Here is a 57,671-nt window from a genome sequence, read left to right as displayed (position 1 = left end):
AACCGGGGCAGTATCGTCTTGAACGTATTAAAATTATTGATATCAATAACTAAACACTCTGGCGCACCAATATCCTGTTCTAGCGCTTCAAGCGGAGCCGGCAATGCGGCAACCTGTAGAATTTCCAGATAGTCTTCGTTTAACAAAGGATGATCAGAATAATACTGGCTGGTGAAAGGCATACCAGGCAATTGGCGCAGCATACCAGGCTGATTTTTAAAGGTACGTAGCGGTATTGTCACATGAAAGGTTGAACCTGCCCCCAGCGTGGCACTGGCGGCTAGCTTGCCGCCCATTAATTCGGTAAGTTGCTTAACGATAGTTAACCCTAACCCCGTGCCGCCAAACTTACGGTTGGTGGCTTCATCGGCCTGGGTAAACGGTTTAAAGATTTTGGCCAGTTGTTCATCAGACATCCCGATGCCTGAATCTTCTATCTCTACATGCAGTGAAAGAACATTACCTTTGGCGTTTAACTCGCCATCAAAGTGAATGGTAATTTTGCCCTGTTCGGTAAATTTCACCGCGTTGGTACATAAATTCAGTAAGATTTGAGATAACCGCAGTGGATCGCCAATCATCCTGGTGGGGAGATCGGGCGATACCGTCAGGTGCACACTGAGGTTTTTCTCCTGAGCGCGAAGGGCGATGACCGCCAGTAAGTTGTCAAACACTGAATGCAGGGAAAAACCAATCTCTTCTAATTCTAATTTACCCGCCTCAATTTTAGAAAAGTCTAAGATATCGTTTATAACATTCATCAATATTTGGCTGGAATACGCTGCTTTTTCCAGGTAACCCTTTAATATGGTCGACATCGGCTGCTTTTGGGCCAGCTCAATTAATCCAATAATGCCGTTCATTGGGGTGCGAATTTCGTGACTCATATTTGCCAGAAAAATACTTTTGGAGGCGGTTGCCTGTTCGGCGCGATGCTTCGAGTCGGTTAACTCTGCATTTAATAGCTCTTGGCGGGCATTCAAATCCTGGGCATTTTTTAGTAACTGCTGAGTCTGCAAATTTTTATCGCTAAATACTTTTGCAGATTTGGCTAACTGGCCAATTTCATCTTGTCGGTCATAACCTGGTACCGAAGACACTTTACCGCCATCGGCTAACTTTCTGAACACATCAGAAATACGTTGTATCGGTCGTAAAATTCGCATCACGGTAAAGCCAGTGGCCGTCAGGGCAAGCAGTATGGCAATCAGTGAGACCAATCTCAGCGTTTGCTGGGCAGCCACTGCGCCTTCCTGAGAATGCTCTTTAATATCGCTGTACTGCTGATTCACCTGGGTCGACAGTTCGCCACTTAAATACAAAAATTCATTAGCCGAGCCTGCCATAACTACATTAACCAAAAACAGGTTGCCCTGAATCAATCGGGTTAAACGAAAGAAACGCTCATCTATCTGATTCAGGTGCTCATTAATCAGTAACGAAGTTTGAGGTGACTGGCCGCTCGCTATTTGCCGAGCTCCGTTTATCGCCAGGGTAAACGCGGTAATGTAATCGCTGTCTGGGGCAATTAAGTATTGCAGGGCTGCTGATTCTGCGCGGCTTAAAAAATACTGCAATCGGGCCATTGATTCGCCGGCTATCGCCGAATTATCTTGGGCAGCTATTTTGCTGCTAATTTCAAAACTACCAAATAAAGAGCCCCGGGCTAACAGTTCGTCGCGCTCAGCCCGGGCTTCTACTACCTCTTTAAAGTTCATATGATAACTTGTTAGGTGCTGACGCATTCTGTTAAGTGTATCTTCGGCTTGGTAGTCGGGCAGGCCAGATAAACGAGAATCTTCAAGCTCGGTGAGTTTTTGCTTGATGGCGCGCATGAGTCGTTCAAAGCGGGTAACGGCCGAATGGCTGGCAGTTTCTTTAAAGATGAGTACGTTGCGTTGTAAGTCCAGTACGTCACGTTCCAGCGCGCCGACCAAACCTACATCAATAACCGCCTGGCCTGAGGCTTCTATGCCATTTGCTAATACCGTTTGATTAGACCGGGCTATAACACCCTGTAGCAGCAATAAGCCTACTAATGCCACCAGTACCAGCACCAGCTGAGTACGAATAGATGAAAACATAAAAAACTGCCACTCCTTTGATCAGGATGTAATAAACTCGTACCACTTTTGCAGGCTATATTCATAGGTAGGCATTACCGTATTCCATACGGCAACATTGCTAAAGCGGCTTTCATAGCTACCGCCTGTACGTTGCTCGCCTTGCTTAACAGTAACCTGACCATCCGGACCCTTTAACGGCTCAGCCGCAGGTAGCCCTTTATACCAGTAATCCCACTCGGCTTCAGATAAATATTCAGCAGAGCGTTGTGGATTAGAAATGTAATAACCTTGCCGGGCAATGTAGGCGCCGGGCCAGCCTGACAGCCACCAATTCATATATTCATAGGCTGCGTCTTTAACCCGGCCGCCCGTGCGGGCAGACAAACACATCACCCCATGCCAACCCCGATAGCCCTCTTTAGGCGCCGCAAAACGTACCGGAATATTCTGGCTATTAAGTGCAGAAACCGCGGGCGAGAACATGCTTTCTATAATTACCCGGCGGTTGCGCATAAATTGCACTGACTCAGGCACTGAATTCCAGAAACCGGTAAAATGCTGTAACTGTTTTAATTCAATTAAAACCTCGAACAGGGCATCCATTTCGGGGCGTGTTATTGCACCGATATCAGCAAATTCAACAAAGCCTTTTGCCTGGGCGGCAAGTGCTAAGTCGAATAAGCCTATGGTGGGATCATTTATAATGGCCACCCGGCCTGAAAGCCGCGAATCGAGTAACCAACCCCAGCTTTCTTTTTCTTGCAGTATTGAAGGGGCGATAGCGCTTTTGTTGTACCCGAATGAATCGACGTTGTGTACATAGGGTAAAAAGCTAATTTGACCGGTAGGCGTGGCGCCTAAGGTATTATCGCTTTGTATATTCAGTATGCGGTGGGGCGCATCTCCGGCACCTAAGCGTGCTTGGGGCGTAATTTTACCGGTTTTACTTAAACTGTTTATTTCGTCCCAGTAATGCAACCTGCGCACATCGATGGGGGCAATAGCCTTAGCGCGCCATAGCAAGTTGATGCTATTAGACCACTGTTCGTACAAATCAAAGCTACCGGGGTTCATCGCCGCTTTTTGCAATATTGCAGCTGAACCGCCAGGTTCAAATTGCAAACGAATGCCTAAATCAGCCATGGCGCGCTGTTTAATGTCATCCTGCAGCGTGACATGCGTGCCCAGCACTCTTACCAGCGGTTTTTCTTTACCAATTGAAAAGGGGGCGACGCCCGCGGTAATAATCCCTGCTGCAGCCCCTTTTAAAAAGCGTCGGCGCGGAGCTGAAACTGCGCTTTTATTCATAAATGTTAATGTGTTCAAGTGATACCAGTAAAGCTAATTGTGGCACCTAATCATCGGTTCTACCATGTATAATTTTTCATGTGCGGGCCGGTTGGCGGTACATAACACGTCGCCACACCCCGGCTATAAACATCGCAAGCAGACCATAGCCGGCTAAACTGCCACCGTGTTCCTCTACCACCACCACAGTGTCGGTATGCGCTCTGTCATAGTCGGCGCTTTCCAGACTCAATAAACTCAGATCAGCATCATCCTGAGCATCGCTAAACACAACCAGTTCATCGGTTTGGGCATCATAAACCTCTACCAGTACGTCGTAATCGTAGGGTGGAAAACCCGAAACCAAGGCTATGTCCATCGTTAAATAATCAGTGGTATCGTCGCCGTAGACATCAAACACTGACGAGACGTGTACAGACGTATATTCAACCTCATCGCCCAGGTAGACCACAAGATAAACCGGGGCCTGTGTATACACCGAGTCTACATCTACACTTAAGCGTAACGCTGAGTAATAGTTATCATAGTCGTTGTCCCGGTAGAGCTCGCTCCAGCTATCAAAAATCCAGAAGTCTGGTTCACTATGATTAGTGGTGCGGCTTTTTGGCTTACCAGCAAACGCAGAGACCGAGCGCTTTGTCTGTTTGTCTGGTGAAGATGATGTAGCCAATGGCTTTTCAAACTGGGTTTCGGTAACCGTTACTTCACTTTTTGCCCAGACGGTTTGGCTCAGTCCGAAAAGCAGCAAAAAAATGGTGAGTCGAGATGGGGTAGTCCACATAGTCGGCGCCTTTGTTGTGTTGATGATTACCCGAACAGTTTGCGTGTCTGAAAATGAACGCTGGCTGAAAGAAAGCTTAACTTACGGTATAGCACCCCATTAGAATGAAACGCAGGATGCTTTAACCGATAGATATTAACCCTACGGGCAGACCTATACTTTTAATTGTATCAACACTTAACCGGGTGATTTGTTTGTACAAGCTGAACAAAACAGCGGACAGATTGGGTAGAATCAGTCGTTTAATTCGTAGCCGTCGCTTTCATCGTCTGCTTCATCGTCGCGGGGCATAAAATAGGTTCCCCAGCCGTCATAATGGACATCGTGTTTATCGGCTATCACCAGTAAATTTTCTACGTCTTTGTCTAGCGCAGGCCGTTCTAGTTTTCGCTCAATTACGGCATCAAAACAAAAAATCATACCGCCGTCATCTAATATCAGCTCTTCTGCGTCGCTTACTTCAAAACCGGCTTTGAAGGCATCAACCGCGGCTTTTTCAAGCTTATCAAAATCGTTACTGGCCAAATGATGCTCGATAGTATATTGGGCATCTGCTTCGCTGCCATCTTCGATCAACGCATCAATGGTTTCTTGGTTAAACTCATGCCATTCGGCTTTTTCGTCAATTTGTTTCATATATCACCCGCTTAAATATCTTAAATTAAGTTTATCGGTTTTTTTCCATTTCAGCGACTTGTCGATCCAATTCAACCGCTTTGTCTTTCATTTGGCGATAAAAATGGTCAGTCCACTGCTTTATGTTTTTCTCATCGGTAAGGGGTTCGGGGGCGCTCATTTCTATCAACACAATTCCATTGTTCCAGCGGTTCCAGCGTACTTTATTGTGCAGATTACTGGCGGTTACCGTCACCACGGGTTCATTAACGGTCTTGGCCAGCCGAAAGGCTCCTGATTTAAAAGGCAATATACCACGTCCATTACTTCGTGTGCCCTCAGGAAATACCCACACAGAGGTACGACGCTGCTGAATTTTTTTACCCGCCAGGGTAAGCGTATCACGCGCACGACCACTGTTTTTGCGATCAATCATAATATTGCCAGATAACCAATAAATCTGACCAAAAATAGGGATCCATTTCAGGCTTTTTTTACCTACGGTGACTACCCCGGGTAAGGCCGCTTTGCAAATAGTGATAATGTCGTAGGTGTTCTGATGGTTGGCGATATACACATAGGCCTGGTCGGCCTTAATAGCCGCCGAGGGTCTGACGATAACTTTTAACCCCAGAACGGGCGCTAACATAGCATAGGCGTTACCAGCAAAGTGCACGTTGTTACGATGAAACGGCCGACATATACAAACAACAAAAACAACAAGGTTAATTAAAATAAAACCAATAAGTAAAACAGGAATGCGGATTAAGGCGAGCACTAACGATCCTTTTGCTAAATTTCGGGGGCAGTATAAAATAATGTGATGGTTTCACATGTCCGATCAGTTTTGTTTTCAGATTTTACGCTAAAAAATTAAAGAAGCGGTAGCAGATTACCGATAGCCTTGTAAGACTTTATCCGGTGTAGCCCTACACACACTTTGAAGCGGTATCTAATCATGCAGACTTTTGTGCCTGAAGAACTAGAAGATGACATCCTTACTGATTTAATGGAAGAGATCAACGAATTGTACGAGGCCAGTGAGCAAACCCTGATTGAACTAGAGCTTCGGCCCACTGACAACGAGTTACAGCGTTCACTGTTTCGCTCTATTCATACGATAAAAGGCGATTTAGGGTTGGTCAATTTTGGACCTATGATCCCCTTGCTTCAACATGTAGAAGACCTGCTCGATTTCTTGCGAAAAGGAGAAGTGGACTATACCAGTACCATGAGCGATCTGGTGCTGCTAACTATGGACCGGGTAAAAAACTTTGTGCTTGAGGTTATGAACGCAGGCTCGGCTCAATATGATGAGCATTTGCATAGTCAGTTGGTTGAGGCTATCGAACAAGTTCAGCCTTCCAATAAAAGCCGGCATGAAGCTCTGCTCACTGATGCTGTCTTGTTGCTCAATCCAGATTTGGAACTGTCGTTACAACAAAAAAATAATATGTCAGACGGCGCCGACGCGCCACCGGCCACCTTGGCCAATACCGGTATCCCAAAACATTTAAGCGTAGAGCAACACATGGATATGTTGTTTTTTCGTGAAATGATGAAAACCATCGAGCACAGATCTAATTACTGGGGTGGACGCGGTGACCGTATTGCCAAGCTGGCACTGTATATCAACCATCTGGCAGCAAAACCGATTGATGAAGAACAGTTAGCGGTAGCGTGTTATGTCCACGATTTTGGTATGGCCTTTATGCCGCTGCATATTTTGAATAAAACCGACTCTTATACCGACAACGAGTTCAATCTTATGCGTTCCCATGTGTATAAAAGTGCACGTTTATTAGAGCATCTTGAACAGTGGGACCATGCGCGCAAAATCGTGATGCAGCATCACGAGCGTCCCGACGGTAGTGGTTATCCGCTGGGAATTAAAGAGCAGGATATTTGTGCGGGTGCCCGGTTGTTGGCCATTCTAGATACCTACGATGCGCTGACGCATTCGCGCGCGCACAACAAACAGGCCCCAATGAGCAAAAAAGAAGCGGTCATACATATGAACCGAAATGCCAAAGGTCAGTTTAGTCCCGAATGGATGCGACATTTCAATCATGCAATGACCATCTTACTGACGAAACAGGCCAGCTAACCGGCAGCCTTGGATAACAAAGCCCGGGCCTGGGCAATAATATCGCTGGCCACAGCATCAGAACCCTGATTTTGCCGGGTCAACGCATAAAATTGTTCGGTGAGTTCATCAACATCGCCAATTCGTGCCACCTGATATTGCTGCTCTACGTGAGCGGCAATACAAAAGGGGGCGCAGAACACCCCAAACCCCTGTGAACCAAACAATTTTAACAAAGCACTGTCGTCAAATTCTGCGACAGGTAACGGGGTCAGTTGTTCGCTTTCAAGCCAGCTGGCAAGGCCGGTAGCCACGCCTGAGCGTATGCCGGGCATCAGCAAAGGCTGACCGTTTAATGAGTAAGGAAAATTTGGGCGTAATCTCTGAGCAAGCTCGGGTTGTGCAAAAAAGCTGACAGGCGATTTACCTAATACATGACTGGTTAGTTTTACCGCTGCATCTGGTGCCACTGCCCGATCGGCCAACACCAAATCGATATGGTTAATGGCCATTTCGCTGATCAGCGTGTCGAACCTTTCTTCTTTAAAAACAAAACGTACCTGAGAATGTGTCTGCATCACTGTATGCATGAAATCATAGGCCAGAACCTTTGGAATAGCATCGGTAAGGCCTACCACGAACTCGCTGAAAACTCCGGCGTTGTCGGTGCGTAAGGTCTCTAAAAGTTGCGCTCCCTGCTGAAAAATATTTTCTGCGTATTGATACACCCGCTTACCTTTTTGATTCAGGTGCAAGCGCTTGCCAACCCGGTCAAACAGTGTGGTGCCAATCTGTGCTTCAAACACTGATAACTGGCCACTGACAGTTTGCGCCGTTACATGCAGATGCCGCGCAGCTGCAGCAATACTGCCATGGCGTGCTACGATATAAAAATAATGCAAATGTTTGTAATTGAGTTGTTTTAGCATAAGTTTTTTTCGATGATTTACTCAGTTTTTATCAGCTTTTATCTTATCAAAGACTCAGCTAGACTGAATGCCGTTTCAATCGATGATGGTAGTTTTTGATGGCCGCCCAGCTTAATTTAGCGCAAACCCGCGTAATGTTGTTCTCTTTATTAAAGCCGGATACTAAGTTTTTTGGGGCTGCGGTGGTGTATGGTCTGGCTATAAGCCTGTTGACCCTGGCAGTGCCCCTGGCTGTACAAACCTTGATAAACAGCGTCATCAATACCGCTGCGGTGCGGGCGGTGGTTACTCTGGCGATAGTATTGTTTGTCATCTTGCTGGTATCGGTGACATTCAGTGCCTTGCGAATGCGAGTAATGGAATACTATGAACGTAAGGTTTTTGCCCGACTTACCAGTGAGTTAAGTCTTAAAACTCTGTTTGCACCGCACAGTTTTTTTGAAGGTCGACGCAATACCACTATTGTGCAGCGATACTTCGACATCATGATTTTGCAAAAAAATATTCCCTCGCTGATGATTGATGGCTTTGCGCTGGTGCTACAGATGCTGGTGGGGTTTACGCTAGTGGCATTTTATCATCCGGCCTTTTTTGCCTTTAATGTCTGTATTTTACTGGCCATGGCGGGTGTTTGGAAAATATGGGGCGCCAAAGCCAAGGCCACGGCAATTAAGTTGTCTCAACAAAAGTACGATACTGCCAAGTGGCTGACTGATATTGCGGCGGCACACGAATTTTTTAAGTCAAGTCGACATCTTGATCATGCGGCCCAGGAAACCCGTCAACATATCGAACATTATCTGGGGGCGCACCGCCAACATTTTCGCTATACGTTTATTCAATCAATCATGTTTTTACTGATTTATGCGCTTGCTAGTGCATTGCTACTGGGGCTGGGTGGCTATTTGGTGGTTTTAGGACAATTATCCATTGGGCAGTTAGTCGCCGCAGAACTGATTATGTCGGCAGTATTTATCGGTATTTCGCGATTTTCAATGTATCTGAAACTGTATTACGAATTGTATGGCGCCGCCGAGAAACTAGGTTCCGCTCTTTCTATTCCCCAGGAAACCAGCGAGCAATCAAACCTGCGAATCCCTCACGCACCTGCGCTGGTGTTTGATCAGGTGACGCTATGTCATAAAAACCATACCTGTAAATTAAATCTGACCATACCTGCGGGCGCTAAATGCTATGTCTATAACGACAAAGGCTGGCTACAACGTCAGCTGATTGGGCTGCTTAAACGCTATGAGCAACCCCATCAGGGGTTGGTTACGTTAGGCGGTCAATCCGTCTTTGATTACGATCCATTAGAGTTGCGGCAGGCAGTGGCAGTGGTCGATCGCGCGCTGATTGTAGAATGTACGATAAAACAGTATTTACAGATGGCAGCGGCTAACGCCGGGTTAGCACAAATTCATCAGGCCCTGACCACCGTAAATCTGATGTCGGTGATCAGCGCGTTACCGCAGGGGCTTGATACCCGTTTATCCGTTGTAGGAAACCCCTTGCAGCCACTGGAGTTTTTATTACTAAAGTTAGCCGCAGCTATTTTATCCGATGCACCTATCATCATCATAAACCAGCATTTTGATACTATTTCACACGGTACCAGAGAGACCTTATTAGCCTGTATCGAAAAACTAAGCGCCACGGTTTTGTATTTTACCAACGCTGCGGAAGATAAATTCTTTGATACATCGTTAATGCTTGCGGATGAAGCCGTGATAACTGAAATCAATCAGCAGGGTTACGATAATGCAAAATAACCAGCAACGATACCTGCACAAAATTCCGGTCGCCGATACGATTGGTCTGCCCAAAATCTACAAAATAATTTGCTGGCTGGTGGGGGTGTGCATTGTAGTAACAGGGCTGTTGTTGTGGTTCACGCCCTGGACCCAAACCGCGATGGGTCGGGGAAGCGTCGATTCTTTGAACCCGTCTCAGCGTACTCAGGCAATTTCAGCACTGGTCTCCGGGCAAATTCACCAGTGGCATGTGCAGGAAGGCAGTGCCGTTAAAAAAGGCGATCCCATTGTGACGTTAGTGGATGTAGACGCACAGCTGGTAGAAAAACTTCAAGGCCAGCTTGACGCGGCCAAAGCCGCACATCAAGCCAACATCAGTGCCATGGAAAATGCACAAAATAACCTACGGCGCCAACAGGCTTTGTTACGTGATGGGGTGGTGTCGGCCAAAACCGTGGAAGCTGCGCAAATTAAACTTCAGACTTTGAATGCTAAAATTGCCAAAAGTCAGTCAGATATCAACTCGGCCAGTATGTCGTTGTCGCGCCAGCGAACCCAAACCAAGGTAGCACCGGCCGATGGAATTGTAGTCAGGCTGTTCTCAGGCGGACCTTCAACATTTGTCAAAGCCGGAGATATGCTGGGTCAGTTTATTCCCACCGGGGTTGATCGTACAGTGCGCATTTCGGTTAATGGCATGGACGCACCGTTAATTAAGGCAGGGGCTCCCGCGCGGCTGCAATTTGAGGGCTGGCCGGTGTTTCAGTTTAGTGGCTGGCCTGAAGCTTCTATTGGTACCTTTGCCGGCGAAGTTATTTATGTCGAGCCCATTGCTGATGCCCGGGGTCGCTTTAACGTATGGATTACACCGGATGAGTCTGAAACCGCCTGGCCTGATGAACGGGTGATACGGTTTGGCAGTAAGGTCCGAGCCTGGGTGCTTCTGGAAGAGGTTCGCTTAGGCTATGAAATGTGGCGACAGCTGAATAACTTCCCCCCACAACCTGCCAGTGAGCTGCGGGTGCAGGAAGCCACTAATGAATAAATGGTTAGTAGTCTGGGGCGCTCTATTGATATTGAGCGCCCCGCTTCAGGCAAAAGACTTGCAGCTTCTGGATATTTTGCAACAGGTGGTCGACAGTCATCCGAAAACCCGTGCTATGCTTGAGCAAGGGGTCATGCAGCGCGCTGAAAAACGTAAAGCAGAAGCGGCCTTTGATCCCTATTTTAGTCAGAAATTGTCAGGCCGGGTATCGGGTTATTACGATGGTCATGTACTGACCTCGCAGGTCACAAAGCCGCTGGCGGGGATGGGCGCAGAGGTGTTTGCCCGATATCAGCTGGCCGATGGACGGTTTCCGGTGTACGAAGGCTTTTATGATACCTTATCCGGCGGTGAGGCCAGTGTCGGCATTGCATTGTCGTTATTACGCGGACGCGAAACCGATGAGCGACGTACCAATCTGCAAACCGCAGCATTAGATATTCAGCTGTGGCAGGCGCAGTATCAGGGACTGTTAAACGATCAGCTTTACCTCGCCGCCAGCACTTATCTAAAATGGTACGAAAGCTCGCTAAAACGTCAGGCCCTTGAGGCCATGAGCACCACCTTGCGAAACAGCGGTCGCGCGCTGCAACAACGGGTAGAGCAAGGGGATGCGGCGCAAATGGACCTGGATGATTTTACCAGCAGCACGTTGGAAGTGTCGTTATTGCAAACCGATACCGAACAAGCTCAGGCCGTAGCAGTCGCAAAACTTCAGTATTTTATTAGTGAACCCGCGCCGTTGGCTATCCCGGGTACCACTCGTCAGCAATGGCCATTTTCGGTCAACGATACCCGCTTGCGCTTATTAAAACAAAGCCTGGCCACGCACCCATTACAGCTACAGATGGGCTTATCACTGCAAAACAGTCAGGCTCAGTTGCAACTGGCAAAAAACAATCTGTTGCCCGTGCTGGATGTTAAAGCCTCGGTTGGACGCGATATCGGGCAAGGCAATAAAACCCTGCAAGGCACAGAAACTAAAGTCGGGCTGGATTTTTCTTACCCTATTGGTAATCGCAAAAATCAGGCCGAACAACATAAAGCACAGGCTAAAGTTCGCCAGAACCAACTTAAAATAGCCGATCTCAATCAAAAACTTGAACAGCAGTTCGAAGCGGCGGTGGCCCGATGGAAACAAAGCCAGCAAGCACTGGCGCTTCGCCAACAGGCTCAAACCCTGGCTGAGCGTTTGCAACGAGCTCAGCTAGCCCGGTTTAACTCAGGCGATACTGATATGTTTGTATTAAATGCCCGCCAGACCAAACTTATCAAAGCACAAATGGAGGCCATCAGTGCGCATGTTGACCAGCGGCAGGCTGAGCTCGACTTATTTTACGCTGCCGCTGCGCTTGATAGCCTGGCGCTGGTCCCAAACACCCAAAACCCGGTATTTAATGAACCGGAGCGGCGTATTAACTTTTAATGGATTAAAACAGCTGTACGACTACGCTGTTTGCGTCTGCTAATTCAATCGTCCCCTCAGGCTTTAAAGTTAAGTAGGCATCCTTCAAAAAACTGTTGCAACTGATGCTCCTTAAATAAGTCACCCTGACCGGGCTGTTGCGTTGCTAACGCTGGAAAAGTTCCATATCCTGCTAGCAGGCAATGCCATGAAATGCTATTAAAATGAGTAAGATGCGCTTTTTTAGTTAAATGCGCCGCAAGGTCTTCACCACGATACCAGGTGTCGAGAATTTGCATCAACGAATCAGACAACTTACCGTTATTGCGATTGTGCTGCCAGTAAGCGGTATCATTACGGGTATTGAGCTTGTAGTGAGCCACAATGTAGTCGCGCACATTATCAAACTGCGTACTCACTTGCTGATTATAGGTACCGCTTTGCTGCGCGTTAAACCCACTTTTTTGGTATTGCTCGCAAAGCAGCCTTGCCGATTGATACACCAGATGCAGAGCAGTGGCTTCCAAAGGCTCAATAAAACCTTGCGATAGTCCTAGCGCCACACAGTTTTTAACCCAGTGCTGCTCAACCTGACCTACCTGCATTGATAAATGCTCAATCTGCGCTGCATCGCTTACACCCAGATAGCGACGAAACTCTTGTTCAGCAGAGTCTTGGCTTTGATAGGCATCGCTGTACACATAACCGTTGCCAGTACGGGTTTGTAATGGAATTTGCCAGGCCCAGCCATTGCTTAATGCCGTAGCTTTGGTTTCCACCGGCAGTGGCGAAGTGGGCTCGGTCGCCAGTACCATAGCTTTGTTGTTAAAAAGGTTGTCGGCAAACGAGGTAAAAGGCACATTCAGAGTTTGTTGCAACAACAGCGAACGAAAGCCGGTGCAGTCAATAAATAGATCGCCGTTGTAGTGATTTGAGTTGGTATCGATAAGGGAGCTGAGACTGCCATCAGGGTGGGTGTCCACCCCTGCAATTTTGGCATCAACATGTTGAACGCCTAAACTCTGCGCGTGCTTTTTTAAAAATTGTCCCAACCGCGCCGAATCAAAGTGATAGCCATATTCCATTCGAAACGGAAAATTTGGTGGCGTAACCGGAAGACACTGTGCTTTGGCCAGATAACCGTTGAATAAAAACTTATCGGGGAGGGTGGTAACATCCAGTCCCAGACGCCGGGTCTGGCAATTTACCTCAAAGGGTCGCTGCGAAAAAGTATCGAGCTGCGAGATAAACGGGTGCCGGTATTGTGGTACACCCGAGGCCGGGCTCCAGTCACAAAACTGAATCCCCACTTTGTAAGTTGCGCTGCACTCTGGCATCCATGTCTCATCGCTAATCCCCAGCTCGGTGAAAAATTGTTTAAGGCTGGGAGTTGAACCTTCGCCCACGCCAATGGTGGCAATCTGAGATGATTCAACTAATGTGATAGAGACAGGGAAATGTTTGAAACGGTGGGCCGTCAAGGCTGCAGTCATCCAGCCTGCTGTGCCGCCTCCGGCAATAATGATACGATGTTCTGAATTCATTTAGCGGCCGTAAAGCGGGTTAAAAATTCATCGTGACTTAGCATCTGCCCTAAGGGTTGTTGTTTTGCCTGATAAATTTTCTGCATCAATGACAAAATAGCTTCGTCAGAATATGCGCCTGCACTGGGATGATAGCTTTTCGGGATAATACCCTGGCCCATCATTACCTGCACCCACGACGCATCGCGAAAAATATCACTGTTTTCGTTAAAGATGGTAGCGGAGTCTTTGAATGCGGCAATTTTTTGTTGTAACCGATCAGGTAGGGCAATACGCCGCATATCCTGCCAAAAGTCTGAATCGGTTCTTTCATTCTGATAATAATGTAAAATAATGAAGTCGCGAATCGTTTCAAATTCTTCTTTTGAATCGCGATTGTAAAGCGCCTGCGACGAAGCAAGAATCTCATCTTTAGGAAACAGCTTCAGCAGACGAACAAGGCCTGACTGAATCAAGTGAATGCTGGTCGACTCCAACGGCTCTAAAAAACCACTGGAAAGACCAATACCCACAACATTTTTTGCCCATTGCTGTTCAGTGCGCCCGGTTTTAAAACGAATGGTGCGGGGGGCATCTAATGCCTCGGTATCTAAATTGCTCATCAACGTATCGTGAGCGTCGTTTTCAGTTAAATACTGTGATGAATACACCAGACCATTACCATTGCGATTGGTCAGCGGAATGCGCCATTGCCACCCCACTTTATGAGCTATACTGCGGGTATAGGGCAGCGTGTGTTCATGGCGCTTTGAAGGTACCGCAAGAGCACTGTCAGCGCACAGCCAATGCGACCAGTCTTCATAATTTACGCCGAGCGCTTTTTGTAATAACAACCCCTGCATTCCGGTACAGTCAATAAACATGTCACCTTTAAGCTGTTTGCCATTTTTAAGCTGCAAGGCTTCCACAAAACCCGTCTGCGTATTTTGTGCTACATGGTCAATGGTGCCTTCGGTCCGCTTAACCCCGGCTTGCTCGGCTAAACGTCGCAAAAACTGCCCATAGAGCGAAGAATCAAAATGGTAGGCATAACCCATCGAATAAACCTGATTTTCGGTCTGAATTTTATTAAATTTTCCGGCTTTGCAACTTAAGTAGTTTAAATCAAAATCCCATAGCGACTGTTTTAGACCGGCTTGTTTAGCCCGTAGCCAAAAATGTTGAAATCCGCAAAACCCTAGGGTTGCACCCGGGGCGCCGAAGGTATGAAGGTAGCTTTCACCTGGTACCCGCCAGTTTTCAAATGAAATAGCCAGCTTAATGGTGCCATTGGTTTCGCGTAAAAAAGCGTTTTCGTCCACACCTAAAAACTGATTAAAGGTTTGGATGGGGGGAATGGTGGCTTCACCTACACCGATGGTGCCAATATCAGGCGATTCGACCAGTTCTATTTCTAAATGGGGCAGCACTTTTTTTAGTAATGCTGCACTCATCCATCCAGCGGTACCGCCGCCGGCGATAACGACTTTACGAATGGGGCTAGTCATGCAGATTCCTTGGTTTGTACAACAAATTGCTTAGCGCCTGACTGTAGATAAAAATGCGCAAAAAGCAAAGCAAAATCAAAGATTCCCGCCAGACTGTTAATCTTGTCTGGCGGGATTACGAGCGAGGATTAATAAAACGAGTAGTTGAAGTTAAGCAGGTAAGATGGACCAAACTCGCGGCGCAATGTGACTAAGCCGCTTTCGTCACGAGTCTCTTCTTCTTCATCAGTTAGGTTGGTGCCTTGTAACGACACACGCAGCCCCTCAAGATATTGAATGCCTGAGTCCTGGAAGTCGTAGCTGATTTGCGCATCTACCTGGGTAATGCCGCTACGGGTTGCTTCTTCAATTTTGTTAGAACCACCACGTTGGTAGGTAAAGTACTCAGCGCGGTCAGTGGCTGCCACCCTAAGTTCCAGTCCACCCATTTCATAGTAAGCGGTCATCGAATAAACACGATCAGACTGGCCGGGAATAGGTTTGCCATCTTCAAGCTCAGCATCAATAAAGGTAGCAGAGCCAGCCAAACCAAAGCCTTCGAGCATATCAGAAACCATACTCAACGGTATTTGCGCGGTTAACTCAGCGCCTTTAACCGAACCGGTCAGGCCATCTTCAAAGAATGAAAACGTGCCAAGATCAGGTGGGGTTAAATAAGTACCCGGAGCGTATTCAGTGCCATCTGGACCTACCAGGCCATCAGCGCCAACGGTACGATCATGAAAGCCTGGGATAAAATAGTTAGCGCCATCATTGGTCGGGTCGTTGGTAAAATCAATCGTTTCATTACCGTCGCGGGTCCAGTTGACCAGGTCTTTGTAAAACAGCGCTACCGAAACGTATCCTTCCTGTTCAAAGTAGTTTTCAAACGACAGATCGTAGTTGTTGGCTTCTAACGGTCTCAACCGCGGGTTGCCCTGAAACTTTGACCAGGGAGAGCCATATTCGTCGACTGCCTCGGCAGTATTGGGGATAGCAATTTGGTTGATATTCTGGTCAAACTTTACAAAACCCGACGCTTTCATCTGGTCAATACGAGCACGGCTGATGGTTTTTGATGCCGCAAAGCGCATGTAACGATTTTCAGCCAATTCTACGCTCAGGTTAAAACTGGGTAAAAAGTGAGAGTAGTCATCAGCGATATCGACGAAACAATCTGCATCTATTTCACCGTTGCCATCAGCATCACACACTTTAAAATTAGAACCTACAATACCGATGAAACCTGAAGAGCTTTGATCAGTTTGCACATATTGAGCGCCAATGTTACCGGTCACAAAATAGTCTGCAATGTCTGTTTGAAAATCGAATTTGGCAAATACGGTGGTTACTTCTTCATTAATTTCGTACGTATCGCCCAAGCGATCAGGCTCTAACAAACCCGCATCGTTGAGTGTGTACTCGCCATCGTTATAGGGTGCGAAACCATCATAAGCTACAACCTGACCTAAACCTGCCCAGGTTAAGTCGGTTAGTCCATCATAAAGATAGTCAGACGGAATAGCAGTTGAATTAGGATAGGATGACGCGGTGGCGAAGAATCCCTTGTTATTTTTGCTCTTGAAACGATCGGTATACGCCACACCAACATTGACTTTCGTTACCATGCCCCATTCAACAAAACCAAAGGTTTCCAAACGCATGGTGGTCAGCTCTTCTTCAAAGTCGGCGAAATTAAGAAAGCCATCCTGTGCATTGATGTAGTTGTAGGTTTCGCCATCAGCGCGCTGAACATCGGTCTCGAACTGGTCAGCCAGGCTGGCCATGCCGCCACCCCAGGGTTGGGGGCCTGCTAATTGTAATAATGAAGGGTCTGAAAATGCACCCAAACCGCTACTGTCGGTAAACATGATACCGTCAGGGCTCATAGTGAAATTACGGGTACGTTGATCAGCATCGGCAATGGCCGCACCGTTTCGCGCCAGACCCGCGTAAGATTCACCCCGCAGGTCACGTTTATTCGACTGGCTATCGGCAACGTCAAGCTCTACTGACCAACTGTCGTTGACATGGTAGGTCAGGTTCAGGCCATAGATTGATAGTTCACCGTCTTTTTGCGCAGGGTCAGTACGCAATACCGGGTTTGCATTAACCTGGGTTCCGGTAGAATTTGCGCCAGAGCCTGATAAGCTTTCGGCATCCAGTTCAAACGGTTCGATAAAACCACGAATAACCCCTGAGTCTGAATATTCTATATCCAGCACATCGACAACGACATCCAGATTTTCATTGGGTCGCCACTGAAAAATAGCTGATATAGTATCGCGCTCTAACACACGGCTGATAGCCTGAGTGTCAAGCCCTGAAGGGATAAGCGCGCCGTTATTTTCGCCATAGCCCCAAACCCCATATTTACGTTCGTTTCGGGGAGACTCGGTTGACGCGATAGCCAATGCCAGACCAATTTTATCGTCGGCAAACTTTTCTACAAAAGACAGAGCATAGCGATGTCCGTCGTTATCAAATTCGGGATTGTCAGACTCGTTTCCACCCTGTTCAAATACACCGGTAAGTGTCAGTGTTTCCTGGGCCACGAGGGGACGCACGGTTTGTAAGTCGACCGTTCCACCAATGCCCTGGACCAGCAGTGACGCATCGGTAGTTTTATAAATAGTTGCCCCGGTCATTATTTCGGCGGGGTAAAGGTCGTATTCAACCCCTCGGTTGTCGCCAATACCAATAAGTTCGCGTCCGTTTAATGAGGTGCCGGTAAAATCTTCTTTAAAGCCACGTACAGACACACCTGAGGTTCTGCCGCCTACCCGCTCACCGGCCATACCGGGAAGACGAGCCAAAGATTCGGCTATAGATGAGTCGGGTAATTTACCTATGTCTTCTGCAGATATTGCCTCTACAATAGACGAGTTGTCCATCTTCACTGCCTGAGCCCGTATCAGTGAACCGCGGATCCCTTTTACAGAAATAACCTCAACGTCTTCAGCACTATCCGAAGTCAATATTGGGTCTTCCTGAGCCATAATCTGGCCAGCGTATAATGCCGAACTGACTGCAAATGAAAGCAGTGCAGGTTTGAACAGTTTGGATGTTTTCATTCTATATGCCTTCTCAAATGTGTGTGCGTGCAACTTTGATGTTACATCGCGTTAACAATACCGGCTTATTCTCTCAGGCTCAAGCAAAAAACGACAAAAACTTAAACAATTAAGTTACAGCTGTAGAAGGATTTGAAAGCGGTGTTAGTTGACAGGTGTATAAACACTTAAATCGTTTAGTTGAAAGGATATAGAACCATCGCAGAGCAAACGGTTATCAACACGCAGGAAAGAAGCTTGTCAGGTTTGATATTAAAGAGAAAGGGCAGGGCACTACCCCCACCAAATCACTCGCTGGTGTTTAACTCTTTGAGCTTACGGGTAAGTGTATTGCGGCCCCAGCCTAGGAGTCTGGCAGCGTCTTGTTTATGCCCATGAGAATGCTTTAAAGCTCGTTGTAAAAGTATCTTTTCGAAGGTATGGGAGGCGTCTACCAATATATTGGTTTTCCCCGAACTCAATTGTTCATCTGCCCATTTTGCAAGTACATCGGGCCAGCAAGACGATGAAAGCGCGGTGGAGTCAGTGGTATCTTCGGTATAAAGTTCCTGCGGCAAATCAGCAGAAAAAATTTCCTGACCACTGGCCATTACCGTCAGCCAACGACACACATTTTCAAGTTGCCGTACGTTTCCAGGCCAGCTTAGTTGCATCATATTGGTTTGCGCTTCTTTGCTTAATGTTTTTGGTTCTACTTTTAGCTCTAACGCAGCTTGTCGTAAAAAACGCGATGCCAAAAGTGGAATGTCTTCACGGCGCTCTGTCAGTGACGGTATATGAATGCGAATAACATTTAAACGATGAAACAAGTCTTCCCGAAATTGTCCTTCACGTACGCGCTGCTCCAGATTTTGATGGGTCGCGGCAATAATGCGCACATCAACATTAACCGGCTGGTGGCCGCCAACCCGATAAAATTGCCCCTCGGCCAACACCCGTAATAAGCGGGTCTGTACCGCTATTGGCATATCGCCAATTTCATCAAGAAACAAAGTACCGGTGTGTGCCTGTTCAAAACGGCCGTGGCGGGTGCTTTGGGCTCCGGTAAAGGCGCCTTTTTCATGACCAAACAATTCGGACTCTACAAGATCAGCGGCAATAGCAGCCACATTCAACGCAATAAAAGGATTTGCGCTACGGGGGCTATGTTGATGCAAAGCATGCGCAACCAGCTCTTTACCTGTACCTGACTGCCCGTTGATAAGTACGTTTATCGAAGAGTGAGATAAGCGCCCAATAGCCCGAAACACTTCTTGCATAGCCGGCGCTTCGCCAACAATCTGCGGCAACGCCTGCTCATCGGTAGAGGGGCGCTGTAATGTTTGTTCGCGGCGATGTGCCAGCGCCCGCTGGGTTAAGGTGATGGCTTCATCAATATCAAATGGCTTTGGCAGATACTCAAAAGCGCCACTTTGATAGGCACCAACAGCACTATCCAGGTCTGAGTGCGCAGTCATTATAATAACCGGCATATCCTGTTCAAAGCGATGAATTTCCTGGAGCAACGTCATGCCATCCATTTGTGGCATACGAACATCAGAAATAACCGTTTGGGGGCGCTCACCGCTTTGCAACTGGCGCAACACATCCTGAGGGTTATCGAACGTTAAACAGCTTATCTGGGCGGCTTGTAACGCTTTTTGCAATACCCATCGAATAGAACTGTCATCATCTACAATCCATACTGACTCATTGTTCATTTACAAAGGTTCCTTACGTTCGATAGGAAGGTACATCTTAACTTCGGTGTGACCCGGCGAGCTGTCAATATCAATACGCCCTGAATGGTGGTCAATTAATGTTTGAGCTATCGATAATCCCAGACCACTTCCCCCCGTTTTAGTACTTACCATGGGGTAAAACAGGGTATCGCGAATTTCAGAAGGAATGCCCGGTCCGTTGTCACGAACACTTAGCTGCGCAACTAACGGATGACGTTTTCCGTGGATGGTCATCTGTCGTTCTACCCGGCTTATAATAACAATTGTGGGGTTTGTGCTGCGGGCCTGCCCCAACGCCTGCACGCTGTTTCTGACGATATTGAGTAAGGCCTGTTGAATCATGTCAGGGTCGATATAAACCTCAGGAATACTAGGATCATAATCACGAATTAACGTCACCGAATTTTCTGGGTCAACGGTCACCAGACTACGAACCCGTTCAAGGGTCTGATGAACGTTACACCACTGACGACGCGGCAGGGTGTTGGGACCAAGCAGACGATCGACCAGGTTTCTTAACCGGTCTGACTGCTCTACAATCATTTGCGTAAATTCCAGATCATCAGGCTTTTGTAGCCGTTTAGCCAACAACTGCGCCGCGCCCCGAATGCCCCCTAAAGGATTTTTGATCTCATGAGCCAACCCGCGCACCAGCTCTCGGGCCGCGTAATGCTGAGCATTTTGCTGATTTTCGCGGGAAATACGCTTTTGTTGGTCAACCACTCTGGCTTCAAACACTATTTGGCGATCATTCTGATTTTGCATATTTGTTACTGTTAAATCGATCAGGGCAGTGCGATTGTCTCGAAAAATAAGACTTATTTCGTTTTCGGTAAAATCTTCACCACGACGTCTCGCCGCCCGAAGCCGCTGATCCTGTAGAATGCCTGGAACAAAAAAATCAGTTAAAAGATGACCCTGAAGCTGCTTCACCCCTGTGGCGAACAACGCTTCTGCCGCTTGGTTAACATAAATAATCTGGAGTTCTTTGTTAGTGATAAGAACAACAGTATTGAGGTTGTTTAATAGCTTAGCCGGAGCGGGCTGATAATCTAACATGAAGAGCGAATGCCTCTTGCACAATATTGGTGCATTGTAGCCTGATTCATTATCGGCTTATATGTTTTCTATTCTAAACCCCTACGCTACCTGGTACGACTGTTCTTAGCCAAATCAATAACTTATTGATTTTTATTATTGATAAGCGCCGTGGCCTGATGCATAAAAAAGGTCTGCTGTTTAGAGGTTGCAAGAGTCTTGCCTTTATTGTCTAACAGCTTGATTTTAAAGGTGTGCGTGCCTCTGTTAACCTCTGACAAAGTAAAGGCGCCACTTGTGTTTTGCTGTACCGGAGCACCATCAAGAATGAGTTGAAAACGCCCTGTGGGTTGGGGCGATGCTGCCACCATAATAGTCACATTGCCCTGATTACTGCGAATGGTTGCTTCGGGTTCGGGGCTTAAGATGTTTAAGGTGTAACGAATCTGCTTTTGTTTTTTTACCGCAGAGGTTGAGGAGGCCGGTTTAGCACCTGGAATTTTCACCGCGATATTATTGGTTTTGCTATCGAATTCAAATGTCTGGCTATCAGATTTTTCAGGGGTATCAGTAAATACTACGGTCCCGTCATCTTTTTTTATTTTATAAACTTGTGCGTTAACAGGTAAAACAGTACAGCTTACAACGATAAATACTAAGGTACGAACTAACATGCAACCGCCCAAAAAACTCTATGAATACTTAACATTGATAGTATGAACATAACTACATTCATGCAAATTTTTGCACAATTTATATGCAATAAAAAAACCCGCATAAATGCGGGTTTTTGTTAAACGTTTTTAAATCCAATTACAGGCTGTAGTACATATCAAATTCAACCGGATGAGTAGACATACGTAACTTTGTGACATCCTCAGCTTTAAGATCGATGTATGCATCAATCATGTCGTCAGTCATCACGCCGCCCGCTTTTAAGAATTCACGATCGCTATCCAATGCTTCTAACGCCATTTCTAAAGACGTAGCAACGGTTGGAATATCTTTCGCTTCTTCGGCTGGCAGATCGTACAAATCTTTGTCCATAGCATCACCAGGATGAATCTTATTTTTGATACCATCAAGGCCAGCCATCAGTAAGGCTGAAAATGCCAGATATGGGTTTGCCGTAGGGTCAGGGAAGCGAACTTCGATACGACGTGCTTTATCACTGGTCACATAAGGAATACGTATAGAAGCTGAACGGTTACGGGCTGAGTAAGCCAGCATTACCGGCGCTTCGAATCCTGGAACCAGACGCTTGTAAGAGTTTGTAGACGCATTAGTGAAAGCATTAAGCGCGCGAGCGTGCTTAATGATACCACCAATATAATACAACGCTTCTTCAGATAAACCCGCGTATTTGTCACCCGCAAACACATTTTTACCATCTTTGGCAATTGACATGTGAACATGCATACCTGAACCATTGTCACCCACCAACGGCTTAGGCATAAAGGTAGCTGTTTGGCCATACGCATGAGCTACATTTTGCACCACGTATTTATAAATCTGTATCTCATCAGCTTTTTTCACCAGGGTGTTAAACTCACAGGCAATTTCGTTTTGTCCTGCTGTTGCTACTTCATGGTGATGAGCTTCAATTCTCAAGCCCATTTCTTCCATAACCAGGCACATCGCTGCGCGTGTGTCATGGCTTGAATCCACGGGTGGAACCGGGAAGTAACCGCCTTTAACATCTGGGCGGTGACCCATGTTGCCACCTTCAAATTCTGAGCCTGAGTTCCATTTAGCTTCTGATGAGTCAATTTTGAAAAAAGAACCAGAAATGTCGGTATGAAAACGAACATCATCAAACAGGAAAAACTCGGGTTCAGGACCAAAGAACGCGGTATCTCCGATACCGGTAGACTTCAGGTATTCTTCAGCACGATAAGCAACCGAACGAGGGTCACGCTCGTAGCCTTCCATTGTCATAGGCTCTACAATGTTACAACGAACATTGATTTGCGTTTCTTCAGCGAAAGGGTCTAGAACGACAGAGTCAGCATCAGGCATCAGCACCATGTCAGATTCGTTGATTCCCTTCCAACCAGCAATAGAAGAGCCGTCGAACATCTTACCTTCTTCAAAAAACTCTTCATCTACCAGAGCTGCCGGGATAGAAACGTGTTGCTCCTTACCCTTGGTATCGGTGAAGCGCATATCGACAAATTTAGCTTCACTCTCTTTAATCAGCTCTAATGCCTTTTCTATTGACATCGTTTCCTCCAGGTATTGATATAAAATTGCAGGGTAGTGAACGATACCCTGTCTGCATTATAAAATGACTAGCGATATTCATGCCAAAAACCGCGGGCGCGAATAACACGGGATACAAGCAATTTACGCTAACACCACAGAATTGGATTGCACCATATTAGGGCAAGAGCGTCCTAAATTGGTGCAATGGTCACTGTTGGTGCATTACTGCTAACCATAAGTGCATGAAAAGTATTAGCATATTCCACGTTGGCTGAAATAATCAGCACATTAGGATGAGCAAGATTTTTTAACTTTAGTTGCATATTGTGAGAGATATGCAAAGATCGTAAAAAAAGAAGCGCAATTAGAGTAAATTTTCTGTACAATCCGCGCACATTTTTTACCTCTGCAAGAATTTTCAACTCTTTAGCCGAGCACTAACCTCAGCTCGGGCAGCTATACAGGCAAAAACCTAATGAACACGTACGATATTTCGAAGTTAAGAAACATTGCGATCATCGCGCACGTTGACCACGGCAAAACAACCTTGGTTGATAAACTGCTCCAGCAGTCTGGTACGCTGGAAAGCCGTGGTGAGGCTGAAGAGCGCATCATGGACTCTAACGATATCGAGAAAGAACGCGGTATCACAATATTGGCCAAAAACACGGCTATCAACTGGCAAGATTATCACATCAATATTGTTGATACTCCTGGACACGCCGACTTTGGCGGGGAGGTAGAGCGAGTCATGTCTATGGCCGACTCAGTACTTCTGCTGGTCGATGCTCAGGAAGGTCCGATGCCGCAAACTCGCTTTGTAACACAAAAAGCGTTTGCGCAGGGTCTGAAGCCTATAGTCGTTATTAATAAAATAGATAAGCCAGGGGCTCGTCCTGACTGGGTAATCGATCAGGTTTTCGACCTGTTTGATAACCTTGGTGCTACTGATGAACAGCTTGATTTCCAGATTGTTTATGCATCTGCATTAAACGGCTGGGCGGCAATGGACTCAGACACCATCGGTACAGATATGACGCCGTTGTTCCAGACTATTGTCGATCAGGTTGACGCTCCGGATACTGACCCTGAAGGTCCGTTTCAGATGCAAATTTCACAGCTGGATTACAACTCGTATGTGGGTGTAATCGGGGTGGGTCGTATTGCGCGCGGCAAAGTAAAGACAGGTCAGCAAGTGACGGTTGTTAATGCCCAAGGGGAAAAACGCAATGGTAAAGTAGGTCAGGTACTTACGTATCTGGGTCTGCAACGTCAGGAAGCTGAAATTGCCAATGCCGGCGACATTATTGCTATTACCGGCCTGGGCGAGCTGAAAATCTCTGACACTATCTGTGACGTGAGCACCGTTGAAGCAATGCCGGCATTAACAGTAGATGAACCTACCGTTACCATGACCTTCCAGGTTAACACTTCACCATTTTCTGGCCGTGAAGGTAAATATGTTACCTCGCGGAACATCTTCGACCGTTTACAAGACGAGTTGGTACATAACGTTGCCTTACGTGTTGAAGAAACCGAAAACCCTGATAAATTCCGCGTTTCAGGGCGTGGGGAGCTGCACTTAGGTATTTTGATTGAAAACATGCGTCGTGAAGGTTACGAGTTGGCTGTTTCTCGTCCTGAAGTTATCATCAAAGAAGACGAAGATGGCAATCTGCAAGAACCCTTCGAAACCTTGACTGTTGACTGCGAAGAAGAAAATCAGGGCTCTATCATGGAGCAACTGGGCTACCGTAAAGCAGAACTAACTGATATGTCACCGGACGGTAAAGGCCGTGTACGCATGGACTTTGTGATTCCAAGCCGCGGTTTAATTGGCTTCCAGACAGAGTTTTTAACGCTTACTTCAGGTTCAGGTTTGCTGTACCACACGTTTGATCATTATGGCCCTCACAAAGGTGGCAAAATTGGTCAGCGTAAAAACGGGGTGTTGATTGCCAACGCTGCGGGTAAAGCGCTGACTAACGCATTGTTCAACCTTCAGGAACGTGGTCGTTTGTTTATCGGTCATGGTGTTGAAGTATACGAAGGTATGGTAATTGGTATTCACAGCCGCGATAACGACTTAACGGTTAACGCACTAAAGGGCAAGCAGCTTACCAACGTTCGAGCTTCTGGTACTGACGAAGCGCAGAGCCTGGTTCCTCCAATTATTATGTCATTGGAGCAAGCTCTGGAATTTATAGACGATGATGAACTGGTAGAAGTTACACCAAAAAGCATTCGGATTCGTAAAAAAGCATTGACTGAGAACGAGCGTAAGCGCCAGTCTCGGGAAAAGAAAGGCTAAATAATCTTTTGTAGCCTTATTAAAAAACGCCGCCTTCGCGGCGTTTTTTGTATCTGGGACTAAATACAAAATAAATGGTGCGTACAACTTTAGATTAATTGGCATTATCTCTTTAACAGTTTAAGCTTAATAATTAATAGGAAAAGTGGTACCGGATATGGGTTCTTGTTCAATTGTGGTGGTTGATGATGATGCTATTACTCAAGAGATAATTACAGTAGCGTTAGAAGACAACCTGGGCGTTCAGGTTCATAGCTTCACTCAAAGCAAAGTGGCCAGAGAGTTTCTTTTAAAACAAAACGACGATTCAATATCTTTAATAATAAGCGACCAGATGATGCCTGATTATGATGGTATTTCATTACTGAAAATGTGTCGTAAAAAAGGTATGCAATTGCCTTTTTTATTATTAACAGCAGACGCTACCCGTGAAACCGTGCTTGAAGCACGTCGCTGCGGCGCCACCCAGTTTGTCGCCAAACCGTTTAAGGTAGAAGACCTACTGGCTAAAGTGAATCAACTTTTAGAACACTGACTTACGGTTACTCAAAACCATATCATATCGATTTGTTCTAACCAGCCACTAGATAGGGTGGCAAAGCCTGTTTTACACTGATCTTCCGTTTTCGTAATAACAGGTTGGTATACGTGTCTAAGCTTTTCGATGAAACCCCCTCACGAGAGGGAACCTATTCTTTTAAATGGCAAAAGTATCAGGGTAAAGATATTTTACCTGCCTGGGTTGCAGACACAGAGTTTCGCTGTGCGCAGCCTATTCTTGATGCAATACAACAGCGCGTTACGCATGGCAATCTTGGTTATGTTTTGCCTTCTCAATGTCTTCCGGCGATTGATGCTGTGTGTCGGTGGTTAAAAGAAAAGCATGACTGGGAGATTAACGCTGATTGGCTAGTGTGGACCCCGGGTGTAGTACCGGCGTTTAACGCAGTATGCAAAGCATATTGTAAACCTGGTGACAAAGTACTGATACAAACACCTAACTATCCGCCATTATTGGCTGCGCCAAAGCTAAACGGGCTGGAGCGAGTCGATATTGCTACTGTAGAGCAAGATGGCCGATTTACACTGGATTTCGAGCAGCTTGAGCGCGAAGCCAGTGATCCCGCCTGCACACTTATGATCCTGTGTAATCCAATGAATCCGGTTGGCTCGGTACTAAACGCTGATGAGCTAAGTAAAATTGGTGATATCTGTAAGCAGCATAATGTGGTGTTGTGCTCCGACGAAATTCATTGCGATCTTATTCTTGAGTCGCAACATAAGCATTTGCCGGCCGGACGTGACGCCAGTCTTTCTCATAACAGTGTGACGCTAATGGCTGCCAGTAAAACCTTTAACATTGCCGGGTTGGGTGCCTCTTTTGCTATTATTCCAGATAGCAGGCTGCGTCAAAGCTTCAATCAGGCCGCTGCCGGAATTGTTCCGTGGGTTAATCAGTTAGGTTTAGTGGCTACCGAAGCCGCTTTTACCCAATGCGATGACTGGCATCAGCAACAACTTGCTTACTTAAAAGAAAATCGGGATTTGTTGGTTGAACGAATCAATAACATAGACGGTTTGTCGGTGACTGCAGCGCCGGCTACTTTTTTAGCGTGGGTAGATGCATCAAAACTAAATGTTGATGATGTGCAAAAATGGGCGGAAGAACGCGGGGTGGGGCCCTCACCGGGTAAAGACTTTGGAGCCCCGGATCATTTTCGTATCAACTTTGGGTGTAGCCGCCAATTTCTGACGGCTATATTAGACCGGTTATCTTCAAAATAACGTAGCCAGTTTGTAGGTGCCCAGGCAAATCACGAAGGTGACAACCAGGGCGCCTAACAGGTTGCTGGCTTTGCCGTTTTTAAATTGCCCTAATGTTTTGGATTTGTTCATTACCACTAACAAGAAAATAGCAACAACAGGCAGTAATAACCCGTTAGCGGCCTGGGCAAACAAAATGGCTGACAAAGGTTTGAAACCCATACTCGCGATAGTTACACCGGTAATAATAATCGCCAGCCAAATGCCACGAAAGGCTCTGCCTTTCATATCTTGCGGTAAATTGAATGCACCACATACAGCGTAGCTGGCGGCGAGTGGGGCGGTAATTGAGCTGGTTAAACCCGCAGCAAACAGGCCGGCGGCGAAAAACCACTGAGCCGCTTCTCCTAATACGGGTTCTAATTGTTTACCCATATTTGAGGCATCCATAGTGGCTGTCTGACTAAAAAAAGCCATCATGGCGGTTGCCATAACTACCAATGTAATAAGACCACCAAAGCCAATGGCGACAACCGATTGCTTTCTGGATGCATCAATTGATTCGGCCTTGTTTTGCCCCTGATAATTTTGCGCGGTTAAGCTGGCGTGTAAAAATAAATTATAGGGCACGATAGTGGTGCCTATCAGCGCCAGCACCATCGTAATCGAATCAACATCTAAATTGGGCTTTGCAGCTTGGCTAAGCATATCTGACCACTGAGGACCGGCGGCAAATAAAGTCACAATAAAAACCACCGCCATGGCAATCACTAACACCACCAGTACCGACTCGATAACTTTGTATTTTCCAGACCAAAGGAGCAGTGCTGAAATTGCTCCTAACACCATCGCCCAGTTTCCGGTTCCAATATCAACAAATGCATTTAACCCGATAGCAGCGCCGGTTAAATTACCCGATTCGTACGCAGCGTTACCAACTCCGACCGCCGCGACGATCAACAGGGCTAACATCACACGTAGCAAGGGCTTATCACTGATATCTTTTAAATTATTGGCCAGGCCCTGACCCGTGGCAATGCCGAGTCGAGCGGCCATGTCCTGTAGTACCATGGTAGCGACAATTGAAAACAACAATGCCCAAACCAGATGAAAGCCAAAATTTGCCCCCGCGACACTAGCGGTTGTCACGGTTCCCGGCCCGATGAAAGCGGCTGCTATAATATATCCAGACTTATCTTTTGCCATAGTTGGCCACCTGTTGAACAAAGAGTGTAAATTTAGTTTGTTGTTTTGTTTAAGCATCACAGCAAACCGGTATGTTTTTTCGGGGGGCGGATGGTAAAGAAAAGTCCGCTATGAACCAAGAGAAAGAATAACTTTTTTTGCTATTGAATAATATTCTGTAAAAAAGTGCGTTATACAAAGATAAGTTCATGGCCCGGTTAATACAAACCAGGAACAACGGCAGCCAACAGATAATGGACACCCACTCAAAACAGATAATGGACACCCACCCAAAACAGATAATGGACACCCACTCAGAATTTGCCAGGGGAGAAGCACTGGCGGGCTGTTTTTATGCAGTACTCACAACTTTAAAGGTGGGTGTCCTATACTTCTAGCCTTATTTGGTCAACTAACGAAGCGTTATTACACAACAATTTCACCTTTGAAAAACTGGCGGGTTTAAGTAAGCTGACGAATAATAAAAACGCTGATTAGAATGAGAGCAATGTGAGTAAGGCAGACGGCTTAAAAAGCTTTTATCAAACCTACCCCGAGGCGCAGGTATTACCGCCTGAGATGTATACTCGTGGGGTTATTTTTTCAGTCGCGGCGGCGCCTGAAATACCGATGCCTGAAACCTGGATGCCTTGGCTCGTGCATTCAACTTCATATTCGCTTACAGATGATCAGGTTGATAATTTAGCTCATCATCTTATGGGAAATTTACGTGATGTATTGCACCAAATGAGTGAAAAAAAGTCATGTTTACCATTTACGCTTAGTCAGACTCAAAAAGACAATGAAAAGCGAGAATTGCAAGCGTGGTTAAAAGGTTTGCTAACAGGGCACCAGCAGCTTGAAACAATCTGGCAGACGGCCTGGGAAAAAGCAGAAAAAAAACCTCAGCTGGATGGCGGTTTAAAAAACGAAGCGCCAGATAAAAGACTGCGGCGCTGTTTAAAGCTCTTTACAACATTAGCAAACCCGAAAGCATCGTTGAAGGGGCTGGAAAAAGCTCAGGCGGACAAGCTGGAACGAAGCTTACCCCAATTAACGTTGCAGTTACCCGGGATACTGCAAGACTATATAAATCTGGCCGGGGAGTTAGCTCCGTTTTTACCCCAGCAGTTTGACAGTTTCGAAAAAAAGGACATGCCCCGATAAAAAAGATTAGCGTCTGACGCGCTTTCTGGCCAATGCTTCTCGCAAAGTACTGATGTATTGGTCTAATTCAAATTTGGCCTCGTCATAAGCCTCGTTTAAGGCAATAGAGTCTGGCTCTTTCAGGAGCGCCTGAAAAGCTTCATCGGTGCGCGCTAACAGATATTTGAGGCGTTCGTTACTTACGTCCATGTTCTTCCTGCATACACAGTTAAGCGACGCCAACATGGCCGCCGGGACTTCAATATATGCTTAATTATAGCTGGTGAATAAATATACTCTTTAAAATAATACATTAAAAAGGCTTAACCACAGCTAAAACAACTATTGCAAGCAGAACCAGCACGGGTGCCTCATTTAACACTCTGTAAAAAGTAGGCCCGCGAGTATTCGTGTCTGTGGCGAATTGCTTTACTAAGCGATAAAGATAAAAGTGATAACCATAAAGGCCTAGCAGCAACACCAGTTTTACATGTAACCAGCCGGAAACCTTCAGCCAGTTAAGGCCATAAGATCCAATCAGCGCAGCCCCAAACACCAATGTCAGCAGTGCAAAGGGGGTCACAAATAGCCACAGACGTCGTTCCATAATCTTAAACTGGTCTTTGACTGCCTGATCCTGGGTTTGCGCATGATAGACAAACAGTCTTGGCAGATAGAAAATGCCTGCCATCCAGGCTATCATAAAAAATAAATGCAAAGCTTTGAGCCATAAGATCATACAAAATTCCAATCAATACTGCGCACGCTGCAGAAAATTCTGCAAAATATTCCAGGTAATGACGCCAACAACATCTTCTTTTTTTGAATCATAAATAAACACCGCACCACTGCGTGTATTTTTCAGTTTTTCATAAACTTCAAACAACGTTGACTGGCTATTGAGCCCCTCAATGGTTAAAAAGTTGAGTGCCTGAGCGTTATGGTCAAGACTCACATCATATTGAACCAGCCGGTATTGCAATTCTCGTTCAAGTTGCTTTTGTTCTAGTACGATAGTTGTAGGGTTATCGCCCAGATACTTTTCTATAATATCCTGTGGCGCCGCCTTAAAGAGTTTAAAGTCTGTCGCCATGGCAGCTAAAACTCCTGTTTTCTCAAGCGCTTCCTGAATAGAGTTAATTGCATAAGGTAAATTTTGATAGTCGAGCTGTCGAATAAATATTGACCGATTGCCTAAAAACTGTGTTGAAGTGACATAGGCAGGAACGATAACCAGCATGGCGGGTAATATTATTTGCGGACTATAAGAAAGCTCCATTACGGCCGACAAGGCGGCCAGAGGGGCATGTAATACGGCCGTCAGCATGCCAGCAACGCCTAGCAGCGCAAAACTGCGGGTATAGGTGGTGACATCAATCAATCCCTCAAGCGGCATTAACAGCACAGCGCCTGCCAGCATTCCAATAACCATTACCGGGCCCATTATGCCACCGGGAATGCCTAAACCTATGGCAATAACGGCCAATACAAATTTGGCCGCCAGCAAAGCCATTAAAAATAAAGTGTCAGGCTGTTCGGTAAATAAAATTTCAATACTTTCGAAATTGGCCCCGGCAGCCTGCGGAAGAACAAAAGTAACTGCGCCGGTAATAATGGCGGCCAGTACTAATCGCCAAAACATTTTCACTGGTCTGAATAATGTCATTACCTGCATCAACTGATTGTTAAACAATGCAGCCAGCGCACCAAGAACAATTCCAAGCAAAACAAAATACAGGTACATCCATTCGCTAAATACGGCGATGGATAAAAAGGACAACTCATTAATCTCGCCAAATACAAGGCGGGTAAGCACTGAGCCGCAAGCAGCCGCCAACATCACGGGTACAAAAATATGAATTTTATACTCTCTGAGTACCACTTCCATAACAAAAATAACCGCGGCAAAAGGCGTATTAAATGAGGCGGATATTCCAGCAGCTATACCGCATCCAGCCAGAATACGGATACTGTTGTAGGGCAAGCGCAACCATTGGCCAACATAGCTGCTACCTGAAGCGCCAATATGCACACTAGGGCCTTCACGACCTACTACAAAGCCACCGGCTAACGCTAACATACCGCCAAAAAACTGATTGATGGTGGTACGAAAAGGCACATATCCATAAAACATTTTAACCCGATGGATTACAAAAGGGATGCCCATACGGTAGTGTTTGAAGCCAGTAATAAATGCAACCAGCAAAATAAGTAAAACAGCCGCCAGAGGAAGAATCAGCCGCGCGATTTGCGGATCGTTTGTGGCCTGGGTCAGCCATGTCAGCGCATTTTGATGGAGCCATTCGTAAGAAAGACGAAATAAGATAATCAGCCCGGCTGCAATCGTGCCTCCTACAATTCCAAGTAAACAAACCTGAACTGAGGTGCGTGGATGAGCAAGTTCTTGACGAAGGCCGTGAAGACGCATGTAATGACCCATAAGGGGTTAAATTAAAGCATTTATTTAGCTTATCATACCTTTTATATTTCCTAAGCATTTGATTCTTAATCAGGACGGTTATCAAAACGTGAGTCACTCACCCACCACTTCAAAAGTAGGGTTAAAGGGTTTTCGCCTAACCCTGATACTTTTATGTAGTTTTTCAATATGTATTGGCGTCAGCTTTTGGTTCGGGCAGTTGTTCGCCTCTAAAACCGCGCAAAATGTAGAGAGCTTACAAAGTACATTACGTAAATTAGAGCACGAACATGCATTGGTACTGCAGCAAAAGCATCAGTTGCAGGCGCGTACGGCTTTAGCCGAGCTTGAATATGCAGAATTGCATGACCAATTAGCTACGCTTACAAATACCGTTACTGAACAAGCGACATCCTTGTCTTTCTATCAAAATGTAATGGCACCTGAGACTATCCAAAATCGGTTCATCGTAGATGGTTTGCAAGTCTTTGCGCAGCAGTCAAAAAGTCAGTACAAAATGGAATTTGTGTTACTTCAGCGCCTAAAACGGCGTTCGCTTATAAAAGGGGACCTCGAAATTTGTCTTGAAGATGTTGCAGAGCAAATAGTATGTAGCGGTTCGAAGGTGTTTTTACCCGAAGGCGACATAGAGTACGGATTTAAATTTTTTCAGGCGGTAAGTGTGTCCTTTTCGCTACCCGATAATTTCGAACCTACGGCGATTGTCTTTAGTTCTCAAGTGTATCAGTACTCAAAAAAGCGTGAAGATTATCGCTGGAAAGTTGCCTGGAAAGAGGTTTTCAGTGCCAGCCCGTAAAGCCCTAAGGCCTTTAACCACGAATTAAAGCTGGCTGACATTGATTGACGGCGCAGTCTGTAAGATAATTCGCACTATTGCCGGGTGTACCGGCATTGGTTTTATCTGCAACGAGGTTGATATGTCTGTAGAAACAGCTTTGCCCATTGATTTTTCAGATGCGGCAGCAGCAAAAGTAAAAGAATTGGTCGCTGAAGAAGAAAATCTCGAACTCAAACTACGGGTGTACGTGACCGGTGGTGGCTGCTCAGGGTTTCAATATGGCTTTACCTTCGATGAAAAGGTGAACGAGGGGGATATGACCATCGACAAAGATACTGTGACATTAGTGGTAGACCCGATGAGTCTGCAATATCTCGTAGGGGGGGTAGTCGATTATGTCGAAGGTCTTGAAGGTTCGCGCTTTTTGGTAGAAAACCCTAATGCCACAACTACATGTGGGTGTGGCGCCAGCTTTAGCGTTTAGCATCTGAAATATTGAAATAAGTGCAGTGTCTGTTCTACTCGGGGCGATCGATACATATCTATACTCGGTATAAAATGTACTTAGGTTATAACGGGAGTATTTATGAAATTGTACGGCTCTACCACATCGCCTTATGTCAGACGCATTCGCATACTGCTTTCACAAATACCACACGAGTTTGTTGAGCTTGATATCTATCAAGGGCAGGGGCGTCAGATACTCGCTGATAAATCTCCTACCCTGAAGGTGCCTTGTTTAGAAGATGATGGCCAGATACTTTATGATTCTCGGGTTATTTATCGGTATTTAGAAGAAAAATACAAGTATTCGGCACTCACCTGGAATGAAGAAAATCAGCTAACCTTAGTAGATGCAGTGAACGATTCTTTTGTTTCTTTGTTTTTGATGCAGCGTTCTAAGATTAGTGCTGACCCAGACTCACTGTTTGTTCGGGTTCAAAAAGAGCGAATTACAGCAAGCCTTAACGAATTAAATACGTTGGTGGAAAAAGGTGAGTTTGCAAACTGGCACTATCCGGCTATTTGTTTGTATTGCCTTATCGACTGGATTGAGCTCAGAGAATTACATCGCTTAAAAGGCCTGGAGCATCTCAAAGCATTTCGTGAGCATCATTCAGATAGAATTGAGGTAACCGCCACCGATCCCCGTAATTAGCTTTTTAGTAATTACTGGCATTTTGCCGATATAGACAGTAAACGGTACCCCGAAAAATGCTTGTAGCGTTAATGCGTTATAAGCATTTTTTGGTTATTTATGACGTCAGGCTACTTAATATTTTTTAATAAAACGTCTTTGAAAAATGTTGAGCATACATGCTCTATTAATAGCCTTGCTCAAAATCGATAACATACTTTAAGTCTTCACCCTGCGTGTATCGCTGTAAATTTTGGTAAAACAGATGGGCGATATCACTTGCAATGGAGGTGGCGGCGGTATGCTGGGTAACATGAATGTTTGGGTGATGCCAGAACGGGTGGGTGTCTGGTAATGGCTCTTGTTCAAAAACATCCAAAACGGCCGCCTGTAACTGATGGTTATCCAATGCGTCCAACAAGTCTTGCTCGACCACTGCGTTACCGCGACCCGCATTAATTAACACGGCATGGTCAGGCAGCGCATCAAACAGCCCCTTATTTAATATTCCTATGGTATCGGGTGTATCGGGTAGCAGACTGACCACATAATCACATTGATTAGCGAACTTCGGCATTTGCTCATTACTGTACATAGCGCTAAATCCAGGCTGTGGGTGTCCACTTTTTCTCAGACCGACCAGGTTCATTTCAAAGGCTTGCGCTACCGGAATGAGCGATGAGGCTATCGAGCCGGCACCCAACACCCCCAGGGTTTTCCCTTTTAGGTACGTATGCCCGGGCTTATGCCATTTGTGTTCTGATCTGTGTGCCGCTTTGGTAAAGTCCGCAATATTACGAGAAAAGTACAGCAAATAGCCAAAGATGTACTCTCGCATTTGCATATCAAATACCCCCTTCACGCCGGTTAAAATGTAGTTACGGTTCTTAGCGCGCAACAATGGGGTAACGCCGGCCCACCCAGATTGTAGCCACTGCAAGGCCGAGCAATCATCAATAATTTTTGCCGCCAGATGTGGGTCGCCAAGTATGATGGTCGTGTTACGGACATCCACCTCTTCAGGATTATTTGTGGCTGTCCTGATAACAAAATGTTTGTTCTCGTTTAATGCTTGCAAAGCTTGACGGTAGGCAGTGTGTTCTTCGCTAAGAATCACAATTTCTATAGGCGTATTAGGGCAAGTCATAGTAAAGATTTCTTTCCTTCTGCCAGGGTACATATAACCCTTTGATTGTTTTATTTATGTTAAAAAAATGTATAAATCTGGGTGTGTATTTTTGTATAAGAAGCCTACAATGAGTCAATCTATTGAACATGCCCGTCGCCTTTCACCGCGTCGTAATACCACTGAAGCTTCATCTGTTAACGCATTAGTTGACGAACAGCTTGCCCATTTTGGCATTGATAAGCAAACCCCTTATGGACAGGCTCTGGCTGATACTGCTGAACATTTGTACCATGCGCAAAGTGATGTGAGCCGGCTATGGGAAATCACCGAAAAAACACTTCACGAACTTGACCGAGAAGACAGAGTTGCCTGGTTTAATGCGAAAAAATTCTTATCTTTTCAGTTAGCTAAAATCCTTGATACCTTACAGAATCCTTTTCGTCAAACCTGGCAGAGCCTTGGCAACGGCCAACTTAGCCGAAATCATTATCCGCTATTTGATAATGTGACAGCGCTATTTTCAGCTACCCCTGTTGTTGTGCGTACCGCCACCTATGTCTATGCCTGCACCGAGTGGGTTGATGATGCTTTTCAGGGCAAAGAATTTACTCATCAGATTTATTCAAGATTGCTTAACCCTACTAATATCTCGTTGGCTAATGCTATCGTGGATATGGAAGCCGGCCCTCACGCTGCAGACTATTTTGCCTGGAACTTTAACAGCGGCATGGCTGCTATTGATGCATTGCTGAGTAATGTACTTAACCATGGCGATGTTCTGGTGGTATCACGCAATGTATATGGCGGGGTATATCAGCTGTTGCATGACTTCTACGGAAAAAGCAGGCGTATGGATATTAAGATTGCCTGGTTTGACGGTTATTCTGCAGATGAATTCAAAGAGTTCTTCGCAGCCACTCAAGAGCAATATCAGCAGGATCTACAGCAAGGCGCCAGCCTGCACGTATACCTGGAGTCACCGTGTAACCCACATGGGTATGTTCTTGATGTTCCCGAAATATGTCGTATCGCACACAGCCATGACTCATTAGTTATGCTTGATTCAACTTTGGCCACCCCAGTACTGCACCGTCCGCTTCGCCATAATGAAACCCAGTGCCGTCCTGATTATGTGGTTCATAGCTATACCAAAGACTTATGTGGCAGTGGTGCGACTACAGCCGGGGTTGTGGTGGGACCAGGCTATCGCATGTTTCAGCCCAAGGGCAGCCAGATGAATGGAGTAGACTGGTCTAAGACGATGTTTTGGGATGTGTATTATATTAAGGGCGCGTTTCTGGATTCAGAAAAAGCGTTCGATGTGCTCAATGGTATGAAAACGCTTGAGCTTCGCATGATGAATAAAATTATAAATACCCAGGTCTTCACTGCCTTTTTACATGCTCACCCTGATATTTGTGTGAATAGTCATGCAATAGACACCCACAAAAATTCTGAGCTAAAACAAAAACAGCATGAGAATGGATGGCCATGCCCACTATTTACCGTGGATATGGCAGCAGCAGGCTTGTCTCGAGAGGTATTTACCCGATTCTTTGATGCCTTAGAGCCTGCATTTAGTCATCAGGTTAGTATTGGTCAGAACAATACTATTATTCTGTGCCCGGCATTAACCTCCCACTCAGAGTTATCACCAGAAGAGCAAAAGCGAGGCGGAATTGAGCTAACCACTATGCGTATCGCAATGGGGACCGACAATGTCAAGCCTCTGATTGCACACTTTATTTTAGCAGCCAGACATTTCCTGGAGCCTCATGCGAAGGGTTTTTGTGACAAATTTATGGTTTCAGAAGAAATCGACAAACTTTACAAAAATGTCGCACAGAATGTAACTTCGCAACACTTCGATAACCAACCTAACATGCAGGACTTGCTAGCAAAGTGAACGAAGGGTGGGTGTCTTGCAACTTTTTACAAGATACCTACCTGGGCTTAAAAGCATTGGCTATGCAAACCCTCAACTACGATATTGTGGGGCATATCCCGATGGATTACAGAATTACAATACATGTATTTAACTGTGGACACGTTTAAGGTTAATGTTCGCCAGTGTAGACCTGGCATTAACTCTTTATGTGTAATCATAACGAGGGTCTGCCAGCGCAGCATTAAATTGCGCGCTTGATAGGGCGAAGAAGGATTTTTCACCTAAACCTGATAAAATCCCTTTTTTCATAAATAAGTGACTCGCTATGGTCTCTAAACAACCGAATAATCCTCTGCATGGTATTACATTGCAAACTGTTGTCACTCGTCTTGAGGAACACTATGGTTGGGAGGGTTTGTATGAACGCATTCGCATAAATTGCTTTTCAAACGATCCTTCGATTAAATCATCTCTTAAATTTTTGCGTAAGACACAGTGGGCCAGAGAAAAAGTTGAGGCGCTTTATCTCGAGACATTTCATTATTCGTGATCTCCGCGTTTTAGCAGATGATAATTCTGGCTACTCGGACAGCTAAATTTAGGTAAAAACCGTTGTAGGCTTGAAGTCTTGTCAAATCACTCGATGCCACAACTATGCCCCGGCCCAGAAAAGCGCTCATTTGTTCCTCTCAGACACCTTTTTATCATTGTGTTTCGCGATGTGTAAGGCGAGCCTTTTTGTGTGGTAAAGACCATTATAGCGGCAGGTGCTACGAACACCGACGTAAGTGGGTGGAAAATCGTTTGCTGTTTTTAGCTCGTATTTTTGCTATCGATCTTTGCGCTTATGCCATTATGAGCAACCACACGCATTTAGTATTACGTATCAATACGGCTAAAGCGCAAGCTTTGAGTCATGACCAGGTACTCAGGCGTTGGCACCGGTTGCATCAAGGAACACTATTGACAAGACGCTATCAAAACGACAGAGCCGCCTTATCTGCCGAGGAAAAAAGTACGGTATTAGCAACAATTGATGTTTACCGAGAGCGTTTGCAATCTATCAGTTGGTTTATGCGGGAACTAAATGAAACCATAGCTCGTCAGGCTAATCAGGAAGACGAATGTACGGGCCGTTTCTGGGAGGGACGTTTTAAATCACAAGCTCTATTAGACGAAGCTTCTGTGCTGGCTTGTATGGTTTATGTTGAGCTTAATCCTGTACGTACCGCTCAGGTAAGTTCTACTAAAGATTTGCGATTTACCAGTCTGAATCATCGGCTTAAAGCACGTAAGGCCAGAACAAATACTGTTCTGATAAAGCTCAGGTCCGGCAGAATAAGCAGAGAAGGTGAGTTGTGGTTTAGTTTCAGGGATTATTTTGACCTGATACAGTGGAGCTTGCAGTATTCTTCACGTAGTCAAAAGGACCCGCCGAAAATAGCCGCTCTGTCTATTTTAAATCAGATGAATGTGTCCGCCACGAGTTGGTATACAGTTTGTAGCTCACTTGAGCAGCGTTGCCGGGGTGAGGTTCATCTTAACAAATGGGCAAGCGAGGCTCTTTACGCGGTTTAGCCTAGAGTCTGGGGCTAATAAATAGAATATTCGTCTTACTCTTATCGCGCCAACAATAGGTTTCGTTTAAACTAAATGCTCAAGCTTTTCGCGTATTATGTTTAGAGTTTATATTATGAACCAGTTGTCATTTCATCAGGAATTTTCAGTTTCGCTAAACCGGCTTTTTAATTGCTTTTGTAAAACAGAGCTGTTGGTGCAGTGGTTTATGCCTGAAGATATGCAGCTAAAATATATGGTTATGAATGTACGCGAAGGCGCTGAGTTCGAAATGGTATTTATTGATGATTCTGGCGCGCCGATTCGACGATATACGGGAGAGTTCGCCAAGGTAAGAGCTAATGAACAATTGTTGTTTACGCTAAAGCTAGACGACGGGTACGAATCTTCGGTAGATGTTCGATTCGAAATGATAAATGATAAGGTAACCTGCCTTCATCTCAATCATGAAGGATTAGAAGGTGAAGCGCAGCGCGCATTTGCGCATGCTCAGTGGGTGGCTCGTTTTAAACGTCTTGCAATGCTGCGTGAGTTAAAGGAGCTCGGCCAGTAGAGTAGAGTAGAGGAAACGGCTCAGTCATCATGGTAAATATAACCCCCCCAGTATTGCTGAACGCTTCGCCCCCGTAACCGCAGGTACATTAGCGCAAATACGTTCAAAGTAGGCATAGGCAAGCCATGCGAACGCGGCGCCTTCAACATCTTGCGGACAGATCCCCAAAGCGTGTGTCGTTAGTACTTTTTTGTCAGATAGCAAAGCCTGTAGACAATGCAATAAATAAGAGTTAAAAGCGCCCCCTCCACACACAAAAATTTCACCGATATCACCATGAGCTTTAATGGCGTCAGCAATATGGTTGGCTGTTAATTGACATAACGTAGCCTGTACATCTTCGGGTGCAATAGTATCTAATGCTTTTAAAAATGAAGACACCCACCGACTATTAAAATATTCACGACCTGTACTTTTAGGCGCAGTCTTTTTAAAGTACGGATCACTTAAAAACGCATTCAATAACGCTGAATTAACCTGGCCAGATTCCGCCCAGTGACCGTTATCATCATAAGGTTGCTGAAGATGCTTAGACACCCACTTATCCATAAGGGTATTGCCGGGACCAGAATCGAAGCCACTAACCGTGCCCTGTTCACTATCGATAATACTAATATTCGCAATGCCACCAATATTTACAATGGCGCTGGCAGAGAAGTCAGACGATACAGATAGTTCAGATAACTCTTTCTCGGGATGATGGTGGGTGTCCTGATACCGGCCCTTCTGATGACGATCAACTCTATGTCTTTTTCTACCAAATACAGCATGATGAAACGCAGGAACCAGAGGAGCGCCCTGACCACCCAGAGCAATATCTTTACGACGAAAGTCAGCTACAACCGGGATACCTGTAAGTGCTGCCAATGTATTGGGATCCCCAATTTGTAAAGTAAAGCCCGTTTCTGAGAAAGTGGCATCAGTACTTGTTCCAGTGGGGTAATGTCGTATGGTCTGTCCGTGCGATCCCAGGGCGGTAATCTCGCTTGCGGTAAACCCAGTCTTATCCAATAAGACATCCACTGCCTTTGCAAATAACTTTGCTACTTCTACATCCGCAGCGCCCATAGTATTGATTTCATCCACAGATGGTTGACATAAAGAGTTAAGGGTTGCAAGTAAAGGCTCGGGAAAAGGCAGACTGACACGTTCCAATGTACTAAACCAGTGGGTGTCCTGAAAAGTACTGACCTGAGTATCGTTCTGGCTGATAAGGTCTTGAACAGGGGCGGTTTGCTCAGAAGTGGTGTGGGTGTCTATGGCACACAGCACAGCATCTACGCCGTCCATGCTGGTGCCAGACATTAGTCCGATAAAATAGCGCATGTTATTGCATGGCAAGCATAATGCGGCGATTGTTTTCCAGTTGCGTTAATCTGTTTTCAGCAATTTCCATAAATGCGGTACGTTGTGTTTTAGCAATGGGGGCCGCTTTTGGAAGCTCGACCGTACGCGGGTTACGATGCGTACCATTAACTAAAAATTCGTAGTGCAAATGTGCGCCTGTGGCCATACCTGTGCTTCCCAGGTAACCAACAACCTGACCCTGCTTGACTACTTCACCGGCTTTCACTGCACGCTTTTTAAAGTGCAAATACTTGGTAACATATTTTTCACCATGTTGAATAAAAACATAGTTACCATTAAAACGGTTATACGTTGATTTTATCACCCGTCCATCACCTGCGGCCATTACCGGCGTCCCCGTTGCGGCAACATAATCAGTACCATTGTGCGACTTCCAGCGCTTTTGAACAGGGTGAAACCGCTTTTTAGTGAAGTTAGAACTGACGTATTTAAAGTTTATCGGCGCACGCAGAAAGCTTTTACGCATACTGCGACCTTCGGGGGTATAGTAATTGCCATCAGAGTGCTGAATAGCCGTAAAGGTTTCACCCTGATTAGTAAATTCAGCGGCTACTATATCTCCGTAACCAACAAATTCACCGTCAATATAGTGTTCTTCAAACACCATATTAAAACTGTCGCCTTGGCGAATCTCCATTGCAAAATCAATATCCCAACCAAACAGACCCGCCAGGTTCATTATCTGATTGTTAGTTAAGCCCGCATTTACTCCCGCTTTCCAGAAGCTGGATTTAATATCGCCCTGAGCAAAACTATAGCGAGTTTCTACCTCTTTGGTCTCGATGTCCGCGACCATGGTACCCTGAACATCCTGAGGTTGAATAAGCAGTGTTTCACGTGAAGACACCGCATACTTTAAGCCGGCAAAAGCGCCTGCGGCATCAGCCTTTAAATGCAAGATATCACCAGGTACCAGCATTACCAGCATTTTTGCCAATTCGCCAGCCTGGGTGACATTATAAGTATCACGGGCTGAAAATCCGGCTCGCTTAAAAATTTTTGCCAGTGTATCGCCAGATCGCACTCGAACAACCTGCCAATGTGTATCTTCTTCACTAAAAACTATCGCCGGTGACTCAGGGACAGACAAAGCTACTGGATAGCGGACCCCGGTATCCAGTACTAAAGACTCCTGATGACGGCTTGCTTCCACCGACTCGAAAGGCAATAACGCCAGACTGCCTAAAAAAAGGCTGCCTAGCAGCAATCCGGTACGATGGGGTTTTGGAAGGTTTCGTATTGTTTTAATAATCACGTTGTCTTTCAAATTCATTCTCATCCTACTGCCTGACTACAGAATATCCGGTTAAATAGCGAGTTTCCATCTCAGCATGGTTAATAGCTGAACAGTATACTATGGAATAGCTCGTTGAATAATCCCGATTTTGACGCCTAAACCTTTCATTGGTTCAATCTCATGCGTAAAATAGCTGTCCATAATGACATTGAACCTATCAACACGTGGAACCTACCGATGAGTGACTGGCAAACCGCTTTTGCTGAAATAAAACGTGGGACTGACGAAATACTTCCCGAAAACGATCTGATTGAGAAACTTAAATCGGGCAAAACCCTTACAGTAAAAGCTGGCTTTGATCCTACCGCACCTGATTTGCATCTCGGACATACAGTGCTTATTAACAAACTGCGTGCGTTTCAGCAGTTTGGTCACAAAGTGGTTTTTCTCATCGGGGACTTCACCGGGCTTATTGGCGATCCTACAGGTAAAAATGCGACTCGCAAGCCTTTAAGTAAAGATCAGGTATTAGAAAATGCTAAAACGTATCAGGAACAGGTATTTAAAATTCTCGATCCAGCAAAAACCGAGGTTCGATTCAATTCTGAATGGATGGATAAATTAGGTGCCGATGGCATGATAAAGCTGGCCGCGAGCCAAACGGTGGCGCGTATGCTGGAACGTGATGACTTTAAAAAGCGTTACAACAGCAATCAACCCATTGCTATTCATGAATTTTTATACCCACTGGTTCAGGGGTGGGACTCCGTCGCGTTAGAAGCTGATATTGAACTGGGCGGTACCGATCAGCGCTTTAATTTACTGATGGGGCGTGAGCTGCAAAAAGAAAATGGTCAAAAACCCCAAACCACTGTGATGGTGCCTCTTCTTGAAGGATTAGACGGCGTTCAGAAGATGTCTAAGTCGCTGAATAACTACATTGGTATCACCGAACCGGCCAATGACATGTTCGGCAAAATTATGTCGGTATCAGATGAGCTGATGTGGCGTTATTTTGAATTGCTGAGCTTCCGGCCTTTGGAGGAGCTTGAAGAGCTCAAGGCCAATGTGTCAAACGGTGCTAATCCGCGGGACATCAAAATAGAGCTGGCCAAAGAACTGATCAGCCGGTTTCACGATGAAGCCGCATTTGAAGCGGCTTACAATGATTTTGTTCAGCGTTTTCAAAAAAATGCGATTCCAGATGATATGCCAGAGGTCACCGTTGTGCTGGATCACGGCAGCGTAGCGATTGGTAATTTATTGAAGCAAGCCAGTTTGGTTGCCTCAACCTCGGATGCTATGCGTATGATAAAGCAGGGGGCTGTGAAGATTGACGGTGAAAAAGTCAGTGATACCCGTCTACAATTAACCGAGCCTGGCGAAGCGGTGTACCAGGTGGGCAAACGTAAATTTGCCAGGGTTACCATCAGCGGCGCTTAATAGCAGACTCGCACATAACTATAACCGCTCCGCAACGCGCGCCCAGGCATACAGGGCGCGTAGCCCAAAACGTCGCAACCGGGCTAGCGGATAACGAGGTAAAGCCGTGGTGTAAAGGGGAATGTCAGGCAGGTCTGACATTCCCATCGCCTGCTGAGCCAAACGTCTGCCGGCAAAGTTAGCAAACGACACGCCGGCACCGCAGTAGCCCATGGCGTATCCCAAATTCTGCTTTTGATCAAAATACACCCGTGGCAAACTATCCAGAGCGACAGACACCCATCCGCTCCAAAAATGGCTCACAGGTTTATGTTTAAGTACCGGAAAGCTGGTCGTCATTGCATTAAACAATCGGGCTTGGCCAGCACTGGCCGCTTTGCCCGTTACCTCCCCGCGTCCCCCGAACAAAATACGATTATCAGGTAACAGTCGATAATAATATTTCATCATACGGGTATCCATTAAAGTCGCTGGTGCGTCTAAACCGATACCAGCTAGTTCACCAGCGTTTAGTGGGGCGGTGACTAAAATACTCGATTGCACGGCAAACTGTCGGTTATTAATACTTTGGTGAAATTGTTTACTGCTGTATGCATTACTGGCGATAAGCACCTTTTTTGCGCTGATTCGCCCGGTGGGTGTCCATACTGTATAGCCTGTTGTATTTTGCTTCAGGGCAAGAGCGGGCGTTTTGGCAAATAGGCGGGCTCCAGAGCGCTGTGCGGCGCAGGCCAGACCATCAACCAGTTTAAGCGGGTTGAGGCCATATCCGGGTTGAACTGTTGCTCCATAAAACCCCTGTATACTCAAATGCTGTTGCAACATCTTGCTATCCAACACCCTGGCCTGCGATCCAAATTGCCGACTCAGGCTCTTAAGAGTATCAACCTGAACGCGAGCCTGTTTGCCGGTGTGAGCCAGCTTGTAGTACGGGCCAGATGTCAGGTCACAGTCGATGTGGTATTTATCGATGTTTCGCAACAATTGCTCAGCGGCGTTGTCGTATTCGTTTTGAATCGACCGAGCGGTGTCAGCACCATACTTTTTGGTCAAAGCTAACGGGCCCAAACGCCCACTGCTGTTTAAGACAAATCCGGCATTTCGGCCGGCGCAGCCATACCCCATTGAATGACTATCTATAACCGAAACATCACCAGACTGATTTTCGGTGAGCTCAAGGGCAGCAGACAAACCGGTATAGCCACCGCCAATAATTAAAAAGTCGGTCTGGTGATCACCATCAAGCGAGGCGAAATAGGTAGGCTGGCAGGTGGTGCGCCAGTATGTGTCGGGTGGGGCCCCAGATGGATCTACAGCCGGGGTTATCAAGGGGTCGTAGCTCACGAGAATTTTAGCAACATCTCGGCGCCTTCGCAGTTACACAAGGTTTCGCAAACCGGACAGTCATAGCCCTCATACAAAGCCTCATAACGCCACTTATCAGGATGTTTACGAATCAATTGTCCGCCATTTTTCCGAAAATACAAAAATGCGCTATTTCCCGGGCTTGCCAACCAAATGTGCGCTAGGCCAGCTTCCGCGCCCTGTTTTTTGGCACTATCAATGGAATACTTCAACATTGTACTACCAATATTTTGGCCCTGGTGCGCTGGTGCCACCGTATTGCATTTAAAGTAGCACACGGTTTTGGTTGCAACCGGCCAATGACTTGGCGAACACCACTTATCCGGTTGCCATTGTGTATGGGCTAAAGTTAGTCTGAAGCCCACTACTTTGTGGGTGTCCATAGCAACCCAGCTGGCATTAATGCCATTGTGAAAGCTTTTGTTGTAGATTGTCTGTAAACTTTCGGCTGCCAAGTAATTGGCTCCGTGTACCATATTTCCTAGCGTAATCACGCCAGGGAAATGCCGAGGTGTTAACGGATGGTAACTGATGCTCATTTGGTTTTAATTCCGTCTAAGTGAACGTCTAATGCTTCAACCGAAATTAAAATTTCGTGTACCGATACCCACAATGAATACATCAGACAAACCAGGCTGGCCGCAAATATCCAGTTTCCGGCAATTTGGTAGGACAGGTAAATAGCCAGCATTGATAGTACACACAGAAAAAAACTGACAACACCCGCAATCTGCATACGCTTTATCAACTGGATTCGTTGTCGCAAATTCTGAATTTGAGCAGTGGTGTTTTGATCCCACTTTTCTTTAGAAAAATTTCGTATGATGGTTGCCAAAGTTAAAAAACGATTCGTATAGGCGAGCAGCAGGAGCGAAATAGCGGGAAACAACATAGCGGGCGTAGCAATGTCAATAGTCATAAATGAAAAGCTCGTTCTTAAAAAAATGAAGTCTGAATTCACAGCAGACCAGAATGCGTGTGATTTACTGGATGATAAATTTTATACGAACCCATTATATCACCTTCAACCATCGTTATATTGTCAAAACTACAAACCCGATAGTTCATCACCTTAACTGGCGGTAGTTTTTTAGTCTGCCGCTCATCAATAGTTACCTCCACTGCGAATTTTTACCTAAGCTCGGTTTGTAGTGGTCTAATGGGAGAAGGGTGGGTGTCCAGTCAATTCTCCTGGTATTGATGAGAGAGGGTGGGTGTCTAGTTAATACTTCTATGGATGTCCATAACCACACCGCCTGTATTTTCTTGTGGGTGTCCATAACAACAAAACGCTGAGGTTTTTGCTCTACTTCATGTAAATACCCGATTAAATCTGCCTGAAGTTTCAAGGTCTGAAATCTTTGGGACGCCAGATTGAAATAGTTAAGCCATTGAAAGCGAGCTAAATAGCCTGGATATCTAAAAAGTTTACGTAGCTAAAAGTAGAGTATTCGCTAGCCGTCATATTTGAAGAGATTCAAGAAGTTGTGAGTGGGTGTAAAGCACTGCACAATTGTTGTAATTGCGGTAACAGGCGTAAGGTAAAGCGACTGGTGATATCAGGGTCAACCTGCACAATCGGCGCCTTAAGTAATGAGCGATGTGGCTGCCAGAAAGCGTGTTCGGTTTGCAGTGGGTGTCCACTGGCGCTCACCATAACCTCGGGCTGTCGGCGTAATACTTCCTGAGGCGAAACCTGTGGATAGGCAACAGGGGAGTCGGCAAAGATTGTCTGCGCGCCACAATAGTTTAATAAAGTATTAGGCCATGCCTTAGCGCCGATGCTCATCAAAGGTTGCGTCGACATATAATAAAAAGCCGGTATAAGGGTGGGTGTCCTGTAACGATGGCGAAGCTGTTTAAGCCCGGCAAGAAAGGGTTTGGTCACAGTGCGGGCCCTGGCCGACACGCCTAACAGCTCACCGAGTTGGTTTATTTCCTGGGCAATGGTCTCAGGTGTAGTTGGTTGGGATAAAAAGACGGTAAAACCCAGACTTTGTAAACGGGCAATATCCTGAGGTTTATTACCGCCTCGCCAGGCCAGAATAACATCGGGCCTAAGCTTCATAATAGCTTTGATATCGACGCCATAGTAACTCGCTACAACCGGCTTTTGTAAGGCTGCTTGTGGGTAATCGCTGTGAGCACTGACAGCCAGTAAATTGTCCTGATACTCCAGGCTATATACCCACTCGGCCAGATGCGGTGCCAATGTCACCACGGTTTTAGCAGTTACCGACCCGCAAAACAGAGCTAACAGCCCAAGCAGCATAAACAATGTCTTAATTTTTGACCACCAACGCATTATTACCACCCCCGGGGCCAGCATAGAATAAAAGCTATGAGTAACAATACCGCCATTAATACACTCGCACGTTCAATAGCATGCCTGGCCCGGGTTACATCACCAAGGCGTACTTCACGAGGGCCACCCACACGGGGGTAGCGGTATTTGCGCTGATGATACATCGCCGGCCCACCTAATTGAAAATCCAGGGCGCCTCCAAACATGGCCAATAATAATGATGTACTATCGGAGACCGGACTACGCCTGGCTGACCTGATAGCTTTGACCGGATGTGTCACTAACGCCAATAGCAGGGCCCCAAGCCAGGCCGGTAATAATGCCAGTAGCTGGCATAACCGTTGAATCGGGCCCACAAAGTGTTCAAAGCCCGCTCGGCGATAATGCCATTGCCAGCTAATCATCAACAACAAGCGATAGGTCAGTGCGGCTATCGGGCCAGCCAGTAAAAACCAGAACACCACTGCACAATAAATATAGTAAAACCGCAGCAATAGCGCTTCAATTGCCGCTTTAGCGATACCCACCGGACTAAGCCGGTCGGTATCACGGGCAACCAGTAATTGCAGGCGATCCCGGGCCAGTATCTTCTTTTCTTTACGTAACGCGGCGTAAACCTGTTTATAAGCTTTACGGTCGTGGCCAAAGTCTAAAATAGCCAACAAAATAAGGGCTTCAAAAAAGACCGGGTATTCAGCCAGGTTCACCAGCAGCGCCACCAAAATAACCAGTGGCCCCAGCAACACTAGCGCACCTAAAGTGCCCGACAACCGATGCTGAAAAGCGGCCTCGCTAGCCCGCGGACGCACTCGCCGTGCCATTGACTGCGTTAAGTGACGCATTAACGTAATTGGATGATAAGCCCGCGGCCAGCGCCATACAGCATCGCAGGCTAACGCTATAAGAATAAGCGCCAGCGCTTGTAAAACAGGCTTTGACGCAATGGTATTCCATACCTCGCCCAACATAATAATCAGTCCAGTGCTGCAATCATTCCCATTACCAGTTGCGCAGAATTTTTGGCGGCTTGGTCAAGGTATTCCTGAAAAGAGACTGAAGAGGTTTTTCCGGCAATATCTGACAATGAGCGTATCACCAGAAAAGGGGTGTCTAGCATGTGACAGGTTTGTGCAATAGCCGCCCCTTCCATTTCACAGGCTTTCATATCGCTGAAAATGTTTTGAATACGCAGTGCAGCTTCATCGCTGCCAATAAACGCATCACCGGTGCAAATCAAGCCGGTGGTGTGAGTAATGCCTGAGACAGCATCGGTAGCCTGTTGAGCCGCGGCTATCAATTCAGGGGCGCAATGATAGGCTTCAGGCATATCCCCGGCGCACTGGCCGGGAGCGTATCCAAAATGGGTAAGATCAACATCGTGATGCTTCAACGCACTACCAATGACAATATCGCCAATATCTAATGCGCTGTCAAAACCACCCGCTGAACCTGTGTTGACCACATAATCAGGTGAAAATTGTTGAATCAGTGCGGTGGTCGCCACGGTGGCGGCAACCTTGCCAATACCGCAGCGAACCAGCACAACCTGATGCTGGTGCAACGTTCCTTGTGCAAAGGTCAGATGGTGCCATTGAGTGGTTGTCACATTATCAAGGGATGCCTGTAGTAGCGTAACTTCCTGATCCATCGCGCCAAGAATTCCAATTTTTGCCATAATCGTCTTAATAGGTTGTTTGCGCGCCAGAATCAGCGCCGCAGATGCAGTGTATAAATATGGTAATACGAAAAGAAAAAAACTGACAGTACTGAAAATAAGAAGAGGAAAAGCCAGGGGGGCGGCTTCTCCTCGAAAACACTTTATGCCGCAGCGCGACTTGAACGCAATGGCCGGGTAGGGCGCTTTGGAGGCTGAGGATTATGCACGGGTGTTTGGGCCAGCTTATTTTGTCGACGACGATAACCAATAAGCTTTGTTTCAAGACATTCACGAATCTCTTCTACCGTATATCCCGACTTTACTTTGATTCGAACGTGTGGCACGCCAGCGGCATCTAAGGCTCCAGAGACAAACCAGTCGCGCTGGGCTTTGTAGCCTTCTTTGCCATTATTGTGAACTAAATCAATGGCCAGCACGGGTGTCATATCTGTCTTGTCACACAGTACAAAGTCAAGCTGACGAGAAGAGGCCCGACTTAAAGCCGCGCCAGCTTGCTTTTTCGCGGTATTTTGACGCACCTGAACCAGATCGCTTAAACGAACCCGGCAAACCACCCGAAACTCACGCCCCGCTGACTGCTCAATTAATCCCAGAAAGCTTTGCTCCACAGGAGTAAACAACGACGGCTTACGTCTAAACGGAAATGCTACCCCACCGTCTGACAGTTTTATGGCGCCCAAAGCCACCACAATTAACAGCATCATCAAAATTATTGCCAGTTCCATAACGATTCCTCAAAAACCCGGACTTAGATGTCATTTTTCTGACGATATTCACAGCATTTCCGTCAGTACCTAAGGGTTTAGCAAGGGCGGTGCCAATAAGATAAAGTGAAGGTGTTATTTGGAAAAGAGTAAGCTAATCAACAACAAAAGGCGCTCATAAAGAGCGCCTTTTAGGAGAAATGGAGTGAAGAAGTTCGGGCTATTGCTTGGCCAGCAATGTATCAATCACCAGTAAATCGACCTGAGCGCCACGGTTATCGGGCGAGACTACCACCCGAATATTGTTATTGTGTGCGCTTAACACTACCCGACCGTTGAAGCGGCTGACCACCGCTAATTCGGGCATAGACTCTTGGTACCACTGCAATATGGATTGGGTGTTTGCAGACGTGTGATACACCAGTGATGCTGGCATTTCACCGTCGAATCGCTGGCACTGGGAGGCGCCGTCAGGCATCGCAACCGAATAAAAATCATCAGGACAGTTAGCGGTTTTCGGTCCTAAGCCGGTATTGGAAGCCAGTGCAGGAACGCTAATTAAAGATGCCAGAGTCATAGATAATACTTTAAACAAGGTCATTGCAAGCCTTCTTAATTACGATTTTCAATATAAAACCACTATAGGCAATGCGCTTACACACAGCAACATTCAGCCCGCCTGATTAGGTATGCAAAAATTATCGAAGGTATAAAGAAGGTAATAAGGAAGAAGAGAATTTTAGCGGACGAATACGGACTTGATAAAATGGCCGTAAAATTGCTGCCCACATATTCGGATGTGGGCAGCAGGGCGTTTAAAACTTATACTTGTAAATAATCCATGATGCCGCCGGCTGCCTTGCGACCTTCATCAATGGCAGTGACGACCAAATCAGAGCCGCGAACCATGTCGCCTCCTGAAAATATCTTTGGATTGCTGGTTTGGTAGGCAAATTTACCTTTTGACGGTGCAATAACCCGACCTTTTTCATCCAGAATTATCCCGTTGTCTGCAAACCAATCCGAAGGACTAGGCTGAAAACCAAAGGCGATGATTACCGCATCAGCGCTGAGCACATGTTCGGAGTCTTTGACATCGACAGGACGACGACGTCCATTAATATCAGGGGGGCCCATTTCAGTTTTTACCAGTCTCACGCCGTTGGCATGACCGTGTTCATCCACGCTGATATCCTGAGGCTGAACATTGAAAACAAATTCAACGCCTTCTTCTTTGGCATTTTGTACTTCCTTGCGCGAGCCGGGCATACTTTGCTCATCACGGCGATAGGCACAAACCACGCGCTTGGCACCCTGACGAATTGAAGTACGAACACAGTCCATGGTGGTATCACCTCCGCCAAGCACCACGACCGTTTTATCTTTCATATCAATAAAATCGGCCGGGTCTTTTTCAAGGCCCATCACCCGATTGGTGTTGGCTATCAAAAAGGGCAGGGCTTCAAAAACGCCTTCGACGTGTTCATTGATAAACCCGCCCTGCATTGACTTATAAGTACCCATGCCCAAGAACACCGCGTCGTGCCGCTGCATAAGCTCATCGATTTTTACATCTTTACCAATTTCGGTATTCAGCACAAACTCGATACCCATATCGGTGAAGATTTCGCGACGCAGTTTTATTACATCTTTTTCAAGCTTAAACGAAGGAATACCGAAGGTCAGCAATCCGCCAATTTCTTCATACTTATCATAAACCACCGGTTTAACACCGTTACGTATCAACACATCGGCACACGCTAACCCGGCGGGACCCGCGCCGATGACCGCTACAGTTTTATCGGTCCATTCCACATCTGACATATCGGGTCGCCAACCCATTTTAAAGGCGGTATCGGTGATATATTTTTCAATACTGCCAATAGTTACGGCGCCAAATTCGTCGTTTAGGGTACAGTCGCCTTCACATAACCGGTCTTGTGGACAAACCCTGCCACATACCTCTGGCAGACTATTGGTTTTATGCGACAGTTCAGCGGCTTCAATAATGCGCCCCTGATTAGCCAAATCAAGCCACTGAGGAATGTAATTGTGTACCGGACATTTCCACTCACAGTAAGGGTTGCCGCAGTCCAGGCATCGGTCGGCCTGTCCTTCGGTTTGCGACTGAGACAGCGGCTGATAAATCTCTCCAAACTCAGACTTTCGCACCTGAATTGGTTTTTTCGGCGGGTCGATGCGTTCAACATCAACAAATTGATAAACATTTTTAGCCATTACAACCCCCTCCTACTGAGCCTGAATGCGAAGTTCGTCGCTAGAGCGACTGATGTGGCCCAACAGGTTTTTCACATCACTGGTTTTTGGTTTAACAAGTCTGATTTGTTTTAATGTGGCAGCAAAGTCGGTAAGCAGTTGTAGCGAATATTCGCTGCCAGTTTCCTCGTAATGCTGATTAATGAGCCCGCGAAGATGTTCAACCAGAATGTTTTTATCTTCTACCGGCATAATTTCAACCAGCTCACCATTGACCCGATGCTCCAGGTCGCCATCATCAAGCAGGTAAGCAAACCCTCCGGTCATTCCGGCACCAAAGTTCACACCCACTTTGCCTAATACCGCGACAATACCGCCGGTCATGTATTCGCAACCGTTATCACCAATACCTTCAACCACAGCAATGGCGCCTGAGTTTCGCACACCAAAGCGTTCGCCAGCCCGACCCGCTGCGAATAATTTTCCGCCCGTGGCTCCATACAAACAGGTGTTGCCCATAATGGTACTTTCATGCACATCAAATCCGCAGTTTGCCGGGGGATAAACCACCAGTTTACCGCCGGTCATGCCTTTTCCGACATAGTCATTGGCATCACCTTCAATACGCATATGCAGGCCCCCGGCATTCCAAACGCCAAAGCTTTGCCCCGCGGTACCGGTGAATTGTACTTCTATCGGGGCATCTTCCATATCATGATTACCATGATGTTTGGCTATCTCACCCGACACCAGCGCACCTACTGAGCGATCGGTGTTGCGAATCGGATAGGCAAGTCGAATGCCGGTTTTATTGGCCACGGCTTTACGCGAGTCCACAAATAACTGGTTGTTAAGCTCGCCCTTATCCATTGGCTGGTTGGTGGTTTGTGAGCAGAATAAACGCGTATGCTCACCGGCCTTAGGCCGCACCAGCAGGGGGGACAAATCTAACCGGTTTTGTTTTGCCGAAATTCCGTCAAGAGCTTCCAGTAAATCTGTACGCCCGACCAAATCATCAAATTTTTTAATTCCCAGGCTGGCCATAATTTCACGAACTTCCTGAGCAATAAATTTAAAGTAATTCATCACCATTTCAGGCAGACCGATAAAATGTTCTTCGCGCAGCTTTTCATCCTGAGTTGCTACACCGGTCGCGCAGTTGTTCAGGTGGCATATACGTAGGTATTTACAGCCTAATGCCACCATAGGGCCGGTACCAAAACCAAAACTTTCAGCGCCCAGACAGGCCGCTTTTACCACATCAAGGCCGGTTTTTAAGCCGCCGTCGGTTTGCAGGCGCACTTTATGGCGCAATCCGTTCTCGATAAGTGCCTGCTGAGTCTCTGCAAGGCCAAGCTCAAAAGGACTTCCAGCATATTTTACCGAAGTCAGAGGGCTGGCGCCGGTGCCACCGTCATAACCCGAGACAGTGATAAGATCAGCATAGGCTTTGGCCACACCCGTAGCGATAGTCCCCACACCTGGCTCAGACACCAGCTTTACTGAAATTAAGGCGGCAGGATTTACTTGTTTTAAATCAAAGATAAGCTGGGCTAAATCTTCGATTGAGTAAATATCGTGATGTGGTGGGGGAGATATTAGCGTTACCCCGGGCACCGAAAAGCGTAAAGTGGCAATGTATCGATTAACTTTGTCACCGGGTAACTGACCGCCTTCTCCCGGCTTGGCGCCCTGGGCCACCTTGATTTGAATAACATTCGCATTAACCAAATAATGGGGTGTAACACCAAATCGGCCCGAGGCAACCTGTTTAATCTTAGAGTTTTTTTCAGTTCCAAACCGTGAAGGATGCTCACCACCTTCACCAGAGTTAGATTGTCCACCCAGTCGGTTCATTGCAATAGCCAAAGCTTCGTGAGCCTCTGGACTTAAGGCGCCAATAGACATCGCCGCGGTATCAAAGCGTGAATACAGCTTTTGAGCAGGCTCTACTTCGTCGATATCGATAGCCTCCTCGTTAGTGCGTAGCTGTAATAAGTCCCGAAGGTGGGCAGGGCTGCGTTCGTTAACCTGCTGAGCGTATTCTTGATAATCTGCGTACTCGCCACTCATTACCGCTTTTTGCAACGATTTTACAACGCCCGGGTTATACGCGTGATACTCACCGCCGTGCACGTATTTAAGTAAACCGCCGTGGCTTATTGATTTACGCTTAAGCCAGGCAAAGCGTGCCTGATTGATAATATCCTGATTAAAATCTTCAAAGCCGGCCCCCTGAATACGAGATGCTACGCCATTAAAGCACAGCTTCATCACTTCATCGTTAATACCTATCGCCTCAAACAGCTTAGACGAGCGATAACTAGCCACCGTACTAATGCCCATTTTAGACATAATTTTGTACAGGCCTTTGTTGATACCTTTTCGATAGTTTAACGTGGCCTGCATGGCTGAAACCGGAAGCTCGTTGTTTTCACACAGCTGCTCGATGGTTTCGTAAGCTAGAAACGGATAAATAGCGGTCGCGCCTAAACCAATCAACACCGCATAATGATGTGGATCGCGCGTGGTGGCGGTTTCTACCACTATGTTGGCATCACACCGCAATGCCTGGGTTACAAGGCGCTGTTGAACCGCTCCTACGGCCATGGCTGCAGGTATTGGCAAGCTGTCTTTACTGATATGTCGGTCTGAAAGCACCACAAACGCTGCGCGCTTGTCTCTGACCAGGTGTTCGACCTCATCACAAATGCGTTCAATAGCATGCTGCAAACTTTCTTCTGAGCTATATTGCAGCTCGACAACTTCTGAATAGTAATACTCAGGATTGAATTCACGTAGTTGTTTAAGATCGGTATACATTAATATGGGTGACTGGAACAAAACACGATCAGCATAGCCCGAGGTTTCGCTAAATACATTTTGTTCTCGGCCAATACAGGTTGCTAAAGACATAACGTGATTCTCACGCAACGGGTCAATAGGAGGATTAGTCACCTGCGCAAATTGCTGTCGAAAATAATCGTATAAAGTACGTGGTTGCGAAGACATCACCGCCATAGGTGTATCATCACCCATTGAGCCTACTGCTTCCTGACCGTCTTTAGCCAAAACTTTGATGACCTGCTGAATCTCTTCATAGCTATAATTAAATAGCTTGTGGTACACCGCCATGGTGTCATCATCAAATACACGCTGACCAATCTGACTGGCATCCACTTCTTCCACTGGCGCCAGATGACGTATGTGTTTGTCGAGCCATTCACGGTAAGGATGTCTATCTTTTAACTCATCATCAATTTCGGTCGAGCGCCAGATTTTTCCGGTGTAAATATCTACTGCCAGCATTTCACCTGGGCCCACACGCCCTTTTTCAATGACATCTTCTTGCTTGTAATCCCAGATACCTACTTCAGAAGCCAGCGTAATAAACCCATTTTTGGTAATGACATACCGCGCCGGGCGTAGCCCGTTCCGATCAAGATTACACGCCACATGTCGACCGTTAGTCATTACAATACCGGCAGGCCCGTCCCAGGGCTCCATATGCATAGAATTAAATTCGTAAAATGCCCGCAAATCCGGGTGCATGGTATCGTTATTCTGAAACGCGGGCGGTACCAGCAATCGCATGGCCCGAAATAAATCCATGCCACCTGCAAGAAACAGCTCAAGCATATTATCCAGTGACGATGAATCTGAACCCTCGGTATTTACATAGGGGGCCGCGTCTTTCAGATCTGGCAATAAAGGAGTGGCGAGCTTACCCGAGCGCGCCAGTGACCAGTCGCGGTTTCCTTTGATGGTGTTAATTTCACCATTGTGGGCCAAAAACCGGAAAGGCTGGGCCAGCGGCCAACGCGGCAATGTATTGGTAGAAAAGCGCTGATGAAATACACAAATAGCACTTTTTAAACGTGGATCAGCCAAATCGGCGTAAAAAGCAGGCAAGTCTTTGGGCATGACCAAACCTTTATAGATGGTCACTAAGCCCGACAAGCATGCTACATAAAAATCTTCATCGTGTTCCAGACGCTTCTCGGCGCGACGACGCACCATGTATAAGCGGCGTTCAAGATCGCGTTTACGCCAGCCAGCAGGAGCATTTACAAAGACCTGCTCGATTTGCGGCACGCCACTTAGCGCCAGTTCGCCCAAAACACTGCGGTCAACCGGCACTTCGCGCCAGCCCACAACACCTAAAGTTTCTTTTTCCAGTTCTTCATTAAGAATATCGCGAGCTTGTTGGGCCAAGGTCGGATCCTGGCTCAAAAAAATCATACCTACAGCGTATTTTTTGCTCAGCTTCCAGCCATTTTCACGAGCTATATCGTTGAAAAAAGCATCGGGCTTTTGCAGTAACAGACCGCAGCCGTCACCGGTTTTTCCATCGGCGGCGATACCACCACGATGTTGCATTCGATCGAGACCGTGGATCGCCGTTTCGACCAATTGATGGCTGGCTTCACCGTGGGTATGTGCTATTAAACCAAAACCACAGTTATCGCGGGAATCATTAGGGTTGTACAAACTCATCTTTCACTCCTTCAACCTTCGACTGGGCAAGGTACACGCTGCGACCATCACCTTTAAAATAGTGGGGCAGTCATTCCGAGCATCGTTTTTGTAGACTTAAGGTGCTTAAGTCAAAGTGTGCCGGTTTTTTTCGTCGTTTCTTATTAAGAGGGTACCAGTCATGTGGTCCGCATTTTTATGCATATACTATAAGCGGGGTGTACAAAATAACCAGATTAAAAAATAAAATCAATTGTATTTGTAGAGCAGTTTTACTGCGTTTCATGAATTACAAAAATAAAACATTAAATACAGTATCTTATGTGGGTATTAGCGCTTTGTTAGAAAATTGTAAAAAACATATTTTAACACTTTTATCAGGCCGCTATTGAAAACATTGGTATTTGCACTCGCAAAGTGCAACTGAATAAATAAGCGTTTATTGGGTGATTATATTTATTTTTAACCGTTCGAAAATCTCTTTTGCGGTAACATTATTGGTGTCGCTTCACGTAAAGCATTGCCACATAAAACAGTTTTCTGATAAGCCTGGGGTTAAATGAACGTTTCACGTTTGATACCGCGATCCTGCTTTATAGTGGCGCATTACAGTTGTTTACGGGTAGACGACAATCATTTTGCGAAACAGAAAACTGGTAAAGTTTTTGCATTTGTTTAAATGGAAACTCAGAGCCTATGTTTGTGGTTAGGCAGTCAAATAATTTATGAAGATAAAAAGGTGAATACTATGTTGCTAATCAATGCGTACGAAGATGAAGAAATGGATCATATAGCGGTGCCTGGATACAATATAAAATAATTTGTATTCAAGAGGTTACAAATCAAATGGTGTTTATGGACACAAAGTCAGCGGTATGGCAGTTTGATAATTCACAAATTTCCCCCTGGCTTTGAAATGTCTCCTGGAGTCAATCTATCAATTAACTATTTGGCAGACCCTTTAAAGAGCAAATCTTAATGTGTTTCTAAAAAGCATCAGATTTTCTTCAAATCCCACTTCTTACCCCAAAGTATCGTTACGCTGCCGGCGACCCTCCTTTCTGTCTATGCCGACGTTGAATGACAAAATACGCTCAAAGTTGTATTCAGACACCCACCTTCAAGACAATGGCGAGTAAATCGTTACACGCATTCTTCTTTAAGGCTGCGCTGTGCTGGTTTTTACAGTGTCAGATTTAAGAATCAGACTTAAGAGTACTGACGTAAGAATACGCATATCTTAGCACCGTTTTGCCTCAATAAAGTCTCGGGTGTGGAACCCCTTCAACTCATCTAAAATACATGGACACCCACCTTTATATAAACAGTTGCGATTAAAATAATAGTTCTACTTTTTGGGTAAGCGATATTTACGCTTTGAACTAACTTTAAGAAAAGACACATCAATAGCCATTGGTCATATCCCCTGCCGCGGACATGGGAAGCTGCACAGCAAATTATCTTAGTGTGATAAAGGCATGAGCCCTAAAACACATGGACACCCACCTTTGTATGAGTAGTGGCGATTAAAACGGTACTTCTACTTTTTGGGTATGCGGTATTTGCGCTTTGAACTGACATTAAGAAAAGACACATCAATAGCCATTGGCCATATCCACTACCGCGGACATGGGGAGCTGCACAGCAAATTGCCTTAGTGTGATAGAGGCTTGAGCCCAGTGTGCGATAGATAACTAAAAAGTGTGGGTGTCCTATTTTTTTTTCTGTAGTTTTACCCTGGTGTGCAGCAGGGCAATTCGGTTATGAGTTATGGGTGTCTAACGTGTTTCCTATCGTATTTTCGAGTTGATAGCGTAAAGAAAAGTGGGTGTCCAGTAGCTAATCATTAGGAGAATAGAGGCTTGAGCCCAGTGTGCGATAGATAACTAAAAAGTGTGGGTGTCCTATTTTTTTTTCTGTAGTTTTACCCT

Annotated in this window: 46 protein-coding genes (1 of these 46 running past the window's edge); 16 read left to right on the top strand and 30 right to left on the bottom strand. The window is 46.1% G+C overall.

The window, feature by feature from the left end; all coding sequences use genetic code 11:
- The 5 genes from JK130_RS12525 to JK130_RS12505 form a co-directional block, all read right to left on the bottom strand.
- On the bottom strand, nt 1-2,084 hold the 5' portion of the coding sequence (locus JK130_RS12525) for a hybrid sensor histidine kinase/response regulator (RefSeq protein WP_218354672.1). 616 nt of this gene lie to the left of the window's left edge; 2,084 of the gene's 2,700 nt are visible here — the first part of the coding sequence; the start codon lies at nt 2,082-2,084; its stop codon lies off the left edge, out of view.
- Between the two features lie 21 nt (nt 2,085-2,105).
- On the bottom strand, nt 2,106-3,374 hold the full coding sequence (locus tag JK130_RS12520; protein WP_218354671.1) for an ABC transporter substrate-binding protein: 1,269 nt from the start codon (nt 3,372-3,374) through the stop codon (nt 2,106-2,108).
- Nucleotides 3,375-3,450: 76 nt separating this feature from the next.
- A complete protein-coding gene (locus JK130_RS12515; RefSeq protein ID WP_218354670.1) occupies nt 3,451-4,155 on the bottom strand; it encodes a choice-of-anchor H family protein in 705 nt (234 codons plus the stop codon).
- Between the two features lie 234 nt (nt 4,156-4,389).
- A complete protein-coding gene (gene rraB, locus JK130_RS12510) occupies nt 4,390-4,791 on the bottom strand; it encodes a ribonuclease E inhibitor RraB (RefSeq protein ID WP_218354669.1) in 402 nt (133 codons plus the stop codon).
- Between the two features lie 31 nt (nt 4,792-4,822).
- Complete coding sequence (locus JK130_RS12505) at nt 4,823-5,548, bottom strand: 1-acylglycerol-3-phosphate O-acyltransferase (protein ID WP_218354668.1); 726 nt, start codon at nt 5,546-5,548, stop codon at nt 4,823-4,825.
- Nucleotides 5,549-5,728: 180 nt separating this feature from the next.
- On the opposite strand from JK130_RS12505, the gene JK130_RS12500 reads away from it, so the two are divergent.
- Nucleotides 5,729-6,877 carry an HD domain-containing phosphohydrolase gene (locus tag JK130_RS12500; RefSeq protein ID WP_218354667.1) on the top strand — a complete coding sequence of 383 codons (1,149 nt, stop codon included), beginning with the start codon at nt 5,729-5,731 and terminating at the stop codon, nt 6,875-6,877.
- On the opposite strand, the gene JK130_RS12495 is transcribed toward JK130_RS12500, so the two are convergent.
- Entirely contained in the window at nt 6,874-7,785 is a 912-nt protein-coding gene (locus JK130_RS12495) for a LysR family transcriptional regulator (RefSeq protein WP_218354666.1), read from the bottom strand. The two genes, JK130_RS12500 and JK130_RS12495, sit on opposite strands and share 4 nt — an antisense overlap.
- Before the next feature lie 98 nt (nt 7,786-7,883).
- Here JK130_RS12495 and JK130_RS12490 point away from each other — a divergent pair, with 98 nt between their 5' ends.
- Genes JK130_RS12490 through JK130_RS12480 form a run of 3 tightly spaced genes read left to right on the top strand, consistent with a single transcriptional unit; the run spans nt 7,884 to nt 12,010 of the window.
- Nucleotides 7,884-9,557: an ABC transporter transmembrane domain-containing protein gene (locus JK130_RS12490; RefSeq protein ID WP_218354665.1), complete on the top strand. Its 1,674-nt coding sequence runs from the start codon at nt 7,884-7,886 to the stop codon at nt 9,555-9,557.
- Nucleotides 9,547-10,584 carry an efflux RND transporter periplasmic adaptor subunit gene (locus JK130_RS12485; protein ID WP_218354664.1) on the top strand — a complete coding sequence of 346 codons (1,038 nt, stop codon included), beginning with the start codon at nt 9,547-9,549 and terminating at the stop codon, nt 10,582-10,584. Before JK130_RS12490 ends, JK130_RS12485 begins: the two co-directional genes overlap by 11 nt.
- A complete protein-coding gene (locus tag JK130_RS12480; protein WP_218354663.1) occupies nt 10,577-12,010 on the top strand; it encodes a TolC family protein in 1,434 nt (477 codons plus the stop codon). The genes JK130_RS12485 and JK130_RS12480 overlap by 8 nt, the downstream gene beginning before the upstream one ends.
- A gap of 56 nt (nt 12,011-12,066) precedes the next feature.
- Here the strand turns inward: JK130_RS12480 and JK130_RS12475 are convergent, their stop codons facing one another.
- The 7 genes from JK130_RS12475 to glnA all read right to left on the bottom strand — a co-directional run bounded on the left by JK130_RS12475 (nt 12,067) and on the right by glnA (nt 23,055).
- A complete protein-coding gene (locus JK130_RS12475) occupies nt 12,067-13,533 on the bottom strand; it encodes a tryptophan halogenase family protein (protein ID WP_218354662.1) in 1,467 nt (488 codons plus the stop codon).
- Entirely contained in the window at nt 13,530-15,020 is a 1,491-nt protein-coding gene (locus JK130_RS12470) for a tryptophan halogenase family protein (protein ID WP_218354661.1), read from the bottom strand. The genes JK130_RS12475 and JK130_RS12470 overlap by 4 nt, the downstream gene beginning before the upstream one ends.
- Nucleotides 15,021-15,148: 128 nt before the next feature.
- On the bottom strand, nt 15,149-18,073 hold the full coding sequence (locus tag JK130_RS12465; RefSeq protein WP_218354660.1) for a TonB-dependent receptor: 2,925 nt from the start codon (nt 18,071-18,073) through the stop codon (nt 15,149-15,151).
- Nucleotides 18,074-18,360: 287 nt separating this feature from the next.
- Nucleotides 18,361-19,773 (bottom strand): nitrogen regulation protein NR(I), encoded by a 1,413-nt coding sequence (gene glnG / locus JK130_RS12460; RefSeq protein WP_218354659.1) that lies wholly within the window; start codon nt 19,771-19,773, stop codon nt 18,361-18,363.
- A complete protein-coding gene (gene glnL, locus JK130_RS12455; protein ID WP_218354658.1) occupies nt 19,774-20,853 on the bottom strand; it encodes a nitrogen regulation protein NR(II) in 1,080 nt (359 codons plus the stop codon). It abuts the gene before it with no gap.
- Between the two features lie 122 nt (nt 20,854-20,975).
- Complete coding sequence (locus tag JK130_RS12450) at nt 20,976-21,506, bottom strand: DUF4124 domain-containing protein (protein WP_218354657.1); 531 nt, start codon at nt 21,504-21,506, stop codon at nt 20,976-20,978.
- A gap of 139 nt (nt 21,507-21,645) precedes the next feature.
- Complete coding sequence (gene glnA, locus JK130_RS12445; protein ID WP_218354656.1) at nt 21,646-23,055, bottom strand: glutamate--ammonia ligase; 1,410 nt, start codon at nt 23,053-23,055, stop codon at nt 21,646-21,648.
- Nucleotides 23,056-23,512: 457 nt separating this feature from the next.
- Between glnA and typA the strand changes: the two genes are divergently transcribed.
- The 3 genes from typA to JK130_RS12430 all read left to right on the top strand — a co-directional run bounded on the left by typA (nt 23,513) and on the right by JK130_RS12430 (nt 27,133).
- The gene (gene typA, locus JK130_RS12440) at nt 23,513-25,348 is read left to right on the top strand and encodes a translational GTPase TypA (RefSeq protein ID WP_218354655.1); all 1,836 of its coding nucleotides are present in this window, start codon (nt 23,513-23,515) and stop codon (nt 25,346-25,348) included.
- A 157-nt stretch (nt 25,349-25,505) separates the two neighbouring features.
- A complete protein-coding gene (locus tag JK130_RS12435; protein WP_218354654.1) occupies nt 25,506-25,883 on the top strand; it encodes a response regulator in 378 nt (125 codons plus the stop codon).
- 113 nt (nt 25,884-25,996) lie between these two features.
- Nucleotides 25,997-27,133, top strand: a complete 1,137-nt coding sequence (locus JK130_RS12430; protein ID WP_218354653.1) for a MalY/PatB family protein — start codon at nt 25,997-25,999, stop codon at nt 27,131-27,133.
- Here the strand turns inward: JK130_RS12430 and JK130_RS12425 are convergent.
- A complete protein-coding gene (locus tag JK130_RS12425) occupies nt 27,125-28,318 on the bottom strand; it encodes an Nramp family divalent metal transporter (RefSeq protein ID WP_218354652.1) in 1,194 nt (397 codons plus the stop codon). The genes JK130_RS12430 and JK130_RS12425 overlap by 9 nt on opposite strands.
- A gap of 489 nt (nt 28,319-28,807) precedes the next feature.
- Between JK130_RS12425 and JK130_RS12420 the strand changes: the two genes are divergently transcribed.
- Nucleotides 28,808-29,464, top strand: coding sequence for a UPF0149 family protein (locus JK130_RS12420; protein ID WP_218354651.1), 657 nt, complete (start codon nt 28,808-28,810; stop codon nt 29,462-29,464).
- A 6-nt stretch (nt 29,465-29,470) separates the two neighbouring features.
- Here JK130_RS12420 and JK130_RS12415 read toward each other — a convergent pair whose 3' ends face one another.
- The 3 genes from JK130_RS12415 to JK130_RS12405 all read right to left on the bottom strand — a co-directional run bounded on the left by JK130_RS12415 (nt 29,471) and on the right by JK130_RS12405 (nt 31,871).
- Nucleotides 29,471-29,653, bottom strand: coding sequence for a hypothetical protein (locus tag JK130_RS12415; protein ID WP_218354650.1), 183 nt, complete (start codon nt 29,651-29,653; stop codon nt 29,471-29,473).
- 103 nt (nt 29,654-29,756) lie between these two features.
- A complete protein-coding gene (locus tag JK130_RS12410) occupies nt 29,757-30,182 on the bottom strand; it encodes a CopD family protein (protein WP_218354649.1) in 426 nt (141 codons plus the stop codon).
- Between the two features lie 12 nt (nt 30,183-30,194).
- Complete coding sequence (locus tag JK130_RS12405) at nt 30,195-31,871, bottom strand: chloride channel protein (RefSeq protein ID WP_218354648.1); 1,677 nt, start codon at nt 31,869-31,871, stop codon at nt 30,195-30,197.
- Nucleotides 31,872-31,971: 100 nt separating this feature from the next.
- On the opposite strand from JK130_RS12405, the gene JK130_RS12400 reads away from it, so the two are divergent.
- From JK130_RS12400 to JK130_RS12390, 3 genes are all read left to right on the top strand, one after another.
- Nucleotides 31,972-32,679, top strand: a complete 708-nt coding sequence (locus JK130_RS12400; protein ID WP_218354647.1) for a DUF6776 family protein — start codon at nt 31,972-31,974, stop codon at nt 32,677-32,679.
- A gap of 121 nt (nt 32,680-32,800) precedes the next feature.
- Complete coding sequence (gene erpA / locus JK130_RS12395; protein ID WP_218354646.1) at nt 32,801-33,145, top strand: iron-sulfur cluster insertion protein ErpA; 345 nt, start codon at nt 32,801-32,803, stop codon at nt 33,143-33,145.
- 102 nt (nt 33,146-33,247) lie between these two features.
- On the top strand, nt 33,248-33,820 hold the full coding sequence (locus JK130_RS12390; protein ID WP_218354645.1) for a glutathione S-transferase family protein: 573 nt from the start codon (nt 33,248-33,250) through the stop codon (nt 33,818-33,820).
- Nucleotides 33,821-33,986: 166 nt separating this feature from the next.
- Here JK130_RS12390 and JK130_RS12385 read toward each other — a convergent pair whose 3' ends face one another.
- Entirely contained in the window at nt 33,987-34,946 is a 960-nt protein-coding gene (locus JK130_RS12385; protein WP_218354644.1) for a D-2-hydroxyacid dehydrogenase, read from the bottom strand.
- A gap of 109 nt (nt 34,947-35,055) precedes the next feature.
- Here JK130_RS12385 and JK130_RS12380 point away from each other — a divergent pair, with 109 nt between their 5' ends.
- The 4 genes from JK130_RS12380 to JK130_RS12365 all read left to right on the top strand — a co-directional run bounded on the left by JK130_RS12380 (nt 35,056) and on the right by JK130_RS12365 (nt 38,947).
- Nucleotides 35,056-36,834, top strand: coding sequence for a trans-sulfuration enzyme family protein (locus tag JK130_RS12380; RefSeq protein WP_218354643.1), 1,779 nt, complete (start codon nt 35,056-35,058; stop codon nt 36,832-36,834).
- 307 nt (nt 36,835-37,141) lie between these two features.
- Nucleotides 37,142-37,366 carry a VF530 family protein gene (locus JK130_RS12375; RefSeq protein WP_218354642.1) on the top strand — a complete coding sequence of 75 codons (225 nt, stop codon included), beginning with the start codon at nt 37,142-37,144 and terminating at the stop codon, nt 37,364-37,366.
- Between the two features lie 254 nt (nt 37,367-37,620).
- Entirely contained in the window at nt 37,621-38,394 is a 774-nt protein-coding gene (locus tag JK130_RS12370; RefSeq protein WP_218354641.1) for a transposase, read from the top strand.
- Between the two features lie 115 nt (nt 38,395-38,509).
- Complete coding sequence (locus tag JK130_RS12365) at nt 38,510-38,947, top strand: SRPBCC family protein (RefSeq protein ID WP_218354640.1); 438 nt, start codon at nt 38,510-38,512, stop codon at nt 38,945-38,947.
- 27 nt (nt 38,948-38,974) lie between these two features.
- Here JK130_RS12365 and JK130_RS12360 read toward each other — a convergent pair whose 3' ends face one another.
- On the bottom strand, nt 38,975-40,273 hold the full coding sequence (locus tag JK130_RS12360) for an anhydro-N-acetylmuramic acid kinase (RefSeq protein WP_218354639.1): 1,299 nt from the start codon (nt 40,271-40,273) through the stop codon (nt 38,975-38,977).
- 1 nt (nt 40,274) lies between these two features.
- Complete coding sequence (locus JK130_RS12355) at nt 40,275-41,594, bottom strand: OapA family protein (RefSeq protein WP_218354638.1); 1,320 nt, start codon at nt 41,592-41,594, stop codon at nt 40,275-40,277.
- A gap of 195 nt (nt 41,595-41,789) precedes the next feature.
- Between JK130_RS12355 and tyrS the strand changes: the two genes are divergently transcribed.
- Entirely contained in the window at nt 41,790-42,995 is a 1,206-nt protein-coding gene (gene tyrS / locus JK130_RS12350) for a tyrosine--tRNA ligase (protein ID WP_218354637.1), read from the top strand.
- Between the two features lie 18 nt (nt 42,996-43,013).
- On the opposite strand, the gene JK130_RS12345 is transcribed toward tyrS, so the two are convergent.
- The 10 genes from JK130_RS12345 to gltB all read right to left on the bottom strand — a co-directional run bounded on the left by JK130_RS12345 (nt 43,014) and on the right by gltB (nt 55,761).
- Nucleotides 43,014-44,339 carry an NAD(P)/FAD-dependent oxidoreductase gene (locus tag JK130_RS12345; RefSeq protein ID WP_218354636.1) on the bottom strand — a complete coding sequence of 442 codons (1,326 nt, stop codon included), beginning with the start codon at nt 44,337-44,339 and terminating at the stop codon, nt 43,014-43,016.
- Nucleotides 44,336-44,899 carry a GNAT family N-acetyltransferase gene (locus JK130_RS12340; RefSeq protein ID WP_218354635.1) on the bottom strand — a complete coding sequence of 188 codons (564 nt, stop codon included), beginning with the start codon at nt 44,897-44,899 and terminating at the stop codon, nt 44,336-44,338. Before JK130_RS12340 ends, JK130_RS12345 begins: the two co-directional genes overlap by 4 nt.
- On the bottom strand, nt 44,896-45,279 hold the full coding sequence (locus JK130_RS12335; protein WP_218354634.1) for a DUF2721 domain-containing protein: 384 nt from the start codon (nt 45,277-45,279) through the stop codon (nt 44,896-44,898). Before JK130_RS12335 ends, JK130_RS12340 begins: the two co-directional genes overlap by 4 nt.
- Nucleotides 45,280-45,837: 558 nt before the next feature.
- On the bottom strand, nt 45,838-46,665 hold the full coding sequence (locus JK130_RS12330) for a helical backbone metal receptor (protein ID WP_246587793.1): 828 nt from the start codon (nt 46,663-46,665) through the stop codon (nt 45,838-45,840).
- 2 nt (nt 46,666-46,667) lie between these two features.
- Nucleotides 46,668-47,633, bottom strand: coding sequence for a cobalamin biosynthesis protein CobD/CbiB (locus tag JK130_RS12325; RefSeq protein ID WP_218354633.1), 966 nt, complete (start codon nt 47,631-47,633; stop codon nt 46,668-46,670).
- A 5-nt stretch (nt 47,634-47,638) separates the two neighbouring features.
- Nucleotides 47,639-48,340 carry a 5'-methylthioadenosine/adenosylhomocysteine nucleosidase gene (locus tag JK130_RS12320; RefSeq protein WP_218354632.1) on the bottom strand — a complete coding sequence of 234 codons (702 nt, stop codon included), beginning with the start codon at nt 48,338-48,340 and terminating at the stop codon, nt 47,639-47,641.
- A 143-nt stretch (nt 48,341-48,483) separates the two neighbouring features.
- Nucleotides 48,484-49,068: a DUF2726 domain-containing protein gene (locus JK130_RS12315; protein WP_218354631.1), complete on the bottom strand. Its 585-nt coding sequence runs from the start codon at nt 49,066-49,068 to the stop codon at nt 48,484-48,486.
- A 199-nt stretch (nt 49,069-49,267) separates the two neighbouring features.
- The gene (locus JK130_RS12310) at nt 49,268-49,648 is read right to left on the bottom strand and encodes a hypothetical protein (protein ID WP_218354630.1); all 381 of its coding nucleotides are present in this window, start codon (nt 49,646-49,648) and stop codon (nt 49,268-49,270) included.
- Between the two features lie 221 nt (nt 49,649-49,869).
- Nucleotides 49,870-51,285, bottom strand: a complete 1,416-nt coding sequence (locus JK130_RS12305) for an FAD-dependent oxidoreductase (RefSeq protein WP_218354629.1) — start codon at nt 51,283-51,285, stop codon at nt 49,870-49,872.
- A gap of 12 nt (nt 51,286-51,297) precedes the next feature.
- The gene (gltB, locus tag JK130_RS12300; protein ID WP_218354628.1) at nt 51,298-55,761 is read right to left on the bottom strand and encodes a glutamate synthase large subunit; all 4,464 of its coding nucleotides are present in this window, start codon (nt 55,759-55,761) and stop codon (nt 51,298-51,300) included.
- Nucleotides 55,762-57,671 lie beyond the last annotated feature (1,910 nt).

Origin of the sequence: Alteromonas lipotrueiana, from assembly GCF_019249245.1 — a bacterium.
Taxonomy (GTDB): domain Bacteria; phylum Pseudomonadota; class Gammaproteobacteria; order Enterobacterales; family Alteromonadaceae; genus Alteromonas; species Alteromonas lipotrueiana.
The sequence above is the reverse complement of the archived record's forward strand: the minus strand, read 5'-3'. Positions and strand labels throughout refer to the sequence as shown.

Excerpts from the sequence above, each read along its gene's own strand:
- JK130_RS12520 (WP_218354671.1), bottom strand. The coding sequence starts at position 3,374 with ATGAATAAAAGCGCAGTTTCAGCTCCGCGCCGACGCTTTTTAAAAGGG.
- JK130_RS12515 (WP_218354670.1), bottom strand. The coding sequence starts at position 4,155 with ATGTGGACTACCCCATCTCGACTCACCATTTTTTTGCTGCTTTTCGGA.
- rraB (WP_218354669.1), bottom strand. The coding sequence starts at position 4,791 with ATGAAACAAATTGACGAAAAAGCCGAATGGCATGAGTTTAACCAAGAA.
- JK130_RS12500 (WP_218354667.1), top strand. The coding sequence starts at position 5,729 with ATGCAGACTTTTGTGCCTGAAGAACTAGAAGATGACATCCTTACTGAT.
- JK130_RS12495 (WP_218354666.1), bottom strand. The coding sequence starts at position 7,785 with ATGCTAAAACAACTCAATTACAAACATTTGCATTATTTTTATATCGTA.
- JK130_RS12490 (WP_218354665.1), top strand. The coding sequence starts at position 7,884 with ATGGCCGCCCAGCTTAATTTAGCGCAAACCCGCGTAATGTTGTTCTCT.
- JK130_RS12485 (WP_218354664.1), top strand. The coding sequence starts at position 9,547 with ATGCAAAATAACCAGCAACGATACCTGCACAAAATTCCGGTCGCCGAT.
- JK130_RS12480 (WP_218354663.1), top strand. The coding sequence starts at position 10,577 with ATGAATAAATGGTTAGTAGTCTGGGGCGCTCTATTGATATTGAGCGCC.
- JK130_RS12475 (WP_218354662.1), bottom strand. The coding sequence starts at position 13,533 with ATGAATTCAGAACATCGTATCATTATTGCCGGAGGCGGCACAGCAGGC.
- JK130_RS12470 (WP_218354661.1), bottom strand. The coding sequence starts at position 15,020 with ATGACTAGCCCCATTCGTAAAGTCGTTATCGCCGGCGGCGGTACCGCT.
- JK130_RS12465 (WP_218354660.1), bottom strand. The coding sequence starts at position 18,073 with ATGAAAACATCCAAACTGTTCAAACCTGCACTGCTTTCATTTGCAGTC.
- glnG (WP_218354659.1), bottom strand. The coding sequence starts at position 19,773 with ATGAACAATGAGTCAGTATGGATTGTAGATGATGACAGTTCTATTCGA.
- glnL (WP_218354658.1), bottom strand. The coding sequence starts at position 20,853 with ATGTTAGATTATCAGCCCGCTCCGGCTAAGCTATTAAACAACCTCAAT.
- JK130_RS12450 (WP_218354657.1), bottom strand. The coding sequence starts at position 21,506 with ATGTTAGTTCGTACCTTAGTATTTATCGTTGTAAGCTGTACTGTTTTA.
- glnA (WP_218354656.1), bottom strand. The coding sequence starts at position 23,055 with ATGTCAATAGAAAAGGCATTAGAGCTGATTAAAGAGAGTGAAGCTAAA.
- typA (WP_218354655.1), top strand. The coding sequence starts at position 23,513 with ATGAACACGTACGATATTTCGAAGTTAAGAAACATTGCGATCATCGCG.
- JK130_RS12435 (WP_218354654.1), top strand. The coding sequence starts at position 25,506 with ATGGGTTCTTGTTCAATTGTGGTGGTTGATGATGATGCTATTACTCAA.
- JK130_RS12425 (WP_218354652.1), bottom strand. The coding sequence starts at position 28,318 with ATGGCAAAAGATAAGTCTGGATATATTATAGCAGCCGCTTTCATCGGG.
- JK130_RS12415 (WP_218354650.1), bottom strand. The coding sequence starts at position 29,653 with ATGGACGTAAGTAACGAACGCCTCAAATATCTGTTAGCGCGCACCGAT.
- JK130_RS12410 (WP_218354649.1), bottom strand. The coding sequence starts at position 30,182 with ATGATCTTATGGCTCAAAGCTTTGCATTTATTTTTTATGATAGCCTGG.
- JK130_RS12405 (WP_218354648.1), bottom strand. The coding sequence starts at position 31,871 with ATGCGTCTTCACGGCCTTCGTCAAGAACTTGCTCATCCACGCACCTCA.
- erpA (WP_218354646.1), top strand. The coding sequence starts at position 32,801 with ATGTCTGTAGAAACAGCTTTGCCCATTGATTTTTCAGATGCGGCAGCA.
- JK130_RS12390 (WP_218354645.1), top strand. The coding sequence starts at position 33,248 with ATGAAATTGTACGGCTCTACCACATCGCCTTATGTCAGACGCATTCGC.
- JK130_RS12385 (WP_218354644.1), bottom strand. The coding sequence starts at position 34,946 with ATGACTTGCCCTAATACGCCTATAGAAATTGTGATTCTTAGCGAAGAA.
- JK130_RS12380 (WP_218354643.1), top strand. The coding sequence starts at position 35,056 with ATGAGTCAATCTATTGAACATGCCCGTCGCCTTTCACCGCGTCGTAAT.
- JK130_RS12375 (WP_218354642.1), top strand. The coding sequence starts at position 37,142 with ATGGTCTCTAAACAACCGAATAATCCTCTGCATGGTATTACATTGCAA.
- JK130_RS12365 (WP_218354640.1), top strand. The coding sequence starts at position 38,510 with ATGAACCAGTTGTCATTTCATCAGGAATTTTCAGTTTCGCTAAACCGG.
- JK130_RS12360 (WP_218354639.1), bottom strand. The coding sequence starts at position 40,273 with ATGCGCTATTTTATCGGACTAATGTCTGGCACCAGCATGGACGGCGTA.
- JK130_RS12355 (WP_218354638.1), bottom strand. The coding sequence starts at position 41,594 with ATGAGAATGAATTTGAAAGACAACGTGATTATTAAAACAATACGAAAC.
- tyrS (WP_218354637.1), top strand. The coding sequence starts at position 41,790 with ATGAGTGACTGGCAAACCGCTTTTGCTGAAATAAAACGTGGGACTGAC.
- JK130_RS12340 (WP_218354635.1), bottom strand. The coding sequence starts at position 44,899 with ATGAGCATCAGTTACCATCCGTTAACACCTCGGCATTTCCCTGGCGTG.
- JK130_RS12335 (WP_218354634.1), bottom strand. The coding sequence starts at position 45,279 with ATGACTATTGACATTGCTACGCCCGCTATGTTGTTTCCCGCTATTTCG.
- JK130_RS12330 (WP_246587793.1), bottom strand. The coding sequence starts at position 46,665 with ATGCGTTGGTGGTCAAAAATTAAGACATTGTTTATGCTGCTTGGGCTG.
- JK130_RS12325 (WP_218354633.1), bottom strand. The coding sequence starts at position 47,633 with ATGTTGGGCGAGGTATGGAATACCATTGCGTCAAAGCCTGTTTTACAA.
- JK130_RS12320 (WP_218354632.1), bottom strand. The coding sequence starts at position 48,340 with ATGGCAAAAATTGGAATTCTTGGCGCGATGGATCAGGAAGTTACGCTA.
- JK130_RS12315 (WP_218354631.1), bottom strand. The coding sequence starts at position 49,068 with ATGGAACTGGCAATAATTTTGATGATGCTGTTAATTGTGGTGGCTTTG.
- JK130_RS12310 (WP_218354630.1), bottom strand. The coding sequence starts at position 49,648 with ATGACCTTGTTTAAAGTATTATCTATGACTCTGGCATCTTTAATTAGC.
- JK130_RS12305 (WP_218354629.1), bottom strand. The coding sequence starts at position 51,285 with ATGGCTAAAAATGTTTATCAATTTGTTGATGTTGAACGCATCGACCCG.
- gltB (WP_218354628.1), bottom strand. The coding sequence starts at position 55,761 with ATGAGTTTGTACAACCCTAATGATTCCCGCGATAACTGTGGTTTTGGT.